Source organism: Glutamicibacter nicotianae (genome assembly GCF_006539525.1).
In the GTDB taxonomy this organism is placed as follows: Bacteria; Actinomycetota; Actinomycetes; order Actinomycetales; family Micrococcaceae; genus Glutamicibacter; species Glutamicibacter nicotianae.
In genome coordinates this window covers 1-57,207 of the sequence record NZ_BJNE01000008.1, presented here as the reverse complement: position 1 = coordinate 57,207, position 57,207 = coordinate 1, and the positions used below count along the sequence as shown (strand labels likewise).

General features: G+C 60.6%; 52 protein-coding genes and 1 riboswitch. Of the genes, 33 read left to right on the top strand and 19 right to left on the bottom strand.

Going from position 1 to position 57,207, the window contains the following annotated elements; translation table 11 throughout:
* Positions 1-69 precede the first annotated feature (69 nt).
* From rpmH to ANI01nite_RS10500, 9 genes are all read left to right on the top strand, one after another.
* Positions 70-207: a 50S ribosomal protein L34 gene (gene rpmH / locus ANI01nite_RS10540; protein ID WP_073707184.1), complete on the top strand. Its 138-nt coding sequence runs from the start codon at positions 70-72 to the stop codon at positions 205-207.
* Between the two features lie 64 nt (positions 208-271).
* A complete protein-coding gene (gene rnpA, locus ANI01nite_RS10535; protein WP_083515633.1) occupies positions 272-625 on the top strand; it encodes a ribonuclease P protein component in 354 nt (117 codons plus the stop codon).
* Positions 625-1,002, top strand: a complete 378-nt coding sequence (gene yidD / locus ANI01nite_RS10530; protein WP_038992741.1) for a membrane protein insertion efficiency factor YidD — start codon at positions 625-627, stop codon at positions 1,000-1,002. Before rnpA ends, yidD begins: the two co-directional genes overlap by 1 nt.
* Positions 1,002-1,976: a membrane protein insertase YidC gene (gene yidC, locus ANI01nite_RS10525; protein WP_038992743.1), complete on the top strand. Its 975-nt coding sequence runs from the start codon at positions 1,002-1,004 to the stop codon at positions 1,974-1,976. The genes yidD and yidC overlap by 1 nt, the downstream gene beginning before the upstream one ends.
* A gap of 2 nt (positions 1,977-1,978) precedes the next feature.
* Positions 1,979-2,506, top strand: a complete 528-nt coding sequence (locus ANI01nite_RS10520; RefSeq protein ID WP_038992744.1) for a Jag family protein — start codon at positions 1,979-1,981, stop codon at positions 2,504-2,506.
* 46 nt (positions 2,507-2,552) lie between these two features.
* Positions 2,553-3,194 (top strand): 16S rRNA (guanine(527)-N(7))-methyltransferase RsmG, encoded by a 642-nt coding sequence (gene rsmG / locus ANI01nite_RS10515; RefSeq protein ID WP_038992745.1) that lies wholly within the window; start codon positions 2,553-2,555, stop codon positions 3,192-3,194.
* A 176-nt stretch (positions 3,195-3,370) separates the two neighbouring features.
* Positions 3,371-4,294, top strand: coding sequence for a ParA family protein (locus ANI01nite_RS10510; RefSeq protein ID WP_073707181.1), 924 nt, complete (start codon positions 3,371-3,373; stop codon positions 4,292-4,294).
* Between the two features lie 194 nt (positions 4,295-4,488).
* Positions 4,489-5,682: a ParB/RepB/Spo0J family partition protein gene (locus tag ANI01nite_RS10505; RefSeq protein ID WP_141357888.1), complete on the top strand. Its 1,194-nt coding sequence runs from the start codon at positions 4,489-4,491 to the stop codon at positions 5,680-5,682.
* Positions 5,683-10,179: 4,497 nt separating this feature from the next.
* Entirely contained in the window at positions 10,180-10,371 is a 192-nt protein-coding gene (locus ANI01nite_RS10500; protein WP_141357887.1) for a hypothetical protein, read from the top strand.
* A 920-nt stretch (positions 10,372-11,291) separates the two neighbouring features.
* Here ANI01nite_RS10500 and trxA read toward each other — a convergent pair.
* From trxA to ANI01nite_RS10475, 5 genes are all read right to left on the bottom strand, one after another.
* A complete protein-coding gene (trxA, locus tag ANI01nite_RS10495; protein WP_038992752.1) occupies positions 11,292-11,615 on the bottom strand; it encodes a thioredoxin in 324 nt (107 codons plus the stop codon).
* A 28-nt stretch (positions 11,616-11,643) separates the two neighbouring features.
* The gene (gene trxB, locus ANI01nite_RS10490; RefSeq protein WP_066142780.1) at positions 11,644-12,609 is read right to left on the bottom strand and encodes a thioredoxin-disulfide reductase; all 966 of its coding nucleotides are present in this window, start codon (positions 12,607-12,609) and stop codon (positions 11,644-11,646) included.
* Between the two features lie 100 nt (positions 12,610-12,709).
* A complete protein-coding gene (locus ANI01nite_RS10485) occupies positions 12,710-14,299 on the bottom strand; it encodes a hypothetical protein (RefSeq protein WP_141357885.1) in 1,590 nt (529 codons plus the stop codon).
* 126 nt (positions 14,300-14,425) lie between these two features.
* Positions 14,426-16,183: a murein biosynthesis integral membrane protein MurJ gene (gene murJ / locus ANI01nite_RS10480; RefSeq protein WP_255314501.1), complete on the bottom strand. Its 1,758-nt coding sequence runs from the start codon at positions 16,181-16,183 to the stop codon at positions 14,426-14,428.
* Entirely contained in the window at positions 16,167-16,706 is a 540-nt protein-coding gene (locus ANI01nite_RS10475; protein WP_038992756.1) for an NUDIX domain-containing protein, read from the bottom strand. The genes murJ and ANI01nite_RS10475 overlap by 17 nt, the downstream gene beginning before the upstream one ends.
* Positions 16,707-16,830: 124 nt before the next feature.
* Here ANI01nite_RS10475 and ANI01nite_RS10470 point away from each other — a divergent pair, with 124 nt between their 5' ends.
* Positions 16,831-18,282 (top strand): CCA tRNA nucleotidyltransferase, encoded by a 1,452-nt coding sequence (locus tag ANI01nite_RS10470; protein WP_141357883.1) that lies wholly within the window; start codon positions 16,831-16,833, stop codon positions 18,280-18,282.
* Positions 18,283-18,865: 583 nt separating this feature from the next.
* Complete coding sequence (locus ANI01nite_RS17005) at positions 18,866-18,988, top strand: hypothetical protein (RefSeq protein ID WP_255209577.1); 123 nt, start codon at positions 18,866-18,868, stop codon at positions 18,986-18,988.
* Between the two features lie 186 nt (positions 18,989-19,174).
* Here the strand turns inward: ANI01nite_RS17005 and ANI01nite_RS10465 are convergent, their stop codons facing one another.
* The 7 genes from ANI01nite_RS10465 to ANI01nite_RS10435 form a co-directional block, all read right to left on the bottom strand.
* Entirely contained in the window at positions 19,175-20,260 is a 1,086-nt protein-coding gene (locus ANI01nite_RS10465) for an inositol-3-phosphate synthase (RefSeq protein WP_073707176.1), read from the bottom strand.
* Positions 20,261-20,556: 296 nt separating this feature from the next.
* Entirely contained in the window at positions 20,557-21,789 is a 1,233-nt protein-coding gene (locus tag ANI01nite_RS10460) for a DUF6716 putative glycosyltransferase (RefSeq protein ID WP_255314500.1), read from the bottom strand.
* An 8-nt stretch (positions 21,790-21,797) separates the two neighbouring features.
* The gene (locus tag ANI01nite_RS10455) at positions 21,798-22,823 is read right to left on the bottom strand and encodes a hypothetical protein (RefSeq protein WP_141357879.1); all 1,026 of its coding nucleotides are present in this window, start codon (positions 22,821-22,823) and stop codon (positions 21,798-21,800) included.
* Entirely contained in the window at positions 22,820-24,163 is a 1,344-nt protein-coding gene (locus tag ANI01nite_RS10450; protein WP_141357877.1) for a polysialyltransferase family glycosyltransferase, read from the bottom strand. The genes ANI01nite_RS10455 and ANI01nite_RS10450 overlap by 4 nt, the downstream gene beginning before the upstream one ends.
* A complete protein-coding gene (locus ANI01nite_RS10445) occupies positions 24,160-25,167 on the bottom strand; it encodes a glycosyltransferase family 2 protein (RefSeq protein ID WP_141357875.1) in 1,008 nt (335 codons plus the stop codon). Before ANI01nite_RS10445 ends, ANI01nite_RS10450 begins: the two co-directional genes overlap by 4 nt.
* A 76-nt stretch (positions 25,168-25,243) precedes the next feature.
* Positions 25,244-26,137, bottom strand: coding sequence for an N-acetylneuraminate synthase family protein (locus ANI01nite_RS10440; protein ID WP_128470879.1), 894 nt, complete (start codon positions 26,135-26,137; stop codon positions 25,244-25,246).
* Between the two features lie 12 nt (positions 26,138-26,149).
* The gene (locus ANI01nite_RS10435) at positions 26,150-27,334 is read right to left on the bottom strand and encodes an acylneuraminate cytidylyltransferase (RefSeq protein ID WP_073707173.1); all 1,185 of its coding nucleotides are present in this window, start codon (positions 27,332-27,334) and stop codon (positions 26,150-26,152) included.
* 240 nt (positions 27,335-27,574) lie between these two features.
* On the opposite strand from ANI01nite_RS10435, the gene ANI01nite_RS10430 reads away from it, so the two are divergent.
* From ANI01nite_RS10430 to ANI01nite_RS10400, 7 genes are all read left to right on the top strand, one after another.
* Positions 27,575-29,038 carry a glycosyltransferase family 87 protein gene (locus ANI01nite_RS10430; RefSeq protein WP_141357873.1) on the top strand — a complete coding sequence of 488 codons (1,464 nt, stop codon included), beginning with the start codon at positions 27,575-27,577 and terminating at the stop codon, positions 29,036-29,038.
* Entirely contained in the window at positions 29,035-30,468 is a 1,434-nt protein-coding gene (locus ANI01nite_RS10425) for a phytoene desaturase family protein (RefSeq protein WP_141357871.1), read from the top strand. The genes ANI01nite_RS10430 and ANI01nite_RS10425 overlap by 4 nt, the downstream gene beginning before the upstream one ends.
* Before the next feature lie 3 nt (positions 30,469-30,471).
* Positions 30,472-31,503: a YdcF family protein gene (locus ANI01nite_RS10420; RefSeq protein WP_141357869.1), complete on the top strand. Its 1,032-nt coding sequence runs from the start codon at positions 30,472-30,474 to the stop codon at positions 31,501-31,503.
* 149 nt (positions 31,504-31,652) lie between these two features.
* The gene (locus tag ANI01nite_RS10415; protein WP_141357867.1) at positions 31,653-32,579 is read left to right on the top strand and encodes an ABC transporter ATP-binding protein; all 927 of its coding nucleotides are present in this window, start codon (positions 31,653-31,655) and stop codon (positions 32,577-32,579) included.
* A gap of 4 nt (positions 32,580-32,583) precedes the next feature.
* Positions 32,584-33,426 (top strand): ABC transporter permease, encoded by an 843-nt coding sequence (locus tag ANI01nite_RS10410; RefSeq protein ID WP_052253942.1) that lies wholly within the window; start codon positions 32,584-32,586, stop codon positions 33,424-33,426.
* Positions 33,427-33,460: 34 nt separating this feature from the next.
* Positions 33,461-34,756, top strand: a complete 1,296-nt coding sequence (locus ANI01nite_RS10405; RefSeq protein WP_141357865.1) for a sensor histidine kinase — start codon at positions 33,461-33,463, stop codon at positions 34,754-34,756.
* The gene (locus tag ANI01nite_RS10400; protein WP_073707168.1) at positions 34,714-35,457 is read left to right on the top strand and encodes a response regulator; all 744 of its coding nucleotides are present in this window, start codon (positions 34,714-34,716) and stop codon (positions 35,455-35,457) included. The genes ANI01nite_RS10405 and ANI01nite_RS10400 overlap by 43 nt, the downstream gene beginning before the upstream one ends.
* Positions 35,458-35,527: 70 nt before the next feature.
* Here the strand turns inward: ANI01nite_RS10400 and ANI01nite_RS10395 are convergent, their stop codons facing one another.
* A complete protein-coding gene (locus tag ANI01nite_RS10395) occupies positions 35,528-35,914 on the bottom strand; it encodes a LapA family protein (protein WP_141357863.1) in 387 nt (128 codons plus the stop codon).
* 241 nt (positions 35,915-36,155) lie between these two features.
* Between ANI01nite_RS10395 and ANI01nite_RS10390 the strand changes: the two genes are divergently transcribed.
* The 8 genes from ANI01nite_RS10390 to rplI all read left to right on the top strand — a co-directional run bounded on the left by ANI01nite_RS10390 (position 36,156) and on the right by rplI (position 42,791).
* A complete protein-coding gene (locus ANI01nite_RS10390; protein WP_141357861.1) occupies positions 36,156-37,436 on the top strand; it encodes a M18 family aminopeptidase in 1,281 nt (426 codons plus the stop codon).
* Between the two features lie 95 nt (positions 37,437-37,531).
* On the top strand, positions 37,532-38,083 hold the full coding sequence (locus ANI01nite_RS10385; RefSeq protein ID WP_038992773.1) for an LURP-one-related/scramblase family protein: 552 nt from the start codon (positions 37,532-37,534) through the stop codon (positions 38,081-38,083).
* A gap of 140 nt (positions 38,084-38,223) precedes the next feature.
* Complete coding sequence (locus ANI01nite_RS10380) at positions 38,224-38,715, top strand: helix-turn-helix domain-containing protein (protein ID WP_038992774.1); 492 nt, start codon at positions 38,224-38,226, stop codon at positions 38,713-38,715.
* A gap of 115 nt (positions 38,716-38,830) precedes the next feature.
* On the top strand, positions 38,831-40,921 hold the full coding sequence (locus tag ANI01nite_RS10375) for an acyltransferase family protein (RefSeq protein ID WP_141357859.1): 2,091 nt from the start codon (positions 38,831-38,833) through the stop codon (positions 40,919-40,921).
* 170 nt (positions 40,922-41,091) lie between these two features.
* Positions 41,092-41,388: a 30S ribosomal protein S6 gene (gene rpsF, locus ANI01nite_RS10370; protein WP_038992775.1), complete on the top strand. Its 297-nt coding sequence runs from the start codon at positions 41,092-41,094 to the stop codon at positions 41,386-41,388.
* A 55-nt stretch (positions 41,389-41,443) separates the two neighbouring features.
* A complete protein-coding gene (locus ANI01nite_RS10365) occupies positions 41,444-42,013 on the top strand; it encodes a single-stranded DNA-binding protein (protein ID WP_013350684.1) in 570 nt (189 codons plus the stop codon).
* Positions 42,014-42,075: 62 nt separating this feature from the next.
* Positions 42,076-42,315 (top strand): 30S ribosomal protein S18, encoded by a 240-nt coding sequence (gene rpsR, locus ANI01nite_RS10360; protein ID WP_013350683.1) that lies wholly within the window; start codon positions 42,076-42,078, stop codon positions 42,313-42,315.
* A 17-nt stretch (positions 42,316-42,332) separates the two neighbouring features.
* Positions 42,333-42,791, top strand: coding sequence for a 50S ribosomal protein L9 (gene rplI / locus ANI01nite_RS10355; protein WP_141357857.1), 459 nt, complete (start codon positions 42,333-42,335; stop codon positions 42,789-42,791).
* A gap of 180 nt (positions 42,792-42,971) precedes the next feature.
* Here rplI and ANI01nite_RS10350 read toward each other — a convergent pair whose 3' ends face one another.
* Entirely contained in the window at positions 42,972-43,337 is a 366-nt protein-coding gene (locus ANI01nite_RS10350; protein ID WP_073707165.1) for an SPW repeat domain-containing protein, read from the bottom strand.
* Between the two features lie 307 nt (positions 43,338-43,644).
* Between ANI01nite_RS10350 and ANI01nite_RS10345 the strand changes: the two genes are divergently transcribed.
* Entirely contained in the window at positions 43,645-43,950 is a 306-nt protein-coding gene (locus ANI01nite_RS10345) for a helix-turn-helix domain-containing protein (protein ID WP_073707164.1), read from the top strand.
* Positions 43,951-44,155: 205 nt separating this feature from the next.
* Entirely contained in the window at positions 44,156-45,673 is a 1,518-nt protein-coding gene (scpC, locus tag ANI01nite_RS10340; protein WP_174787682.1) for a succinyl-CoA:acetate CoA-transferase ScpC, read from the top strand.
* 93 nt (positions 45,674-45,766) lie between these two features.
* Here the strand turns inward: scpC and ANI01nite_RS10335 are convergent, their stop codons facing one another.
* The 5 genes from ANI01nite_RS10335 to ANI01nite_RS10315 form a co-directional block, all read right to left on the bottom strand.
* The gene (locus ANI01nite_RS10335) at positions 45,767-46,825 is read right to left on the bottom strand and encodes a PQQ-dependent sugar dehydrogenase (protein WP_141357853.1); all 1,059 of its coding nucleotides are present in this window, start codon (positions 46,823-46,825) and stop codon (positions 45,767-45,769) included.
* A gap of 7 nt (positions 46,826-46,832) precedes the next feature.
* Positions 46,833-47,423, bottom strand: a complete 591-nt coding sequence (locus ANI01nite_RS10330) for a dihydrofolate reductase family protein (protein WP_141357850.1) — start codon at positions 47,421-47,423, stop codon at positions 46,833-46,835.
* Between the two features lie 94 nt (positions 47,424-47,517).
* Positions 47,518-47,742 (bottom strand): hypothetical protein, encoded by a 225-nt coding sequence (locus ANI01nite_RS10325; RefSeq protein WP_255314499.1) that lies wholly within the window; start codon positions 47,740-47,742, stop codon positions 47,518-47,520.
* Between the two features lie 172 nt (positions 47,743-47,914).
* The gene (locus ANI01nite_RS10320) at positions 47,915-48,331 is read right to left on the bottom strand and encodes a PaaI family thioesterase (RefSeq protein ID WP_121867704.1); all 417 of its coding nucleotides are present in this window, start codon (positions 48,329-48,331) and stop codon (positions 47,915-47,917) included.
* Positions 48,332-48,346: 15 nt separating this feature from the next.
* Positions 48,347-49,954 (bottom strand): long-chain-fatty-acid--CoA ligase, encoded by a 1,608-nt coding sequence (locus tag ANI01nite_RS10315; RefSeq protein WP_141357846.1) that lies wholly within the window; start codon positions 49,952-49,954, stop codon positions 48,347-48,349.
* Positions 49,955-50,191: 237 nt separating this feature from the next.
* Between ANI01nite_RS10315 and ANI01nite_RS10310 the strand changes: the two genes are divergently transcribed.
* The 5 genes from ANI01nite_RS10310 to ANI01nite_RS10290 all read left to right on the top strand — a co-directional run.
* Complete coding sequence (locus ANI01nite_RS10310) at positions 50,192-51,364, top strand: helix-turn-helix domain-containing protein (protein WP_255314498.1); 1,173 nt, start codon at positions 50,192-50,194, stop codon at positions 51,362-51,364.
* A gap of 112 nt (positions 51,365-51,476) precedes the next feature.
* Complete coding sequence (locus ANI01nite_RS10305; RefSeq protein ID WP_371858958.1) at positions 51,477-53,273, top strand: NAD(P)-binding domain-containing protein; 1,797 nt, start codon at positions 51,477-51,479, stop codon at positions 53,271-53,273.
* Positions 53,274-53,560: 287 nt separating this feature from the next.
* A riboswitch (SAM riboswitch) is annotated at positions 53,561-53,678 on the top strand.
* A 94-nt stretch (positions 53,679-53,772) separates the two neighbouring features.
* Entirely contained in the window at positions 53,773-54,273 is a 501-nt protein-coding gene (locus tag ANI01nite_RS10300) for a flavin reductase family protein (protein WP_073707159.1), read from the top strand.
* Positions 54,274-55,129: 856 nt separating this feature from the next.
* A complete protein-coding gene (gene dnaB, locus ANI01nite_RS10295) occupies positions 55,130-56,485 on the top strand; it encodes a replicative DNA helicase (protein WP_141357843.1) in 1,356 nt (451 codons plus the stop codon).
* Between the two features lie 61 nt (positions 56,486-56,546).
* Positions 56,547-57,207 (top strand): ZIP family metal transporter (locus tag ANI01nite_RS10290; protein ID WP_141357841.1); only part of this gene is annotated, 661 nt, incomplete at its 3' end.

Below are 57,207 nucleotides of genomic sequence, written 5' to 3'. Positions count from 1 at the left end.
ATCCTGTTGTTATCGAGCTAGCTGGTCAACGGGTAGTACGCATCATCTAAATCGTTTTGGAGTGTCACCGTGAGCAAGCGGACTTTTCAGCCTAACAACCGCCGTCGTTCGAAGAAGCACGGCTTCCGCCTTCGTATGCGTACCCGTGCAGGTCGTGCCATCCTTTCGGCACGTCGCGGCAAGGGTCGCGCCGAGCTGTCCGCATAAATTTGCGAAGCAGCTCTTGGCAGCATGATTTCAACGAGCTCAGCTAAAGAGCAACGCGAAACAGATGTTGCCTAAGAATCAGCGACTGCGCCTAGCGCAAGACCTTACAGCCACTGTACGTTCCGGTGTCCGAAGCGGACGCCGGAACGTCGTGCTATATGCACGCCCCCGAGTAACCGAAGAGTTCCTCGGCGACAGGTTTGGATTCATTGTTTCCAAGGCTGTAGGTATTGCCGTTAAAAGGAATCTCACCAAACGACGAATGCGAGAGATCGCCCATGAGCTTCGGCGCGTGGACGGGAATGTCGATTTCGTCTTCCGTGCACTTCCTGGCTCTGCCGAACTCTCCTGGGAAGAACTCAACGCCCAGATCAATTCAGCCTTCTCCGCTGTTTTGCGCAAGATCGAGGCGCGCTGATGCGCAAGGATTCAGCTCCGCGTACCGGTTTGCTGTGGTTCATCATCGATATCCCACGCAACATCGTAATCGGGTTGCTCAAGACTTACCGAAAAATCATCTCGCCGCTGTACGGCGATGTATGCCGATACTTTCCTAGCTGTTCTGCCTATGGGCTCGAAGCAGTGACTCAGCACGGTGTTGTCAAAGGCGCCGGCTTGATCACTTGGCGGATCCTCCGGTGTAATCCGTGGTCCCACGGAGGCGTCGACCACGTTCCTGAGGGACCGAGGATTTGGCCAGAAGGCAAACTGCCGAGGATCATAGTTCTGAATCATCCTGTGATTCCCGACGATGAAGACGCCGCGGAAAGCGGCCGCAAGGAGCTCGACCACTGATGAACAACTTCCTAGACACGATACTGACTCCGTTTACATACGTAGTCTCGTGGGTTCTGTGGGCCTTCCACGAACTGTTCACCGCGATTGGAATGAACGCGGATTCAGGTGTTACCTGGACCCTGTCGATCATCTTCCTCGTGCTGCTGATCCGTACATTGCTGATCCCAGTCTTCGTCAAGCAGATCAAGTCCCAGCGCGCGATGCAGGCACTGCAGCCTGACCTTCGCAAGCTGCAGGCAAAGTACAAGGGCAAGACCGACCAGCTTTCGCGCCAGGCCATGGTGCAGGAACAGCAGGCGCTGTTCAAGAAGCATAAGACCAACCCGCTGTCTTCCTGCCTGCCTCTGCTCGTGCAGATGCCATTCTTCTTCGCACTGTTCCGCGTACTGAATGAAGCATCGCGCGCTAGCGATGATGGCCGTTCAATCGGCGCACTGTCCGCTGAGCACATCCGCAGCTTCGATGGTTCCACCATCCTGGGTGCACCACTGTCCGAGACCTTCTTGGGCACCATCAACTCCGGCGCTATTAACTGGGCCGTCATCATCGTTGCCGTCGTCATGATCCTTGCCATGACCGCATCGCAGTTCTTCACCCAGCGCCAGCTGATGACCAAGAATATGAGCCAGGAAGCCCTGCAGGGCCCATTCATGCAGCAGCAGAAGATGATGCTGTACATCCTGCCTCTGGTCTTCGGCATCGGTGGCATCAACTTCCCAATCGGTGTGCTGATCTACTGGACCGCATCGAACCTGTGGACCCTGGGCCAGCAGTTCTGGGTTATCCGCAACAACCCAACCCCTGGCTCGGAAGCGGAGCGCGAGCTCAACGCCCGCCGTGCCGCCAAGGGCCTGCCTCCAGTAGGCATGAAGAAGGAAGACGCTGACGCCGCTGCAGCAGCCGCAGCGGAGCAGCGGGCCAAGGGCCAGCGTCATCAGCCGCAGCGCAAGAACCGTCGAAAGAAGAAGTAGCCATGACTGCAACTGAGAATATCGACGCGCCCGACCTGGAAAACCAGATCGATGACGATCAGGAAGTTCTGGACGAAGGCGACGTCGCAGCCGACTACCTTGAAGAGCTTCTGGATATCGCCGATCTGGACGGCGACATCGACATCGAAATCCGTGGCGGACGTACCTACATTTCGATCCTTACCGAGGACGATGACGCGTCGCTGGAAAGCCTGGTTGGCAAGGATGGCGAAGTCCTCGACGCGCTGCAGGAACTCACCCGGCTCGCGGTGCTGACTGCGACCGGTGAGCGTTCGCGCCTGATCCTGGACATTGCCGGCTACCGTGCAGAGCGTGCAGATCTGCTGCGCAAGATTGCTGAGGACGCCATTGCCTCGGTCCGCGAAACTGGCGAGAAGGTCCATCTGGATCCGATGAGCGCCTACGAGCGCAAGCTCGTGCACGACGTCATCGCAGATGCTGGACTGCACTCGGAATCCGAGGGCGAATCGACCCGACGCCATATCGTCATCTCGGTACTGGACAGCTAAGAACCATCACGCGTCCGCGCGCTGATCGACCTAAGGACCAACGACAATGACTGAGGACCTCAGCCTTACTGCAGAAGAGACCGTGGCTGCCGAGAAGATTTTCGGTGACCGCTTGGATCTTGCCAAGCGCTATGTAGAGCATCTGGCGACCTCTGGCATTGAACGCGGGCTGTTGGGTCCGCGCGAAGTACCCCGTCTGTGGTCCCGCCACGTGCTCAACTGCGCAGTGATCGAAGAGGTTATGGACAAGGGTGCCGAGGTAGCCGACGTAGGCTCCGGCGCAGGCCTTCCAGGGCTTTGCTTGGCAATTGCCCGCCCGGACCTCAAGCTGACTCTGATTGAGCCACTGGAGCGCCGCTGCATCTGGCTTTCCGAGGTAATTGAGGATCTGGGTCTGACCAACGTCACCGTAATGCGTGGCCGTGCAGAGCAGATGGTTGACGTGGTCAACGCACGCTATGTCACGGCCCGCGCCGTATCCGCATTGACCAACTTGGCCGGACTGACCATTCCACTGCTGCACGGTCAAGGTGAGCTGATTGCGATCAAGGGGCGCTCGGCTGCCGAGGAAATCGCCAAGGCAACTAAGGCCATCCGCAAACTCGGTGGCAAGGAAACCGAAGTGCTTACTGTGGGCGAAACCATCCTTGCAGAACCAACAACGGTGGTTCGCATCAAGGTTGGCTAAGGTTGACGCGATAGTCTGTTAAATAGTTATAGAAGTGAAATGGCTTTTATCCTCGTGCATCCGAGGATGAAGCCATTTCGCAATCTGCATGACTTGTTTTGAATGTTTCACGTGAAACATTATCGGTGCACGCTATGAGTATTAGGCGCACCACTTCACGAGGAGGAGTTTTACCTTTGTCTAAGACTAAGGATTCATCGGATAGCGCGTTTGATTTCAACGACTCGTCCTCGCCCCTGGCTACTCAAATAGCTAGTGAACATCGTCGTCGCGAAGCTTTGGAGGCCCGTAAGGTGCCAACGCCCGAGAAGACCCGCTATTTCACGATTTCCAACCAGAAGGGCGGCGTCGGCAAGACGACGACCACCGTAAACCTTGCAGCCGCTCTGGCCAAGGGGGGACTGAACGTCCTGGTGATCGACATCGATCCGCAGGGCAACGCTTCAACCGCGCTGGGTATCGAGCATCATGCTGAGGTGGACAGCATTTACGATGTGCTAATCAACGACCTTCCATTGTCTGATGTCGTAGCTACATGCCCAGACCTGCCAACCTTGCAGGTCGCTCCTGCGACGATTCACTTGGCTGGTGCAGAGATCGAATTGGTTTCTCTGGTAGCTCGCGAACAGCGCCTGCAGCGCGCCTTGGACGACTACGCTCGGACTCGCCAGCGCGAGGGACTGCCTCGCCTGGACTATGTCTTCATCGACTGTCCACCGAGCTTGGGCCTGTTGACCGTCAATGCCTTCGTTGCCGCTCGTGAGGTTCTCATCCCTATCCAGTGCGAGTACTACGCGCTGGAAGGTCTGAGTCAGCTGCTGAAGAACATCGAGATGATCCAGAAGCACCTGAACTCCAAGCTGACAGTCTCGACGATTTTGCTGACCATGTATGACGGTCGCACTAATCTTGCTGCACAGGTAGCTAACGAAGTTCGGGAGCACTTCCCGGAGCAGGTGCTCAAGGCTGTCATTCCGCGTTCGGTGCGAATTTCTGAAGCTCCGAGCTATCAGCAAACCGTTATTACCTATGACCCGAACTCGACCGGCGCCCTGTCGTACTCCGAAGCAGCCCTAGAGATGGCTGAGCGGGGCGCGTAGGCCCGTAGAAGGGCATTTCCCCCTAGAGTCGTTTACCTTAGGTTTTAGTTTGTTTCAGACGTGACACCGCGGCTGATAGCTAACACTCATTGCGAAAGCCGTGGGTGACGCACTGTGCGCATCCCCGGTTCGATGCCAATAAACAGTAGACTAGTCTCGGGCTGAAATTTCGGATGAAAGGGCGTGCGAAAAACATGGCAGACAAGAAGCGGGGCTTGGGCAGGGGACTAGGTGCCCTCATTTCCAGCTCGCCGGCGACCGCAGCTCCAGAGGAGAAGCAGGATGTTTCACGTGAAACATCGCCCGCGGAGCCAGTCGCAGAAGCATCGAGGCCACGGGCAGCACGTCCAGTCGATATGTTCTTCGAACCGGGACGCAAGTCCTCAACGCCGAAGACACCAACTACTGCTGCTAAGCCGGCAAAGCGTGCTCGAGCTACGATGCCTGGCTTGAACACAACTCTTGGGACGAAGAGTTCTCCTGTGCGCGAGGATGATGCATCGGCCGAGAAGTCAGCACCTAAGAAGAGTCAGCCGAAGCCTGACGCCCCAGACTCTTCGGATCTAGTTGAAGTTCCTGGAGCGCAGTTCGCTGAACTCGACGTCAAGCTCATCCACCCGAATCGCAAGCAACCGCGAACCAACTTCGACCAAGAGCACATGGATGAGCTCATCCATTCCATCCGTGAAATTGGACTGCTTCAGCCTATTGTTGTCCGTCCTTCGCGCGAGAAGGATGACGCCCCATACGAACTGGTCATGGGTGAACGTCGTTGGCGAGCAACGCAGGCCGCTGGCCTGGCGACCATCCCGGCGATCATTAGGGACACGCAAGACACCGATTTGTTACGCGATGCGCTGCTCGAGAACTTGCACCGCTCGCAGCTCAATCCGCTGGAAGAGGCTGCTGCTTACCAACAGCTTTTAGAAGAGTTCAACTGCACGCAGGAAGTGCTTTCCGAACGAATTGGCCGGTCACGTTCGCAGATTTCCAACACGATCCGTTTGATGAAGCTCCCTCCTCTCGTTCAACGTCGCGTTGCAGCGGGGGTTCTCTCGGCCGGCCATGCACGGGCCTTGCTTGGACTGTCCAACAACGAAGTCATTGAACAGTTGGCCCAGCGGATCATCAACGAGGGTCTGTCTGTGCGGGCGACTGAAGAGGCAGTTGCCCTGAGCGATGATAAGCCGCGCAAGCCAGCCAAGAAGGCGCGCGAGACCCAGCGTAATGAGCGTTTGGACTTCTTGGCGACATCGCTTGCGGACCGCTTGGACACTAACGTCAAGATTCAACTTGGCAGCCGCAAGGGCAAGGTCAGTATCGAGTTCGCTTCGGTCGATGATCTGAACCGCATCATGCAGGTTATCGATCCGACAATGAACTCGTAATTAGATAGAGAAGGCGCATGTTTCACGTGAAACATGCGCCTTCTCTATCTCCAAAACGCTGTTTCACGTGAAACAAGTATTGGGGAGCGGTGGCCAGTATTTAGGAAGGGTTGAAGGAGAGGTTGGCCAGCGGATGTTGTCACTGCAACCCTGGAGGCTGGATGCAAGGGCTTCTTTCGGCCCGAAGAATCAGTACCACGCGAAGACCCAGACTTTGCGCCAAGTGCATCTCAGTTTGTGTTCACGCCTCCCCAAGGGCCTTCATCGGAGTTGCAACGAAAAACCCCTCGCAACTGACGATGCACCGATCGACACCTGGTGCGTTTCCAAGGAGTTGCAGGAGGAGCAGAGAACCGTCATGAGCCTTTGGGGGAGGGCTCGGGAAGAGTAGTGCACCGAACTCGACTGGGGCACCATCCGCACCTCGTCACCCCGAAGCAAAACCGTCTAAATGTTCCTGTCTGCCGGACGTTCAAGAAGGTCAGGTCTTGCTGACATGGCGTACCTGGTTCATGGTTGATTCTGTAGCCCTATGCACCTTAACTGCTGGACTGCGACCCCGACTTGGAGGCTGATCACTAGGCAATGGTTCGCTCACGAACAGGATGGGCGCTCCAAGCAAAGACATACGTTAAAAGGGTAGTGACCATCAAGCCACAGAGTGAATGCATGTCCTTCAGTCGAGAGAACCTGATCGTCCCTTACGCGGGAAAGTCTCAGAATTCTTGACGGAGGTGCCATATCCCGAATGGCTCAATGGTGAATATTCGTGGCTTTGAGAGCCGCTAGAATTCTCGTCCAGAGCCACCGGCCAGCCATAACCGACTCACGGCTGCCTTATGCGAAGGCAGAGCTCCACGTAAAGTATCGGCTGAACGGCAGGCAGGCTTCAAATAGATCCTCAGAGCCTGTTGCCCGGCGACGATGCTCGTGCGAGGCCATGGAAGCTCCTAGCCAGCCTAATTCGATGCTGACGTTTTGTCATCGACGTCGGAGGTGACCATGAGTTGGAGTAAGCAGCGTTCGTAGGACGTAAAGAAGCTGTTCTAGCCCAGGTTGGGCATCGCGCCTTCTTGTTAGTTGCAGTCGGGAAGAGTAGTTGAAGGACCTGCTCGTCGCTCAGCTTCTCGAGGTGCTTCCAGCTACGAGGACGATATCTGCGGCATTGAAGTCTCCGCCTACGCTGTCGTGAAAGATGCCTTGCGTGGATGCGATGGCGCAGTCTGGCAGACTCTCAGCGCGAGCTGGATTAGTCGCATGACTTCGAACTTTCGTACATTGAAAAAGGTTCTGTCCACCATACAGTCGGTTGCGTGGTGGGAGCAGCTTATAGGGGGTGGCTCTGACGAAAAAAATTCGGTGGCAATGAGAGACAACGGCGGCGTTTCTCTCTGGTGACCCTAGATCGGAATTGTAGAGGCCCCCAAGATTCAGATGATCAGTTTTCTGCGAATCTATGATTCGAGTGAAACTGTCCTATGGAATAGAACGAAAATGTCGATCAGACTATGCTCGATGAGAAGTTGCTATGTCGGTCGGTAGGGAGACTACTCCTTCATTCACTGGATCATGCAAAGATGATAAGTTCGCTGCGACTGATTTCCAGTACTCGATCCAGACTCTAGGATTTGATGACTCCACCCGGGATAGGCGTGGTCTTCTAATGCAGCCTTGAAATGATTAGCGTCGATCACGAATCTGTCTAGGCCTAAACATTGGACTGATGCATTGTTTACTCTAACGACAAACACCAGTCCGGTGTTGCAACCGCCGTGAGGTCGCTGTTCCAATAGTCAGGCTGATAGCCATGCCATAAGAGCAGATGATGAACCGACTTATGAAACGAGGAAAAGAATTTCTCTCGGGCATCTTCGCTGTTAGTCCGCTTACGTCATGATTCATGAGAATAAGTTTCACGTGAAACATAGACCCTCCCTCAGGCGGTTCGATCGATATACCCTTGGCTGTGACTGTTGGCCAGGGCTCTGAAGAAACCTATCGAGCATTCAACATGCCACACCCACCCACGGAGCTGCAGGAACTGCAATGTGGACGAGTGATATTCGGTGGCCGTAGTCTGGCTTGCTTGGATTTCTACGTTCGCCTCGGAATAGAGCGAATTGGCAGAGTCCAGCAACGAGCGGTTTGCAGACCTGATCAGGAGACGATCTAGACTTTCAAGAGTTGCTGTGAGCCGGACGCAATCCATTCATGGCCATAGTCGGCATTAGTCGGAGATTCTTATCCACGCTACGTCCTTGAATGGCTTCGTTTCGAAGGCTGTCACTCATTTGCATTCGAATCAGCTTTCAGGACATCGACTTCAAGCCTTAGGGTTGCTGTACATGACTGAATCTGGTGAGTACATTCTGCTGGATAGGGGAGTGGCATGAACCGGACCCGCAATCTAATGGGCGAGCAGTGTTCTTGAAGTGGTGATGAATAATTGAACCTTTGGAGCCACAAAAGAGTTCCGGTTCAGAGCCGCCCGTTACTATGCTTCTGCGCCTCTGAGAATTAGCGCCTGGAGTCACCATTCCATTCTGACGGGATCACCGCTACCTCATATCGCGACTGGGCTCTTCGAAAGGGAACATCTTGAACGGCAGGCAGATGACAAATGGATACACTGTGGACCGTTGGGCATTGAAAGGGGGAGTGTAGGGTCATGATGGCTTCTGGCCGTCAGTCTCTATGGTTACGCCTGCTTTGTGCTCAACTCTGGACTTGTCCAAGTCTACGAGTAAATGATGATGGTATGAGGATCAGAAATTGTTGTAGCCCTTGAATGCGGTTCGATGGTCCTGTCCTGTCGTACGTAGTCATCGTGCAAAGCTTGAGGTAGGCGCCAGCCTAACCTAGATCCGTATGGTCGATGCTCCAGTACGGTTGGGTCAACACGTTTAGAGTTGGTTGCGGTCAAGGAATTGCAATTAGTAGCGCTTTTGCCGCTCTTGTCCTGAAGGCGCGCTCAGCTTTGTAAGGAGGCGCCGCCTACTTCTATGACTCTGCTGCGGGAGATGCGTCGGGTGTGGACGTAAAGAATCGTCCTGACTAAGCCTCGGCGTAAAGCTGGGGCATGAGCGTCATTCGCGCGTGCCGTTGAACATGGCTTGTTCTGCGAGAAAGTCTGTTGCACTGGCCGGGAGTTTATACAGGGTTATTTAGACGGATAGTGTTTGGCAGCTCCGAGTGACAATAATGGAGTACCCCTCGGGCGACTCTGAGTTGGAAGAGCGGTGGCTGCCATAATGGCTACATACTCACTTAGACTCAGGCTGAAAACAGCCGCTTTTTGGCACCGTTTCACGTGAAACATTAATCGATGAACCATACAGGACTTTCGAGACTAACCGCTGGAAACGTGTTTCACGTGAAACAAGGAGAACCACCTAAACGACACCTCGTTTCCAACGCCATGCCCAATGGAATGACCACGCAAGTCACTGGAAGTTCCGTTCAGGCTGGAATGGCGAATGATCACAGGTAAATGATCATAGGGGTGGATGTCCTGGCGATAGCCGAGTTGCCAATAACTAGAACTGCATAGGCAGATCGGAAGAGACAACGGGAGCAACTATCCGATGCTCGACGTACGCGGACAGTATTCCGTGTAGGGCGCGCAATCAATGAATCTGGACGTATAACCAGAACGTAATCCCGACCAGCACGCATGGTCTGCCGAGGGGTCCCGCGCACTTCATTCGTATGTTCTTGTCTCTAACAGGGGTACGTCCGATGAGCGTCAAGTGCAGTCATGGAGTGTGATGATCAAATCGCATCTATAAGCGCTACGAGCACCAGAAGCGCCACTGAGAGCCTTCCATCTACCACTCCGAGTGACCAAGAGGTTCCGTAGGCTCCTAGATCGCTACACGAGCCCACAGAGGCTTTGCTGAGAAGAGCAGCGCACTGCTGGCCCAGAACAGGATCAACTGAGCGACAATAGCGTTAGGTCTGTGGCTGTAGACGCTTTGATTTGCGCTGATTTTCCGAGACAGTGGACGCGTACCGCAGGCCTATTTGCATGCCCACGTCATCGAGAGAGAACTAAGTCAAGTGAGCCCGTCTCTGCCGTCACGCAGCTATGTCGTCACTTGTCCGTGGATCCAGATGAATATTAGAAGCTTTGAGAGCCACCAGTATTGCCGCTCAGGGCCACCCATTATTCTTGTTCAGAGGCACCAGCCGGCCGGGGTAGTCCGACTGCTTGTACTGCGTGCAGAAAATGGGGATGCTCTGTCTTACTGTTGCTCCATGAGCACGATAATAGAACGCGAAATTTCCACGCTGGGTGGTTCCAAAAGCCACTGATCGAGCATCAGGACACTGTAAATTGATGCCCAATGCCCTGGCGACGTCCTCGGTGGATCGGTTGCTGCGTCAGGCGCACATTTGCCAGACCAGCGATGAATCTGTTCGGTTGACGCAGGTGTTGGCTGGTGCTGGGGTGAGTTCCTTGATGTAGCCCCTCTCAGCACGGGCAGACTGCTGTGCATGACGGCTGATACCACATTGGCTGATTATGGGCAGCAGGCAGTTTTGCTGACCCTTAATGGGCATTATTCATGGCCGCCGGTGGGCAGAAACTCATGCCCCTTGACAGAGGGGTTTATACAGGGTGGCTCTGAAGGAGAAAATCAGGTGGTTCTGATCGAGAATAACGGCGTTTTCAGCTGGTGGCTCTGAACGGCAATATTGGTGGCCCTCAAAGAGTCAAATATTCAATTCAGAGTCTTTGGCGTGGTCGGCGCAGACACGGCGCATCAACGGCTGGGGCGTCGAGTCTAGAACCAGTTCCCTCATGCGTGAATGATCCGGTCTGATTGGTCAAACAGGATTCTGCGACCGTTGCGGACTGGGAACAGGTGTTGGCAGATCTGCTCGTGGCTCAGGTCGTTGAGCACCTACCAACGGAGCCAGATGGTGCCTCGGGTTTTGAAGAGTGTAGCTCCACAGCGCCGGAGTTTCCTTGCAAAGACTCTGCCGCCGGTCCTGATGGAACCCCTGCTCTGGATACAGGAAAGGTCGACGCACTCCGGGGCTGCTAATACATTCAAGAGCCCGGCTCGATAGCTCAGGCTGTCGCATGATGGAAGGATCCTATACAAAGGCGACACTGAACGGCACTGTCCTGCTCTCTCAAAGAAAAGACTGCTGCATGCGTTTTTAAATCCGCATGCAGCTGCCACTCCTTGAAAGTCGGAGGCGAAGCATTCGGGATCGAGAGCTGGCCGACGGGTAGTCCCTGCAACGCAGAGCAGGTTGCAAAATGCACCGGAACAAACAGCACTGAATCACCGACGCAGGCCTCGAACTTGGCGAGCCATTATCCGAGCAGAAAGTGCGAGCTCGACTCATCGAAACCAAGTATTGATGCATTAAGTCTTAAAATGGTACCAAGAATCCAAAAACAAAGTATACATACTGATATTTCAACGTTAATCGTCAAAACGTCTTCAAATCAAAGAACAGCCCCCATCTGAGCTGGGGTCAGGGCTGGAACATACCCCGGAATGGGAGAACTAGCAAGATTTTCACAAGACATCGGTTAAAACAGGAGTGGAGACCTACCTTGCGGTTGGTCTCCACTCCAATGACGTATCGACTTACAGGTATTCTGCGAAGTCCTTCTCGATGACAGCCTTTGGCTTGGCACCAATGGAAGTGGCAACATGCTCGCCACCCTTGAACACGTACACGGCAGGGATGCTGGTGATGCCGTACTTGGCGGCAATTGCCTGGTTCTCATCGACGTTGACCTTCACGACGTCGACCTTCGCAGCGTGCTCTTCTGCGATCTGATCCAGGATCGGACCGAGCTGGCGGCAAGGGCCGCACCATTCAGCCCAGAAATCAACGATGACTGGCTTTTCGGCATCCAGGACATCAGCCTGGAAGGTTGCTTCAGTTACTGCTTTTGCGTTGCTCATGAGAGACAACCCCTTTCTGAGAAATCTGTTAGGCGGTAGCGAGGGTTTCGGAAACGTTGGCCAGGTAGTGCTCCACGTCCTGGGCCGCGGCGCAGCCCGAACCGGCTGCGGTGATGGCCTGGCGGTAGGTGGAGTCGATCACGTCGCCGGCAGCGAAGACACCTGGCAGCGAGGTCTTGGAAGAGCGGCCTTCAACGGCGATGGTGCCTTCGGAAGTCAGCTCAAGCTGGTCCTTGACCAGATCCACGCGAGGGTCGTTGCCGATGGCTACGAAGATGCCGGTGACATCCACGGTGGTTTCCTCGCCGCTGGTGCGGTTCTTCACGACCAGGCCCTCGACCTTCTCTGCGCCGTTGATGCCGACGACTTCCGAGTCCCAGATGAACTCGATCTTCTCGTGGGCCAAGGCACGGTCGGCCATGATCTTCGAGGCGCGCAGCTCGTTGCGGCGGTGCACCACGATGACCTTAGAAGCGAACTTTGTCAGGAACAGTGCTTCTTCCATGGCCGAGTCGCCACCGCCGATCACGGCGATGGTCTGCTCGCGGAAGAAGAACCCGTCGCAGGTGGCGCACCAGGAGACGCCATGGCCGGAGAGGCGCTTTTCATCTTCCAGACCCAACTCGCGGTAGGCAGAGCCCGTGGAGACGATGACAGCACGTGCACGGTAGACGGTGCCGTCGGCCAGGGACAGCGTCTTGATTTCGCCCTCGAGGTTCATTTCCGTGACGTCATCGAAGAGGATCTCGGCGCCGAAGCGTTCGGCCTGCTTCTGCATGTTGTCCATCAGATCAGGGCCCATGATGCCCTCGGGGAAGCCCGGGAAGTTTTCCACGTCGGTGGTGTTCATCAGTTCGCCGCCGGCGGTTACTGAGCCTGCGATGACTAGTGGGTTCAGATTCGCACGGGCGGTGTAAACCGCGGCGGTGTAACCGGCCGGACCGGAGCCGACAATGATGACGTCGCGGATTTCGTCGTTCTGTGCTGAAGTCACGGGGGGAGAACCCTTTCGTTCTAATAATGCGAGGTGGGTAGCAAGGTCTAACCTCACTATCCACCTCAACGCATTGCTTTCGTAAAAAATTCCGCTTCTATTACTTGGCGGAGAATTCACCGATCTGCAGACCGAATGGCCGCGAATCGTTGCCACCGGATGCCTTGCGAGGCAGCTCGGTGATGTCCAGGAATACGTGGGATCCTTCCATGTAGTCCTTGTCGTCGCCCTTGACAGTTACCGATACCGAAGGGCCGGAGAATGAGCCCTTGGCTACCGACTTGGCATCGCCCAGATCGTCGGAGTCGCCGACGAGGATCTCGTAATTGCCGCCGGTGCCGTTCAGGCCCTCGAGGTTGACCTCGGAGATCTTGGACTTCTCGTCCAATTCCAGGATGAAGACCATGTTGGAAGCGAAGCCGCCAAAATCAGCTGTGGTGTACGAGTAGGTGGCATAGGTGCTCGACGCGTTGCCATCGATCATCTGGCCCAGCTTGCCATCGGTTTCGGAATTCAGCTGCTGGTTGCCGGGAACGAGGCGGGACACGTCATCGACCTTCGGGGCAGGCAAGGACTCTTCGGTAGGTTCCTGTTCCTTCTCGGACTCGGAAGGCTTCTCCGAGGATTCCACGGCAGTTGGCGTCTCGCCCTCTGCGGTGGTGTTCTTGTCGCCACCTAGGAAGTTGAAGGCGAAGACCACGGCAACGACCAGCACGATCAGCAATACGGCGCCAACGAGCAGGCGAGTTCCCTTGGATCCGCTTTCTTCCTCTTCCTGCTCGTCGACCTGCGGGTCTTGGGCGGGAGCGTTCTTGGCTGCTGCCGGGAAGGTCGAGGCCTTAGGCGCGGCTGCGGCGGCACCTGCAGCAGCCGCTGCGCCTGTGCCGGCTGCGGCCGCTGCTGCTGCGCCCTTCTTCTTTGCAGGCTTTTCTTCTTCCTTGGCCGGCTCTTCCTTGGCAGGCTTGGCCGGGGTGTTGCCCTTGGACTGCGCTGCGGCGGCTAGCGCCGCGGTTGCGGTGACGTTAGGTTCGTCGTCGTCCAGACGGGTGACCTTCGGCTTGTCTTCGGCCGTTGGATTTTCAGCAGGGGCAACCGGGGTGGCGACGGTGTCGGGAACCTGTTCGTTCGGCGCGGTCTGGTCGAACTGCTCCTCTTCAGGCTGTTCCTGGTTCTTCTTGCCGAAGCGGTTCTTCAGCCCCGCGAAGCCCCCAGCCAGGGCGGAACCGATCTTGCCTTGATGTTCTGGTTCGTCCTCGTACTGCAGCTGCTCGTAGTACTCGTTGTCGTCTTCGTAGGTTTCGGGGACAGCCTGGCGGGACTCGCCAAAGATCTCGGTGCCGAGGGTATCGGTGAAGAACGGCTCGACGTATGGAGCGTCGTCGGTTTCCAGAACCAGGTCCAGCAGGTCCGAGGACCGCGCGGTATTGGCGACTAGGTAGGTCTGGTTGGAGTCGGTGATGCCCAGATCCAGCACCTGGACGTTCGATGCGCGCTCGCCCATGGCGATCTCGCGTGCGCTCGTTGCCAGCTGCGAGGAATTCTCCACGGAAGCCACCATGATGCTGACCGAGCGGTTCAGTACCTGGTCTACGCCACCGAGTACCAAGTCTCCTTCAGCTGATGAAAGGACACTCTCAGTTACCTGGTAGCGGCCGCTGAGGACAGAGCCGACATCGATTGGCTGCGACACGTGCATCTCCAAGGGGTTGAATTTGGTTCGGTGGCGGTCCACAGACCACCACCTGTCATGTTACCGGTCAGCTCCGGCTATTTGGTGCCTATTTGCCCAGAATCACTAGCAAGTTTCAGCGGATTTTCAGAGATTCAATCCCGGGATTCTGCGCAGGATCGGACCGAGGAACGACTGGAGCTCCGGAACCTTGGTCTTGTGCAGCAGGCCGATGAACACGATGCCCATCAGCAGGGCGACAACAGCCACCGAAATCAGCGCGCTCACTACTGAATCGTAGGCGAATCCGAAGCTGAATCCTCCCAGCAGCCAGAGCGCTACGCAGCCGACGATAGCCGACAGCGTAGCCATCCACCCGACTCGGATGTAGGTGTCGATGACCGAGGAAACATCGTAGCTGCCGTAGCGGCGCTTGATCAGATAATGGGTGCCGATGCAGGTCAGCACGTTGGTCAAGCCGTAGATGAAGGCAATGGCGGCGGCGATATGCAGCGGGTCAACCACGGCGGCCGCGGTGAACGCCAGGACCAAACCGACCGCTGCCGTGGCCGATTGGATCAGCATCGGGGTGCGGGTATCTTCTTCCGCGTAGAAGACACGCAGCATGAAGAACTGCAGGGACTTGAACGGCAGGCCAAGCGCGGTGAGCACCAGCAGCTGCCCCAAAGCGCCCGCGGCCTGCGCCGCATGCTCGGAGCTGCCGGCAAACAGCCTGCCCAGCGGCCCGGCCAGCACGATGAAGACCAGCGTGCAGAACACGATGGGGATGGCGGTGGATCGCATGCCCTGGTTCAGCAGCTGGCCGACATCCTTGCGGCGGTTCTCGGTGAACGCCCGGGCGAAGTCGTTGAACAGCACGGTGGCGACAGTCAGCGCGAATAGCGAATGCGGCAGCACGGTGATCAGCTGCGAGGTGTTCAGCGCGTACTCGCCGGCGACCGAGGCGGCCTGTTCGGACGGCAGCTGCGCTCGAGCTGCGGTAGCGCCGGAGACGATCTTGGAGTAGGCGAGCGAGGAAAGATTGCCGATCACCATGGCCGCCAGCGTCCAGATTGCCAGCTTGCCCACATGGCGCAGGCCCATGCCGCGCCATTGGAAGTCCAGGGTCAGTTTCAACCCGGTCTTCTTCAACGGCCAGAACAGCACGACTGACTGCAGCACGATGCCCAAGGTGGCTCCGCCCGCCAGCCACATGGTCTTGATGCTGTTCCACTCCTGCATCGGGTCGCCCGACGAGTAGGCGCCGAAGGTCAGGATGAATGCGCCAATGACGATCAGCTGGATGACGTTGTTCACCGCCGGGGCCCACATGAACGCGGCGAATCGGCCGTTGGCGTTCAGCACCTGGCCCAGGACCGCGTAAAGCCCGTAGAAGAAGATCTGCGGCAGCGACCAGTAGGCAAATGCAGTTCCCAGCGCGATCATCGGCTCGGTCCAGTTACTGGTGAGCACCGTGATCAAGGGCCTGGCGCACAGCGTGAGGATCAAAGTCAGGATCCCCATGCCCACCACGGTCAGCGTGACCAGCTTGGACGTGTACGCGGCACCGCGATCCTTGGCCTTGGAAGCCTTGATCAGCTGCGGGATGAGCACGACATTGAAAATGCCGCCGGCCAAGAGCATGTAGATGATGGTGGGGATGACATTGGCTTTTTCAAAGATGTCGGCCACCGAGGTGACCGAACCAATGGCCATCGCCAGCAAGGCCGTGCGCACGAAGCCCAGCAGGCGGGAAACCATCGTGCCGGAAGCCATCAGGGCATAGATCTTGGAACGCGATCCTGCCGGTTGGGCTATCGGCTGCCGGGGAGGTTCGGCGACGATGTCCGTGGCTCCGGTGTTTGGCTGGTCGAAGCCGGCAGTTGGATTAGGAACCTGGGACATGCTTTGTAAGGACCTCGCGTGCCAGATCGGCGATCCGGCGCTCATTAGGGAAGGACAGGCGCTTGCCCAGGGAACCCAGCGGCACCCAGGCAACATCGACGGCTTCATGATCGGGATCATTCTCGATCGTCAGATGCCCGCCGGTAGCTTCCAGCAGAAAATGGTGCACGGTCTTGTGCACACGGTAATTCGTCACGGTGAACCAGTAATCGACCGAACCCAGCGGGGCGAGGATGCGTCCAGCAATGCCGGTCTCTTCCTCGATTTCGCGGATAGCCGCTTCCTCGTTGGTTTCCACGCCCTCCGGGTGGCCCTTGGGCAGGCACCATTCCAGCCGTCCGCCACGGTTGTAGCGGGCAATAATTGCCACTGGCAACTTGGGGTCGTCGAAGTCGATGACGATGCCTCCGGAAGAGACTTCTTCTACGGTCGGCAAGCTCGTATGACCGCCAGTTGCCTGTGCGCGAGCCATTGACGCAGTCAATGGAGTGCGCTTCGGGGCAGACGGGATCGGTCGGTTCATAGAACCACTCTATCGAGAAAGTGCCGCTAGCCGCCTGATCGACGTGGACAAGTAAGTTATCTCGCAGGCAAATTCGCCGAAATCTCAAGCATTCTTGCCGGATTTCTGGCACGCTTAAGTAACTATGCATGCACTTCCCTCGCCTGACGCGCTGCGTCAGATCCTGCCCTCGGTCATTTTCGACTTGGCCGACCGTTTCGTTCGGGCCGGCCATGAATTGTCGTTGGTAGGTGGGCCGGTTCGCGATCTGTACCTGGGACGCGTCTCCCCGGACCTGGACTTCACCACGAGCGCACGTCCGGAAGAAACCATCAAGGCAATTTCCGGTTGGGCCGATAACATCTGGGATGTAGGACGCGAGTTCGGAACGATTGCCTTCAAGAAGGGCGAGCACACGCTAGAGGTCACGACCTACCGTGCTGATGCCTATGACAAGGAATCGCGCAAGCCCATCGTCGCCTTTGGCGATAACTTGCACGATGACCTCTTCCGCCGCGACTTCACCATGAACTCGATGGCGCTGCGATTGCCCCAGCTCGAGCTGGTGGATCCCTTCGACGGCGTGAGTTCCCTGGAAGACGGTTCCATCCGCACCCCCGGTGCCCCCGATGTCTCGTTCTCCGATGATCCGCTGCGCATGATGCGTGCCGCCCGATTCGCTTCGCAGCTGGAGATTGAAGTCAGCCCCGAGGTTCGCCGCGCCATGAGCGAAATGACCGATCGAATCGACATCATTTCCGCCGAACGGATCCGCGACGAGCTGGTCAAGCTGATCAACGGGGCCGACCCGAGCACGGGCATCGACCTGCTGGTGGAAACCGGCCTGGCGGACAAGGTGCTGCCCGAAGTGTCGGCCCTGCGTCTGGAGATCGACGAGCACCACCGGCACAAGGACGTCTACCAGCACTCGCTGACCGTGCTGAAGCAGGCGATGGCGTTGGAAACCGATGAAGCGGGACCGGTGCCCGGACCGAACTTCGTGCTGCGTTTCGCGGCGCTGATGCACGATATCGGCAAGCCTGCGACCCGCAAGTTCGAACCCAGCGGCGCCGTCTCCTTCCGCCACCACGACATGGTGGGTTCAAAGCTCGTGAAGGCGCGGATGCGCGCCTTGCGTTTCGACAAGGACACCACCAAGGCCGTGGCCCGCCTGGTCGAGCTGCATATGCGCTTCTATGGGTACGGCGAAGCGGGCTGGACCGACTCGGCGGTACGCCGCTATGTCACCGATGCCGGCGACTTGCTGGAGCATCTGCACCGCCTGACGCGTTCGGATGTCACCACGCGCAATCGCAAGAAGGCTGACCGCCTGGCCTTTGCCTACGATGACCTCGAGGCGCGTATCGCCAAGATTGCCGAGCAGGAAGAGCTTCAGGCGATCCGTCCTGATCTCGATGGCGAACAGATCATGCGGTTGCTGGAGATCAAGCCGGGCAAGGTGGTTGGCCGGGCCTACAAGTTCCTCCTGGAATTGCGTATGGACGAAGGTCCACTGGGCGAAGAGGTCGCCACGGAGCGCTTGCGTGCGTGGTGGAAAGAGCAGCCCGAAGCCCAAGAAACGCCTACCGAGGGGTAACTTTTGGCCTGAATGCTATTGGAAGAGCACCTGGAATCCGCGTGGATCCAGGTGCTTTTGCCATTCCCGGAAAAGTACTTAAAGTTTTTGCTCTCGCTTGTAGCGCATTGGGCTTATTCCATGTATGCTGAATACTGTGATTGGGAAGTCTCAATGAGACTTGCGGATCGAGACAAATTTTCAGACAGGCCCCATGGCTTCCATGGCTGGTCGAGAGCAGATTTTAGGAGGTGGCGAAATGATTAATACCACTTGGTACACAGAGACTCATCGCGGAGCGCGATTTAATGGCGGCTCTCCAATGACTCGTCTGTGCAAGCGCATTTCCCCAACCTCCGGACAAGCGGATTCCTAGCTCACGGTAAATCCCGCCTAAGTTCCTGAGGTTGCAGGTCAGTAATCGACTCTCACCCTTAGGAACTTTTTTCATGTCCAGTCCACTGTTCTCCTCATCCGCTCAACGGGCAGTTCGCACCTCGGAATTAATCTTCGCAGGACCAGAAAGCCTGAAAGCTCGCGCAATTTCAACCACGCGACAAGATCTTCCCTCCCCTTCGACTTTGACCGAAAGGAGGGACAGCAAATGAAAAAGCGTCAAGACAAGCGCAAGTTCACCAACCTTGACAGCACCGAGTTCAATCGCCGCATGCGTCAGCGCGAGCTGAAGAACCATGTGCCACCAGAAATGTACCTGCGAATTCGCTAGGCCCGGCAACGCCATTACCGTTGCCAGCTAACTAGAATCCGAGGTACCAGTGATGAACTCGCAATGCATCGCCCAGAGGCCCGCCGGCCTGCAAGCCGGCGGGCTTCTCCGCATCCAAAGAACTTTTGAATACAGCAATGGCCAGGACATCAGTCCTGGCCATTGCTTTCCCGCCGCAGCGGAAGATTAGCGTTCGATGTCGCCGCTGATGAAGGCTTCCACCTTGTTGCGTGCGGTCTCATCGTCGTACTGCTCTGGTGGCGACTTCATGAAGTAGCTCGAGGCGGACAGGATCGGGCCGCCGATGCCGCGGTCCAAGGCGATTTTCGCTGCGCGAACGGCGTCGATGATCACGCCGGCCGAGTTTGGCGAGTCCCAAACTTCCAGCTTGTATTCCAGATTTACCGGAGCGTCGCCGAAGTTGCGGCCCTCGAGGCGGACAAACGCCCACTTGCGGTCGTCAAGCCATGAAACATAATCGCTCGGGCCGATGTGGACATCGTCGTCACCCAGGGCGGCGGAGGTGTTCGAGGTGACTGCCTGGGTCTTGGAGATCTTCTTGGATTCCAGGCGATCGCGCTCGAGCATGTTCTTGAAGTCCATGTTGCCGCCAACGTTCAGCTGGTAGGTGCGGTCCAGGACCACGCCGCGGTCTTCGAACAGCTTGGCCATCACGCGGTGGGTGATGGTTGCGCCGATCTGGCTCTTGATGTCGTCGCCAACGATTGGCACGCCGGCGTCGGTGAACTTCTGCGCCCACTCAGGGGTGCCGGCGATGAATACTGGCAGGGCGTTGACGAACGCAACGCCTGCATCGATGGCGCACTGCGCGTAGAACTTGGCGGCCTGCTCGGAACCCACTGGCAGGTAGCAAACCAGGACGTCGACCTGGTTGTCCTTCAGGGACTGCACCACGTCGACTGGCTCTGCTGCGGACTCTTCAATGGTCTCGCGGTAGTACTTGCCGAGGCCGTCAAGGGTGTGGCCGCGCTGGACGGTTACGCCGGTGGCTGGAACGTCGGCAATCTTGATGGTGTTGTTCTCGCTGGCCAGGATGGCTTCCGAGAGGTCGAGGCCGACCTTCTTGGCATCGACATCGTAGGCTGCAACGAACTGGACGTCGCCAACGTGGTACTGGCCGAACTGCACGTGCATGAGTCCAGGAATGGTGGAATCTGCATCGGCGTTTCGGTAGTACTCAACACCTTGGATAAGGGAAGTGGCGCAGTTGCCTACGCCTACGATGGCAACGCGAATCGGGTTCGCCGACACATGAACTCCTTATAGAAATGTATAAAACCTTTGGGCAATTGGGCGCGCAGAAGCGCATCGCGCAAATTAGCCCATAATGATCTTAAGTCTTAATGGCTCGCAAACATTCCCAATCGTGCCCCGTATCACCGATTAACTCTTGTGCAGTGGCTCCCGGGCCAGTGCCGCCGAGAGGCAGAGATGCGATCGCCGTGCAGGATTGCCAAGAATCGGTACATGAGCAAAATGCAGAATGATACTGAGGTAACCTATGTTTGCAGGCATGAAATGGTATTCATGAGCAAACTGCTATTAGCTCATGACAAAGAGTTGGCCCCATTCTTGCGGGAATGCCGGTAATGATGGCGTAACTTGACCAAAACCCTGACCAGCGGGGCAGGCAACGTGGTGCGGAGCCGATGGCGCAAAGGCTGGCGTCGAATGTGTGCCAGTACTTCCGGATCGGTGAGCAGCTTGCCGGCTCGAGCCCGATGCGCGAGGATCTCGAGGGATTGGGCGAAGCTGTGGTCGACCCGGTGGAAGTAGTTTTCCCGCAACCAGGCTTTGGTCGGCTCCCCGAAGCTCAAGCCGATGACATCATCCAAGGTGCCAATCACACCGGAGGCCACGAAGACCGTATTGATCATCTGGGCGCTGACACCGAAGTCGGAGAGGATCAGCGTGGGCAATCCGCGATCAAGGGATTCCAGGGCGGCTGTCGACGAGACCGTCACCAGGGCGCTGCCATCGGTCAACGCCTCGCTCATAGATCCGGTATCGAAGCGCAACCGAGAATCCGCGCCGATCCGCTGTTCAGCCTGCAGCTTCTCGAACAGCGAGTCATAGGGGAACGCCTCGAGATGCGTCTGCGGCTCCCCGGCCTTGGCACGGAGCTTGATGAGCACCTCAAGTTCGGGATTCATCCTGCTGGCCTGCTCGAGCGCCAGCAGGATCGACTCGCGTTCGTGCTCCTGGGCCGGAACCTTCGCCTGAGGTGCGAACACCAGCCGTTCGACGACCTGCTTTTGCTCCGGCGGGAAACCCGCCGAGCGCAAGAAGGGCAGCTTGCTGACCATGATGGTCGGCTGATGCCCCTCCTTTCCTTCGATCATGAAGGAGAAATCACGGGCCTCGGCATGCGAATGGCAGATGAACGCATCGCCGGCCCGGCGATAGTTCCATCCCTTCTGCGTGGCGGGGAAGGCGACGCCGGGCAAGGCTGAAATCAGTGCGGTGCAGCGGCCGTCAACCGGCTCGGTGCGCAGGATCCGGGAGTAGATTTCGGCAACGACCGGACCGGTCGCCGACGCGAAGACAATGTCCTCGTCCACGGTGTCGGCTTCCAGCTGGGATACCGAAATCACCTGCAGGGCATCGGCGTCCAGATCCGTGCCTTCGAAGGCGGCGGCGATCTGCTCGGCCGTCGGCATCACCGGGGTCCGCGCCAAATACACATTGCGATCCCATGCGGGACCCAGGCGGGTCAGGAAACTTGTCGCGAGCTTCAGGTAGGAATCGGAATCTGCAATGGCAAGAATTGATGGCTTCATCAGCTGCTTCACACCTTCAACGAACTGGATAGGTGCTCACGCAACTCGAGGGGAGTACCAGGGGTCCACCAGTTGTCAAGCACGGCTTGCGGAAACAGGAAGCGGGCATCGGAACCCAGCAGCAAGCGCAGGGATGGAATCACCGTGGACGGCAGGGCCCGGATTTCCTGGCCCGGCCGCAGGGCACGCAAGCGCATTTCGATGGGAACAGTGTGCTCCTTGAGCACTACCTGGTCAATCTTGGAGATCTTCGCCAGCAATTCCGGCGTCTCACGGCGATGCGGGAAGTAGGCGACCGGACCTTCGGATGCGATCTCTTCGATCCAGCGCAAGTACGGCTGCTCATGGATCAGCTCATCGGCGACCATGGCCGAACCGATCAGCAGGGTAGGCTCGATGAACCGCTCGGCCACCGGCTGGGTAGCAAGCCACTCGAACTTGTGCTGCGCGAACTTGATCCCCAGATCAGCCATCTTCTGGCGGGATTCCGGGTCGACAAACAGCGCCGAGACAATCAGCAGGCGACCCTCGCGGGCCAGCTGGCGCAAGCGATGCCAGGTCGCCAGCCCCATGGCGACACGGGCCGCCGAATTCTTCGTCCGGGCGCGCACCAAGGGGGTGGGCTCGTCGGAGATCAGCTGCTTGATCAGGGCCAGCGTTGCCATGCCGTCGTCGATGATGACGATTTCCTTGGCCCGCACGCCGGCAAGGAGCGTGCGCTGGATCTTGCCCGAATAGGCATCCCCGGTGACGTATCGGTCGGCAGCGCCTTTGGGCTGCGGAGGCTTGCGCGCCGCCGGTTCGAAATGAACCCCATCGGGGGCATGATCCAGCATGGCCTGGGTCGTGGCCTCCAGTGGCATTCCCTGGCGCGGAATGATCCGTATGTCGGTGCCCAGCAGTCCTGCGGCATGCGTTTCCACTGCGGAGAGCAGCTGCAGGGGCGACTCGACCCACACGTGCGCCGTGCCGAAACGGGGGCGTGGCACCTCGTGGGTGTCATGCTGGGTCAGTTTCATCATCGTGAGTGTCATTTTGCCAGTCGGCTCAGGGACTTGGAAAGCGTTTCGAACTGCTTGGAACCATGGCGCAGCACTCGGCGCGAAGCCCCGCGGACCTTCGAGGGCAACGAGCGGCGCGAGCTGATGTGAGCCCAGTGCGGAGGCAGGTCCAGCTTGGTGATGCGGCGGCGCTTGAAGTGGGCCGAGAACTCAGGGTAGTGCGCGGTCAGGAAGGACTCGGCCTGCTCGCGCAGGTGCGGCAGCTGGGCGGCCTGCATGCAGTAGGCCACGGCGATCAGCAGTTCGGTGAGCCGGCCGTCATCGCCAGCGTGCGCCGGAACCGGCAGGTCCTGGACGAACAGTGCGTGGATGATGGACAGCGGGATGCGGTTGGAGTTCTCGTACGGAGCCAGCGCCTGCAGCATCCTGCCGGTGCCCACGGCATGGACTTCCGTGCCCAGGATGTACTTTGCGGTGGCCAAGCCGGTGGAGAAGCAGGAGATCACCACGGCTGGGTTCACCGCCGAGATTACGGTCTCCGCCAGATGATCCGTGTTGAGCAGCCGGAAATCCAGGCCCATGTCCTTGGCTGCCGCAGCCAAGCGGGCCGCCGAGGTGGCGCTGGCCGACGGGTGCGCCTTGAACAGGACGGTGGAAAGCTCCCGGCGGGCCACCTCGTTGAGCATCTCGAGGTGCAGCTCGAATTCTTCCTCGGCGTCCATCAGTCCCAGGGAACCCAGGTACTGCCCGAGGACGAGCGCGCCACCGGAGGGCAGGTCGAATTCGGCGTCCTGGGCCAATTCGCCGAAGATGCCAGCCAACCCGCCGGCCTCCAGGATCTCGCGCCGCGGCTCGAGCTCTGCGAGCAGATGCGGCTGAAGTCCGGGTACCAGGTCCACGTGGATGGTGCCGATGACCCGCTGGCGCAACGGCATGGGCAACCGGTTGCGGGTGGGTCCATAGGACATCAGGCCGTCGGAATGGATCCACAGCTGGGAATCGAAGAAGATGCGCGCCAGGGCGCGGGCGGGATTGACCTGGATGGATTCCAGCACCAAGGTCAGCGGTTCATTGCCCAGATCCCAGGCGCTGCGCAGCAGGCGCTCGAAAATCAGCAGTTCGTCCTCACGCGGGTTGAACTGCGCCGGGCGGCGCGGTGCGGTCAGCGCGGCGAAATCCACCACCCGGTCAAAGCGGGCGGCCAGTTGCTCAAAGCCCGGAACCTCATCCAGCGGTGTGGTCAGTTCCGGAACCTGCGAGCCGTTGGCCAGGACGAGAATGCGTTCATCTGCTTCGGGGAGCAGTCCTGCATCGGCCATCGCGGCCAGAGAAGCAAGCTGGAAGTAGCTGCTGGCTTCAATCAGTGCGATCACTTGGCGGCCCCGATCTGACCTGGCTGGAGGAAGGAGAGGATATGGCGGCGGCGCGCAACATCCATCTCGAGGGCGACCTGGCGGGCCATTGGCGCGTCAACGCTGGTGAATACCTGGCGCAGCTTCTGCTTCATCTCCAAGCGGACTTCTGGCGGGTAGTTCTTCGCGCGCTTCTCGTGATGGCACACGATGGCGAAGAACTGGCGCATCGCCTTGGGCAGGTGGCGATCCGCATCCGGGTGCAGGCGCACCTCGGTGAGGATCTGCGAGTAGGCGGGGATGAAGCCGAGCTGGCGATGGTCGAAGACCTGGGTCAGCGAGCCAGGCAGGCCGCGGCGGTAGAACACCCCGGGGGAGGAGACGACGGAGTAGCGCTCGGTATTCAGGTGCAGCTTCCACAGCCACAGCCGGTCTTCGGCGCTGTGCAGCTGCGCGTCGAAGTACATCAGCTCGCGGGTGCGCATCAGCTCGGTGCGGTACATGCCTGCCCACACGAAGGCGTAGTCCACCATGGACGGGGAATCGATCGGCTCGATGTCGTCGGCCGGGTTCAGCGGCATGCCGCGCAGGGCCTGCGGGGCGCGGTGGATGACCCGGTTGGTGCCGGTGACGCGCACATGGTCGCAGCGCACGAAGTCCACATGCAATTCGGTCAAGGATTCCGCCAGGGCTTCCAAATGCTCGGGGGAGTACCAGTCGTCGGGGTCGAGGAAGGTGAAGTATTCGCCGGTGACCTGTTCCAGCCCGGCATTGCGGGCGGCAGAAACCCCTGAATTCTCCGGCAGCGAGATCAGCTTCAGGCCAGGCAGCTGGTCTTCGTAGCCGCGCACCAGATCGGCAGTCTGGTCATCGGAAGCGTCATCAACCACGAGCACTTCAAGCTCCCAGCGTCCCAGCTTCTGCCGGACCAGGGATGAGAGGGCATCGCAAATATACGCTTCTTGGTTATAGGCGGGGATCACCACTGAAATGCGCCCGGGGATCAAAGTCATTGTGCTCTTCACGGCCTTCCTCATGCAGACAAAAATAAACGGCGGTTGGACCCGTCGGTGAGTCCAACCGCCGGATACGCTGGCGTGCTTAGGCGTCGACGCGGCGCAGGCGCGAGAGCGGAGCCAGCTCGCCTGGGAAGACCTTCTTCACGCCGTCGCCCATGGCCTGCTCCAGGATGCGGATGTCGCGGATCAGCGACTCGAAGCCCTTCGGCTCCAGCGACGAAGCCTGGTCAGAGCCCCACATGGTGCGGTCCAGGGTGATGTGGCGCTCGACGGTCACGGCGCCCAGGGCGACTGCTGCCAGCGAGATCTGCAGGCCGCGCTCGTGGCCCGAGTAGCCCACTGGGACCTGGTAGCGGTCGCGCAGGGTCTCGATCATGCGCAGGTTGGCCTCTTCGGCAGGCAGCGGGTAGGTGGAGGTCGCGTGCATCATGACCAGCTTGCTGGTGCCCAGGGTTTCCACTGCCTTGTCGATCTGCTCGATGGTGGACATGCCGGTGGACAGGATGATCGGCTTGCCGGTTTCCGCCAGGGCCTTGAGCAGCTCGATGTCCGTGACCGATGCGGACGCTACCTTGTGGGTGACTGCACCCTGCTCTTCCATGAACTCGACCGAAGGAACGTCCCATGGCGATGCGAAGGCGTGCAGGCCCTTGGATGCGGCGTAGGAGATGAGCTCCTTGTACTGGGCCTGGTCGAACTCGACGCGGTAGCGGTAGTCCAGGTAGGTCATGTCGCCCCATGGGGTGGAGCGGATCTTGTCGCGCATGTCCATCGGGGTGGAGATGTCCGGGGTGCGCTTCTGGAACTTCACCGCGTTGGCGCCGGCCTCGGCCGAGATGTCGATCAGCTGCTTGGCGATCTCGATGTCGCCGTTGTGGTTGATGCCGATCTCGCCGATGACGTAGACCTGCTGGCCTGCGCCAACCTGGACGTCGCCGATGGCAACTGGCTTGATGTCGGTAGTCATGGAGGTCATGGGTATTGCCTTTCAGTGGGTGAAACTTGGAGAACTCTTGGTGGCGGTGCGTGCGGCGAGAACCAGTTCGGCCAGTTCCCGTACCGCTCCGTGCCCGCCCTTGCGGGTCAGCGTGTGCCGTGCTGCCAGGTGCACGTCGTGGTGGGCATCGGCCACGGTGATCGGCCAGCCGACCAGCGCCATCGCGCCCAGGTCGTTGATGTCGTTGCCGAGGTAGGCGACGCGGGCCGGGTTGATGGATTCGTCAGCCAGCCAGCGGGCCACGTATTCGGCCTTGTTTTCGATGCCGTGGGCCACTTCGACCTTCAGCTTGGCGGCGCGGGCGGCGACCACCGGGTTGGTTTCCTTGGAGAGAATCAGGAACTTCACTCCGGCGGCCCGCAGCCGGGCCACTCCCATTCCATCGGAGCGGGAGACGCGCACGGTTTCGGTCCCGTGCTCATCGACATATGCGGTGTCCGGGGTGTGCACCCCGTCGAAATCCGTGATGACCGCATCGACTTCGATCGGTTCCCGGTTGGCCGGAACGGCCAGCCCGGCGAGCAGCAGGTCTGCCTCGGTATCGATGTCGATGCCGTGCTCTGCTGGAACCTCATGGACCCGGACCTTTCCGAAGAAGCGGTGGCCGGCTTCGAGGAATCCGCGGGTATCCATCACGTAGAAGGCCCCGGTCTCGCGGAAGCGCGGTTCGCGATCCTGGCGGCGCGGACGGTGCAGCTTGTCGTGCCCCACGGCGACCGCTTCGCCCTGCGGATCCAGTCCCCAATGGAAACCGTGGTCCGCAACAGCCGCGAAGCTGACGTCGGCGCGTTGCGAGGCCACTGCCGCAATGGCTGCGTCCAGGTCCGCCGGATCGATGAACGGGCTGGTGCACTGGATGAACACGGTGATCTCTGGCTGGGATTCCGCATTCGCCAGTGCGTGGAGCAGAACTGACTCGCTGCTGGCCGTGTCGCCGGCGATATCTGCCGGTCGATCGATGACCCTCGCCCCGTAGCGGAGCGCTTCGGCCTTGATCTGCTCATGGTCGGTGCTCACCACGACGTCGCTGACTGCCGCCGCGGATCTGGCTGATTCGATTGCGCGGCCGAGCAGCGATTTGCCGCCGATCTCACGCAGGTTCTTAAGCCGGATGCCCTTGGATCCTCCCCGGGCGGGGATGATCGCCATGACGTTTCGCTGGTTGGTTTTGCTCACGAATAAGACGCTATGGGCACAAGTTAACCGGGAGGGGGTATCTGGGTTAACGCACGGTGAAGTGCCGGTGTAATCACCTGTCTGTTTGCTGAATGCTAGGTCAGCAAGCGTTTTACGTTTCCGGGAGCGGGTTGCGGCAGGGGCGGGAAGAGCACTGCGTTTCGGTAAAAGATCAAGGCGTCTGATGAAATCCGAGTGTGCACGCCGGTGCTGGGGCGCAGAACATCTAGGCTGGATGGTATGCACGAGCCTAACCAGTCACAGCCCACGCGTGGCCCGCTGCGCATTACCGTGCCTTCACGCGCTGACGGGTTCCTCCGGCAATTCACCGCAATGATCGGCGGCCCGCTAGGACGGCACAGCGACCCGGGCCGAGTCGATCCCGGGTTCTTCAGCGTGGAACGGGTCATCATCCTGATGACCACCGTGGGCGCGCTGCTGATGCTCCTTGCCAAGAACCCGTGCCGGGTCAACGGGTGGACCGGCAACAACCCCTATGTCTATGCGTGCTACAGCGACTGGGTCCCGCTGTTCTCCGCCCGCGGCTTCGCCGAGAACCCCTGGGCGCCGTTCAGCGCCGCCGCCGAGTTCGAGTACCCGGTGCTGATGAGCTCGGTGGCCTCGGCAGTCGCCTCGATCATCCCCACGGGGATCGAGAACCGTTCGCTGCTGTACTTCGACATCAACCTGCTGCTCGTCGCGATCCTGTGGATGGCAACCGTGGTCGCCACCCTGCGGATGACCGGGCGCCGTCCGTGGGATGCCGCCATGGTGGCGATCGCCCCGGGCATCATCCTGGCCGGCAGCATCAACTGGGACATGTGGGCTGTGGCCTTGCTGGCTCTGGGCATGCTGGCCTTCGCCCGGAAGCATACGGTGCTGGCGGGGGTGCTGATCGGCCTCGGTGCGGCGATGAAGATCTATCCGTTCTTCGTCCTCGGCGCGGTGCTGGTGCTGGCCATCCGCACCGGCAAGCTCAAGACCTTCTGGGTGACCGGCGGAACCGCCGCGGCGACCTGGGTGCTGGTGAATCTTCCCTATGCGCTGGCGTTCCCCGACTCGTTCATGCACTTCTTCAATTTCTCCTCCGAACGCGGGGCCGGCTTCTCCAGCTTCTGGCACGCGTGGAATGTCATCGCCGATAACCGTGAAGGGGTTCCGCTCTTCGAAGCGAAGCAGATTTCCCGCTACGGGCTGATCCTCTTCTTCCTGTGCTGCGCGGGTGTGGCCGTGCTGGGGCTGGCGGCCAAGCGCACCCCGCGCCTGGCTTCCATGGCCTTCTTGATCATCGCCTCCTTTGTCATGGTCAACAAGGTGTATTCGCCGCAGTTCGTCGTCTGGCTGATTCCGCTGTTCGCACTGGCCCTGCCGCGCTGGCGCGAGTTCGTGATCTGGATGCTGGTGGAAATCGCCCACTTCTACGGGGTCTGGTACTACCTCGATTCCCTCTCTGCCGAAGAAGTGCAGAAGGCCTTCCCGGAGACCGGCTATGCGGTACTGGTGCTGGCCCATATGGTGATGCTCGGATACCTGATGTTCCTGGTGGCGCGTTCGATGCTCGATCCGCGCCACGACCCGGTGCGCGCCGTGGGACAGGACGATCCGCTGGCCGGTCCGTTTGCCGGGCTGGAAGACCGCTGGACCCTGCGCGGGCTGCTGCCCCAGGCCAAGCCGGAGAAAGAAGCGGCGGGCAAGAAGCCATGAGCGATGTTGCAGTAGTCGGTGCCGGCCCCAACGGGCTGGCCGCCGCGGCGGTTGCCGCCCGGGCCGGATTGAGCGTCACGGTCTATGAAGCCAACGGCACCATCGGCGGGGCCGCCAGAACGCAGCCGCTCAATGGCTCGGCGGCGAAATTCGATCTGGGCAGCGCGGTGCATCCGATGGCCATGCAATCCCAGGCGATGCATGAACTCGGTGTCCATGACCGGGTGGACTTCATCGTCCCGGAGCTGTCCTTCGCCCATGTGCTGGATCGGCGGACCGCCTACGCGTACAGGGATCTGGAACGCACCGGGCAGGAACTTGGCGGCGCGGATGGCCAGATGTACACCCGGCTGCTGGGGCCGCTGGTAAAGCAGATCGACGCAGTCAGCAACACCCTGCTCAACCCGCTGTTCAAGGTGCCCTCGCATCCGGCGGCACTGGCAACCTTCGCCGTCAGCACGGTGGCCGGCATGGCCGTGAAGGACCTCTTCTCCGGGAAATTCGAGCGAGCCGCAGCGCTCTATGCAGGCTGCGCGGCCCACGTCGCCGGCGGTTCGCGCGGGCCGGCCAATGCCGGGGCAGGGCTGTTCCTAGCGGCGGCGGCGCACGCCAAGGGGTGGGCCATCCCGCGCGGCGGCTCCCAAGCCATCAGCGATGCGCTGGCCGCAGAGGCGATGGAGCACGGAGCAAAAATCCTCACCGGAACCCGCATCGAGCATGTCGATGAGCTTTCTGCACGCAACGTCCTGTTCGATACCTCCGCCGAAAGCGCTGCCAAGCTGTCGGCCGCGCACCTGCCCGAACGGCTTTCGCACGCGTTGAGCGGCACTCGGCGCTCGCCGGGAAGCTGCCTGGTGCACTACGTGCTTTCGGAGCCGATTCCGTGGCGCGATCCGACGCTGGCCCAGGCTGGCACCGTGCACCTGGGCGGCACCGCCGTGCAGGTAGGAAAGGCCGAGCGCGCCGCGGTGCGCAGGGGAGCGGCGAAGCCGTTCATGATCGTGGCCCAGCCCTCGCAATTCGATGGCTCGCGGGCGCCGCAGGGCCAGCACGTGATCTGGGCCTACTGCCATGTGCCGCTGGATTCCCCGGTGGACATGAGCCGTGAACTGGAGGACATGATCGAACAGGCAGCCCCGGGATTCGCCGAGACCATCATCGAATCGCATGTGGTGACCGCGAAGGACCTGGAAGCGCAGAACTCTGCGCTGGTCGGTGGCGATCTTTCCGGGGGAACCATGGATCTGCTGGGCAGCATCAAGCGGCCGCGGATCTCCCCGGACCCGTGGTACCTGCAATCCAAGGGCCTGTACCTGGTGTCCTCGGCCGCGCCCCCGGGTCCGTCGGTGCACGGCATGGGTGGATTCCTCGGAGCCCAATCGATGCTCAAGCGGGAATACGGAATCGAGAACTGGAAAGCGGAGAACTGACACATGATGGACGCGGCATTCGAGCAACTCCCCGGATTGGTTTTCCTGGCAGTGCTCTGGTGGCTGTTCATCTGGCAGTACCGCAAGGACCCGCGCCGCCTGGGACTCGCCGTCCTGCTCTTGCCGCTGGTGCTCTTCAGCATTTCGGCGGCGGCTGGCCTGCTCTCCAGCGTGCTTCCCGGATTCGGGCTCCTGTTCTCCATCGTCCTGGTGCTGACCCCGCTGATGGTCGTGGTCTTCGGCGCGGCCCTGATCTACAACGGGATCTTGATGTGCCGGCGCGAAGGTGCCAAGCCCGCGAACCTGCTGTCCTTGGTGGCCGGGCTCGCGGTCTTCATCCTGCCGGTCATTGCGGTGCTGCTGATCCGGATCCAGTCATGGTGGACCTATTCGCTCGCTTTCGTCCTGTTCATGGCCTCTGTCTTCACCGCGAGCCTGTTCACCATGCTGCTGCTGTATGCCTGGGTTCACGCGAAATTCCCTGCCAAGGGCAAGGGCGCCGCCGTGGTGGTGCTCGGCGCCCGCGCCATCGATGGCAAGGTCACCCCGCTGCTGCGCGGCCGACTGGACAAAGGCATCGAACTGCATGAGCGGCAGGCGGATCCCCGCCCGTTGATGGTTCCTACCGGTGGCCAGGGCCGTGATGAGGTCGAGCCAGAAGGCGTGAGCATGGCCCGCTACCTGCGCGAGCAGGGCATCGCCGATGAGCAGATTCTGGTGGAAGACCGGGCCAGGGACACCATCGAGAACCTGCGGTATTCCGATGCCCTGGTTCGCGCCCAGCGTCCGGAAGGCCAGCTGTGGCTGGTCACCAGCGACTATCACGCACTGCGGGCCGCGATGGCCTCACGCCAGCTCGGCCTGGATGCCCGTGCGTTCGGCGGGAAGACGGCGGCCTACTACCGTCCAAGCGCCTTCCTCAGGGAATGCTTAGCGATCGTGCGGGATCAGAAGAAGCTGATGGTCTTGCTGGCCCTGCCCTTCGCGTTGGCCATCGCAGGAATGATGTACGTCCTCACGACGAGCTACCTATGACCGTCCTCCAACTGCCGTGGAAATGTGGGTCCATGCACCATATGGTGCATGGACCCACGATTGGCCCAGCTGCCCTCACCCTTTCGGGTGAGCCCTAAATCAGCATTGCGGGCGGTGATAGCTGGGCGCCAAGTCCCTAGGCTGGAAGCATGATCCAGGCTCAGCAGTTGACGAAGAAATACGGTGGAAAAACCGTGGTCGATAATGCATCGTTCACGGTGCAGCAGGGAATGGTGACCGGGTTCCTCGGCCCCAACGGCGCCGGCAAATCCACCACCATGCGCATGATCGTGGGATTGGCAGCGCCTACCAGCGGAGAAGTGCTGGTCAACGGGCGCGATTTCAAGAAGTCCAGGCATCCGCTGACCGAAGTCGGCACCTTGCTGGAAGCCAAATCGGTCCACAAGTCCCTGACGCCGCTGGCGCATTTGCGTGCCATGGCGGCTACTGCAGGATTGCCGGTTTCCCGAGTGCACGAAGTGCTGGAAGTGACCGGGTTGTCCAGCGTCCAGCGCAAGAAAGTCGGCGGCTTCTCATTGGGCATGGGCCAGCGGCTTGGCATTGCCACCGCCCTGCTGGGAGACCCGCAGGTCCTGATCCTCGATGAGCCGGTCAACGGGCTGGATCCCGAAGGCGTGGCGTGGGTCCGCAATCTGGCCCGCCAACAGGCTGCCGAAGGCAAAACCGTGTTCATTTCCTCCCACCTGATGAGCGAAATGGCCCAGACCGCCGATCACCTGATTGTGATTGGCCGTGGCCGGATCATGGCCGATGCGCCGATCAGTGAATTCATCGATAACGGCCTTGACCAGACAATTGTGCGTTCAGCAGACATTGAGGTGCTGATGAACGCGCTGAACGGAGACGGCGTCCAGCTGCGCCGGATCGACGAGCATGGCGTGGAAGTCACCGGTCCCGATTCAGTGACCATTGGCCGTCGCGCACTGGAATACGGTGTGGTGCTCAGCGAACTGCGTCCGCTGCAGCGCACCCTGGAAGACGCCTACATGGAATTGACCCGTGATGCCGTCGAATACCACTCGAGTAATGTAGCCGAGACTGGCGGCGGGAAGTAAAGACATGTCTGAGAAATTAGCAACCGCACCGCGCGGCAAGGTCTCCCTCTTCGGCGTGCTGCGCAGCGAATCCATCCGTTTCTTCTCCCTGAATTCCACCCGCATCCTGATTCTGCTGGCCATCGTGCTCTATGCGGCCATCGCGGCCATCGGCACCTGGGGCATCGGATCGCTGCGGGCCAGCATGGGCGGCATGGAGCAGATGCCGGGCATGGAGGACCTGGCGGCTCCGGGATTCGCCTCCGAGCTCATGGGTTCGGGCCTGGTCTTCAGCCAACTGATCCTCGGCGTGCTCGGTGTCCTGCTTTTCAGCGGGGAATTCACCACCGGTTCAGCGGTGAGCACCTTCCTCGCCAGCCCGCAGCGCCTGCGCGTGCTGGCTGCCAAGACCATCCTGATCACCGTCGTGACCGCCGGCGTCCAGATCGTCAGCTCGCTTCTGGCCTTCGCCATCAGCAAGCCGATTGCCGACAACTACCAGATGGACCTGGATTTCGGCAGCGACGCCTTCCAGCGGGTTCTCTGGTACGGGGCGCTTGCGGTGGCCATGGCGGCGCTGATCGGTTTGGCGCTCGGGATGATGCTGCGCAATTCGGCTGGAGGCATCACCAGCCTCGCTGCCCTGTTCTTCGTCTTGCCGATCATCCTTTCCATCCTGACCAGCATCACCGACTGGGCACAGCACATCGCGAAGTTCACCCCCGACCAGCTGGGCATGGCGTTGGCGACGCCTTCGAGCGTCGTCACCGACTTGGAAAGCTGGCAGCAGCTGCTGGGCGTCGCAGGCTGGATTGTGCTTCCGCTGGCGCTGGGTGCGGTCCTGCTGGCCAAGCGGGACATCAAATAGTCCAGAGCGTGACCGAGAAAACTAGACTGGAAGCATGAGCCAACCGACGCTGCAGGAAACTGTGGTCACCTTCGATGAACTGGCCGCCAAGCGGATGGGCCGGATACGCCGCTATTTGCGTACCCACCCGCGCTTGGTGGTCATCGGTGCGGTAGTCATCTACCTGCTGCTCACGCTGCCAGGCGTCTTGGTGGTGGCGGCAATGCCCGAATCCAATGCGACCGGCCTGCTGGTCGTCACCCTCGACGTCAGCGCCGCCCTGCTCTACCGGCGCAGGGCGCCGATGACGGTGATCATCCTGGTGTTCCTCTTCGAGTGCCTGGCCCTGGTGATTGCTGGACCGCAGGGCGGTCTCGGCGGGGTAGGCATGATCATCGCCCTGTATACCGTCGCCACCAGCTATTCGGCGAAGCGGACCATCCCGCTGTCCATCCTGGCCGGAAGCTTCCAAACCGTCCTGATGGTGCTGATGGGCTTCCCGGACATGACCGGCATGGAATTCGACCCGCAGGATGGAATCGATGAAACGATCTTCACCCGCGTCATCATCGCGGTCTCGGGCAGCTTCATCATCGGCTTCTACATCGCCGCCGCAGCGGTAGGCATGAACGTGCGCAACGCGCGCATCCACGAAGCTGAGCTGAATCACTGGGCTTCGCAGGTCTCCGTACTGGCCCAGGTGCAAGAGCGCAACCGCATTGCCCGCGAAATGCATGACGTGGTTGCCCACTCGCTGTCGGTGATGATCGCCCTGTCCGAGGGGGCGCGGGTGGTGGCCAAACGCGATCAAGCCCGCGCCGATGAAGTGCTCAACGAGCTTTCCGGAACCGGCCGCGCCGCCCTGGCAGATATGCGCCGCATGCTCGGCGTGCTGCGCCAAGAAGAATCCGGGGAGCTCGCGCCGCAGCCTACCGGCGGCAATGTGGAGCAATTGCTCGAAGGATTCCGTACCGCAGGCCTGCCGGTCACCTATACGCATGCGGGCGATCCGCTGCCGGAAGACACCACCTTCCAGCTGACGGTCTTCCGCATCATCCAGGAGTCCTTGACCAATTCCTTGCGCTATGCCCGTAACGTAAGTGATGTGCAGGTGCGCCTGGAGCAACGCCGCGGGGAACTGCGCATGGAAATCATGGACAACGGCGATGCAACGCGAGTTCCGAGCATCGGCAGCGGGCGCGGGCTGCGCGGCATGCGCGAACGCGCGGCGCTCTTTGGCGGAACGGTAGATGCCGGACCGGTAGCCAGCGGCGGATGGATCGTCAAAGCGGTCCTGCAGCTGCCCGAATGCAGCTTGCAGAACGAGAGCCGGAAGGCAGTGAAGGAATAAGCGTGGAAGAGAAAATCAAGGTCCTGCTGGTCGATGACCAGCCCCTGCTGCGCATGGGATTCCGCCTCATCCTCGAAGGCGAGGAGGATATCGCCATCGCCGGGGAAGCTGTCGACGGTCTCGATGCCCTGGCCCAGACCGCGGCGCTGAAACCCGATGTGGTCCTGATGGACGTGCGCATGCCCAACATGGATGGCCTGGAAGCCACCGAACGCATCGCCAAGGACTACCCCGAAACGAAGATCATCATCCTGACGACCTTCGACCTGGACGAATACGCCTTCTCGGGCCTGCAGGCAGGAGCCAGCGCATTCCTGCTCAAGGATGTCGCCCCGGAAGAACTGGTCCAAGCGGTGCGCCTGGTGGCGTCCGGCGACGCAGTCGTGGCACCGCGGGTGACCGCACGCCTGCTGGAAACCTATGTGCGCAACGGTGGCGCCGGGAACCGCAGCCAGCCGGCCGAGACTCCGCACGACCCGCTGCTTGATGACCTCACCCCGCGTGAGCAGGAAGTGCTGCGTGCGCTCGCCGAGGGGCTGTCCAACGCCGAGATTGCCCACCGGTTCTTCCTGTCCGAAGCGACGGTGAAAACCCACGTGCGGCGCATCCTGACCAAACTGCACCTGCGCGACCGCGTCCAAGCGGTCGTGTACGCCTATGAGACCGGGCTGGTCATTCCATCCCAGGGCCTGGATTACTAGGCGGCGCCGAGGCAGCAAAACGGCCGCCGGGCGAAACCCATTCGGGTTCCGCCGGCGGCCGTGAAGTTTACTAGCGCTTTTTGGCCTTGCTCCGCTTCTTCGCGGTGGCGCGCAGCTGGATCACGCGGGCCACCCCGGCGATTGCCACCACGAGGGCGCCGCCAATTGCGGCGAAGAATAATGCCAGACCGAGGTTGACCTGTCCCTGGTACGCGAAGTAGTTGAGGGTCACCTGCTCCTGGTTCTGGGCAATGAAGATGATCAGCAGGATCAGCACGATCAACCCGAAGATCGTGGCAGTCCAGATGCGGCCCAACTTGGTCACCGGGAGCTTTTCTGCACCGGCAGGTTTTGCCGGCTGGACCGTGGAAGTCGCTGGTGCGGTGGGCTCCACGTCGTCCTCGCGTGCTGCTGCTGGAATATTCTTCTGCTCTGGTGTTCGATCAGCCGTAGCCATGATGAGCTCGCTTTCCTTGTCTGGCGGGACTGCTTTCAGCTTCGTCGACAGCTAGCCGCCAAGTCAAGCACTGGATCGGGGTGTCCGGCAGGTTGCCAGCGAGGCCGGAGGTCCAGCCGGACACCAGCAAATGTGGTTCAGGCTACTAAGCTGGGAGGCAACTCGACTTTTCAGGCGGGAACCAAAACCTGAAGAACCGTCTGACAAACATCTCTTGACAGAAAGAAGTGAGCAACCAGCCATGGCACAAGCCGCAGCAATGGCCCACATTGCAGATCTGGCCGAATACGTCGCAACCTCGCCATCGAGCTACCACGCCGCCGCCTCGGCAGCGAAGCGCCTGGACGCTGCTGGATTCACGGCGCTGGACGAGAAGCAGGCGTGGAACCTTGGCCCGGGCTCCTACTACGTGGTCCGCGACGGTGCGATCATCGCGTGGGTGCAGCCAGAAGCTGCCACCGCAACGAGCGGTTTCCATATCCTCGGTGCCCACACCGACTCACCGGGCTTCAAGCTCAAGCCGAAGCCGACCACCGGCTCCAACGGCTGGTGGCAGGCAGGCATTGAAGTCTACGGCGGACCGCTGCTGAACTCCTGGCTGGACCGCGAATTGGTGCTTGCCGGCCGGCTGGTGCTCAAGGATGGTTCCGAGCACCTGGCCCAGACCGAACCGATCCTGCGCATCCCGCAGCTGGCCATCCACCTGGACCGCCAGGTCAATGAGGGCCTCACCCTGGACAAGCAGACCCACACCAATCCGATCTTCGGCGCCGGTGACCTTGCGGATGCCGACATCCTGGCGATCCTGGCGAAGTCTGCAGGTGTCGACCCGGCACAGGTCGCCGGCTACGACATCCTGACCGCACCAGCGCAGCGCGGCGAGGTCTTCGGAGAAGGCAAGAACTTCTTCGCCGGCTCCCGCCTGGATAACCTCTCCTCGGTGCATGCAGGCCTGATCGCATTGATTGGACATTCGCGCAAACCAGCAGGCAACCGCATTGCCATGCTTGCCGCCTTCGACCACGAGGAACTGGGTTCCTCCTCGCGCTCGGGCGCCTGCGGCCCCTTCCTGGAAGAACTGATCAACCGCATCCAGGCATCCATGGGCGCAGGGGTTGAAGACACCGCCCGTGCGCTGTCGAATTCGGTATGCCTGTCTGCGGATGCCGGCCACGCGGTTCACCCGAACTACCCGGAGCGGCACGATCCGGCCAACCGCCCGCAGCTGAATGCCGGTCCGCTGCTGAAGATCAACGCCAACCAGCGCTATGCCACCGATGCGGTGGGTGCTGCCGCATTCGCCAACTGGTGCGAGGCCGCTGGAGTTCCCTACCAGGAGTTCGTATCCAACAACCGCGTACCATGCGGTTCGACCATCGGCCCGTTGACCGCAACCCGGCTGGGCATCCGCACCCTTGACGTGGGTGTGGCGCTGCTGTCCATGCACTCGGCCCGCGAGATGTGCGGCGTCGACGACCCATGGTACCTGTCCAAGGTCTCTGGCGAGTTCTTCGGAGCCTAGGGCATGGCATTGCGGAATGCCGGCCTTCGGGCCGGCTTTCCGTGTCCCGGCTCGAACCTCGTCCGCCGCGCCTGATCGGTGGCATAATCGGCACCATGACGATCTTCAGCCAGAACACGTTGATCTTCCAGCAGACGAAGAACTTCTCGAAGAACGACTTCGCGATTCTGGATTCCTCCGGGACGCAAATTGCCCACGTGGATACCGGCGGAAGCACGCTGGGGCGCATGTTCGTCGGGGCTCGCGAACTTACTGTCTTCGATGGTCCGGATAATCCGGTGATCGTCGTCAAGGACACGATGACCATGGGCCGCGATCGGTTCGAAATCCTTGACGGCAATGGTTCCCCGCTGGCCAGCTTGGTCAAGAGGATTACCTTCTTCAAGACGAAGGTTTCCATCTCGATGCTGGGAGAAGAGCTCGAGCTGCTGGGCAGCATCTGGGACTTCGACTTCCAGATCACCGGTCCCGGGGGAGTCCTGGGAACCGTGACCCGGGAATGGTCCGGAATGGGCAACGCCTTGATGGGGAAGTCAACCTACGCCGTGCGCCTGGCCGAAAACCTCACAAGGCAGCAACGCCAAGCAGTGATCGGTTCGGTGCTGGCGCTGGATTTGATCCGTGAAAAGCAACAGCGCAATTCCTGACTGAATCGAAATAGTCGTCGGCAGGAATACTTCCTTTTAGTAGGCCAATAACGGTTCTGAGGCGCTGTCGTGTTGCAGTCGGGTAACTTTCGCGTTGATGTCGTGGTGCTTTCGCAAAGCCATTGGCTAGCGTGAGTCCCATGAATGAATCACGCATCGCACAGCTTCGCCGCATCAAGGGCTGGACGCAAGAACGCCTAGCCGCAGAAAGCGGGATTACTGTCAGGACGGTCCAACGGCTCGAAGCCGGAAACGACGCGAGCCTGGAAACCATCTCCCAGGTTGCCAAGGCACTGGATGTACCGGTTGGAGACCTCTTCACGAGCGTCCAAACCCCAAAGTTCTCTGAGGCCGTGGACGGGCTCGAAGCGCGAACCCAAGCGGATCAAGAACGCCGGGATTCGGTCACCAAGGGGATCCTGCTCGTGTTCCGCGGCGTGGGCATCCTGGTCACTTTCGGCACGGTCATCTTGGCAACCACCGGCAACTTCGGCTGGTACATCTGGTTGCTGATCCCGGTGTACTGGGGCGTCGGGAAGCTCCTGCTTGAAGCCGTCTTCCGGTTGAGCCTCGATCCCAAGCTTGATGCCAAGTACCCGCTATCCAGGGCGAATCGGAAACTACTGAGCTAGGGGCGGGCTCTGAAGCGGGAACCTCGGGCCGCTCATGAGGTTCCCACGGGTCGTTAGAGTGCCTGTTGCCCGTTGATAACCTGCCGTTTACCCCCTGCTGGTCTGATCAATGACTATGAGTTCGATTTCCCCGCAGGTCAAGAATTTCCGTCCGGAGATCCAAGCGCTACGCGCCTTGGCAGTTCTGCTGGTCGTGGCCTATCACCTTGAGCCATCCGTGGTTCCGGGCGGCTATATCGGCGTCGACATTTTCTTCGTCATCTCGGGCTTCTTGATTACCTCGCACCTGCTGCGCGAGGCCGAACGCACCGGCCGGGTCAGCCTCCCGAACTTCTTTGCCGGTCGAGCGCGGAGAATCCTCCCGGCGGCCATGCTGGTGATCCTGGCAGTGGTCGCGGCAAGTTTCGTGATCCTGCCCAAGACCCTGTGGGGCGAGTTGGGCACCCAAGCCATCGCCTCAGCCTTCTCGGTGCAGAACTGGGTGCTCGCCGCCGACTCCGTCGATTACCTGGCCGCGGACCAGGCTCCCGGGCCGTTGCAGCATTTCTGGTCCTTGGGTGTCGAGGAGCAGTTCTACCTGTTCTGGCCGCTGCTGGTTTTGTCCGCCTGCCTGATGGCCAAGCCGGGGCCGGACGCTAGCGGCGCGGATGCTTTCGCTCCGCGGCGCCGCATGCTCTGGATCTTGTTCGGGGCCGCCACACTTTTGTCTTTGGGGTACTCGGCCTTTGCCGGCTACTCAGGCAATAGCGCCGGATACTTCATCACCACCACGCGCATTTGGGAACTTGCCGTCGGTGGACTGCTGGCCTTGGCAGTGCAGGCGCACGCCAACGGCGCCTTGAAGCTCCCAGCCTGGGTCACCAGCTGGCAGGCCAGGAACCTTGCCGTGCTCGCGGCCTTGGCAGCGATCTGCTTCGCTGCTTTCAGCTACGACGCACTGACGGTCTTCCCGGGCATCGCGGCCTCCATCCCGGTTCTTGGCTGCGCCGTGGTGATCGCCGCGGGCAGCACGCGAGGCCCTGGATCCTTGCATCCCTTGGTGAACTGGGCTCCCGTCCAGTGGGTAGGCCTCGCTTCGTATTCGCTGTACCTGTGGCACTGGCCGCTAATCGTGTTCTACATCGAACTGGCGGGCAGCGAGCCCGGGCCGGTGCAGTCGCTGGCGTTGCTGGCAGGTTCCCTGCTGCTGGCCTGGGCCAGCTTGAAGTGGGTCGAGACGCCTGCGCGCCACTTCCGCCCGATTGCAAGTTCGCCGGCCCGCTCCCTGCTTGCCGGGGCTGTGATGGTCGGGTTGGCGGCGTCCATCGCGCTCTTGCCAGGTGTCATGCAGCAGCAACTTGTGGCAAAGGAGCAGCGTGAGCTGGGTGCGATGATGCAAGACCCGCCAACCGGTTTCGGCGCGGCCTCCGTCGACCAGGGGGCACCGGCGTTCCTTGCCGGCCACCGGCAGGTAGTCCCGCTGCCCGCGACGGCCGCCGAAGACCAGCCCGAGCTGGGGGATTGCGTCCAGGAGCCGAAGTCCACGCAAATCAAGGAGTGCGAATTCGGCAGCGAGGATGCCAGCTACACCGTGGCGCTGGTCGGGGATTCCCACGCCGCCCACTGGTTCGAGGCAGTCAGTGGCTACGCCCAGAGCAAGGGCTGGAAGGTCGTGACCTACCTGAAGAATTCCTGCCCGTTCTCCGACGCCCAGCGCAAGGCGGACCGGGATGGCAGCATCAACTGCGAAGAAGCCATCGACCAGACCATGGATGCGTTGACCTCGCGCGATGACATCAACGCGGTGATCACCGCGAACTGGGGAGGTGCCACATTTACTACCGACGCGGCACAGGGCTTGGCCTCGACGTGGTCCGCGTTGGAAGATGCGGGCCTGCCGGTCTATGCCATTGTCGATACCCCGCGTCCACCGCAGGATTCCTATGCGCGGGACTGCGTAGAGGAAAACGTGCAGGATCCAGGCGAGTGCTCCTTCCCTGAAGCGGGAGCCTACGAAAAGGGCGATGCCACCAAGCAGGCCGCCGAACTGGAACCGCGCGTCGAGGTGCTCGACTTCAGCGACTACTTCTGTGTGGACGGAACGTGCCCGGCAGTGGTGGGGAATGTCTTGGTCTACCGGGACAAGCACCACATCAGCGATACCTACATGCGCACCTTGGCCCCGATCTTCGGTGAAAGGATCGAGGCTGCCCTGGATTCCAAGTAGCCGGGCATGATCTAGGACACCAAGCCTTATGCAAGTTCGGGTCTCTCGGGTAGGATTGGAAGGTCTGTGCCACTGCATGCCCGAAAGTTGGGTGTCTGGTGCGCAGATAACGCAAGAACCTCCTGTTGCGGAAATACCGCGACCGTTTAGCCCAAAGGAGGTGGGTTCACATGCGTGCTTATGAACTTATGGTCCTCATTGATCCAGAGGTCGATGACCGCACCGTAGAGCCAACCATCGAGAAGTACCTCGAGGTTGTTCGCTCCAACGGTGGCACCATCGAAAAGGTTGATGTCTGGGGTCGTCGCAAGATGGCTTACGAGATCAAGAAGAAGGCAGAAGCCACTTACGTAGTGGTGAACTACACCGCAGAACCAGCCGCTTCCGCTGAGCTTGAGCGCCAGCTGAAGATCAACGAGCTGATCCTGCGCCACAAGGTCACCCGTCCGGAAGAGGCACGCGTTTAATTACGCGCAACCTTCCGTCGTAGGAATTAACGTTCAATCTTTCTAAGGAGAGTCAATGGCAGGCGAGACTGTTATTACCGTTATCGGAAACCTGACTGCCGATCCGGAGCTGCGTTTCACGCCGTCCGGCTCAGCCGTAGCGAACTTCACGATCGCTTCGACTCCTCGCACGTTTGACCGCCAGTCCAATGAGTGGAAGGACGGGGAAGCCCTGTTCTTGCGCGCATCGGTGTGGCGCGAAGCTGCAGAGAACGTTGCCGAGACGCTGACCAAGGGCATGCGCGTCATCGCCCAGGGTCGCCTGCGTTCACGTTCTTACGACACCAAGGAAGGCGAACGTCGCACCGTCATGGAGCTTGAAGTCGATGAAATCGGCCCATCGCTCCGTTTCGCGTCGGCCAAGGTCACCCGTACCCAGCGCTCCGGCGGTGGCAACGGCGGCTTCGGCAACGGTGGTGGAGGCTTCTCCAACGCACCGCAGCAAAGTGCACCAGCGCAGGCTCCGCGTCAGCAGCAGCCGCAGCAGGGTGGCGGATGGAATGCTCCAGCCGCTGACCCATGGAGCACCGGCGGAAACAACGGTGGCGGCTGGGGCAACCCGGGCGCAGACGAACCACCTTTCTAAACAATATTTATTCACCATCCCGCAGATCACTCTGCGGGCTCCAAAGCTAAAGGAGCTCCACGATGGCTAAGGCTGAAATCCGTAAGCCCAAACCAAAGTCCAACCCATTGAAGGCCGCTGACATCACCGTCATCGACTACAAGGACACCGCACTGCTGCGCAAGTTCATCTCCGACCGCGGTAAGATCCGCGCTCGTCGTGTAACTGGCGTTTCCGTCCAGGAACAGCGCAAGATCGCACAGGCAATCAAGAACGCACGTGAAGTTGCCCTGTTGCCTTACTCCGGCGCTGGCCGCGGCTAAGGAAGAGGGATAGCAAAATGGCAAAGATCATTCTGACTCACGAAGTATCCGGTCTCGGTTCTGCTGGCGATATTGTCGAGGTAAGGAACGGCTACGCCCGTAACTACCTGCTGCCACGCGGCTTCGCAATCGTCTGGACCCAGGGCGGTGAGAAGCAGGTGGAGTCGATCAAGGCTGCACGTGCTGCTCGCGCTGTTGCAAACCTTGAGGAAGCTCAGGAACTTGCAGCCAAGCTGAAGTCCCAGCCGGTGAAGATCACCATCAAGGCTGGCTCGAACGGCCGCCTGTTCGGCACCGTCAAGACCACCGACATTGCTGCTGCCGTCGAGGCTGCCGGTCTGGGCAAGATCGACAAGCGCAACATCGAGGTCAACGACCACATCAAGTCGACTGGCAACTACACCGCAACCGTTCGCGTACACGAGGACGTTGTTGCAAACCTGCGCCTGCAGGTTGTAGCTGCCGCCAAGAAGTAAGTCTTCCAGACTCCGCTTCTGATCAAGAGGTGGCGTGCGCTCCGCAAGGAGTGCACGCCACCTCTTGGCGTTAACCCTCCGGGTCCAGCCAAGGTCGAGTCGCATCCGCCGAGTGCCGGGATTAACGCCAGATGGCCGCGATGCCAGGGCAACGCGGCCATCGATCGGGATTCCAGTTACTCAGTGCGCCATCCGGGATCCACCAGCTGCATGGTGCAGCTCCATGGCAGGGGAAAGCGCGAGCAGGCCGGCGACGATGCCGACACCACCGCAGATCCACGACATCCATGCGGCGCCGGCGAAATCGGTGAACGATCCCATCCACGGCGAAGCGAACAGCAGTGCGCTGGCGATGGCCAGTGCCCATTCCATGGAAACCAGGCGCGGCATCATGACGCTCCAAACACCGGTGACCACCATGAGCAAGCCGAAGACCAGCATCAGCGTCATCGAGGTGCTGGTTCCATCAAGCCAGGTGGTTGAAACCGCGGCAACAATACCTGCCGCAACGCCGACCCAGTCTTGCCACCGAGTCCATTTCTTCATTGCTAATACCTCCAACATCCATCGCAGAGGGCTCCTTGGCGGGAGTCGATTTAAATGTAGGTTCGCGGTTGCCGACGCACAATCCGATTTCGGGAGCATTTTGGTAAAGGCTTGGCCGTCATTGCCGTATTTCCCTCTGGCCACTTGGCGATGCCAGCCTGTTTCCGGTCCACCGCGGGTTTGCGCATAATTCACCAAATCGCCTTGTGAAAGGCGCGTCTTAAACGTTGGCATTGGATGCCCGGGCTCGTAGCCTCGAAGGTGAATGCGTTCTAAGCCAGCGTGATCGAGAGAAACGGTGGAACAAATGGGTTTTGCGTATGCCGATCCTGAAGTCTTGACCGAGGCCCAGCGCGAAGCTGTGGCTGAGCATCAGCGCCGTGTCCAGGTCGAGTCCCGGCGCCTGTCGTTGCGTGCACTGCGCGAAGAAGCAGAGCTGAGCCAGGTTGAGCTGGCCGGCGCGATGAAGCTGAGTGTCGACCGCATTGCCCGCATGGAGACCGGCGATCTGGATCGGGTCCAGTTGGCGACCTTGCGCCGCTACGCAGAGGCCATGGGCGCCCGCCTGCAAGTGCGGGCGATCCTCAAGGACATGCACGCCGAAATCGGCTAGCGATCCCAGTCGCCCGCAACAATTCCCACGCGGCTTTTCCCGACCGACCGGTCAACGCAAATTGGCCCCAGCTCGTCGATAAATATGCCACCCATCGCGCAGAAGCGCCCGGTGAGGTCTGAGTCACTGCGCCGAACCCGCTAAAGTATTCCGGTGAGATGCAGGTTATAGACCCGCATCACAAGGAAGTTCTAAAGGGGTTATTTTGCACAAACGTATTCACCACCGGGCCTTTGCTGATCGCTTGATGAGTGCCGAGCAGGCTGCCGAGTTCATCAAGCCGGGCATGACCGTAGCCATGAGCGGTTTTACCGGTGCTGGATACCCTAAAGCAGTGCCCGGGGCATTGGCTGCCCAGATGGAGCGCAAGCACGCTGCCGGCAAGGACTTCAAGATCAACGTGCTGACTGGCGCTTCCACCGCCCCTGAACTGGACGGCGTGCTGGCCAAGGCCGAGGGCATGAACCTGCGCCTGCCGTACATGTCCGATCCCGAGCTGCGCCGCCGGATCAACGACGGCAACATGGAGTACATGGACATCCACCTGTCCCATGTGGCACAGCACGCCTGGTTCGGCTTCTACGGCAAGATCGATCTGGCCATTGTCGAGGTTGTCGGCGTCACCGCGGAGGGCGCCTTGATCCCTTCCAGTTCGGTAGGCAACAACAAGACTTGGCTGGAGATGGCCGACAAGGTCATCATCGAGGTCAACAGCCAGCAGTCCGCGGCCATGGAAGGCATGCACGACGTCTACTACGGCACCGCGCTTCCTCCGCACCGCAAGCCCATCGACTTGACCACCGTGCGCGACCGCATCGGACAGCAGTACATGGACGTCGACGTGAACAAGATCGTCGCCGTCGTGGAAACCGACGCACCTGACCGCCTGAGCCCCTTCGCGCCAGTGGACGAGACCAGCGAGAAGATCGCGGATCACCTGCTGACCTTCCTTGATTCCGAGATCCGCGCCGGACGCCTGTCCGAGAAGCTGCTGCCTCTGCAGTCGGGCGTGGGCAATATCGCCAACGCCGTGCTGGCCGGCCTGTCCCGCGGCGGCTACAAGGGCCTGACCGCCTACACCGAGGTCATCCAGGACGGCATGCTGGAGCTGATCAAGGACGGCACCATCGAGTTCGCCTCCGCCACCAGCTTCTCGCTGTCCTCGGAGGGCATCGAGGAATTCAACCGCAACGTCGACCACTACCGCAAGCGCATCCTGCTGCGCGCCCAGGAGATCTCGAACCACCCGGAGATTATCCGCCGCCTGGGCTGCATTGCGCTGAACGGCATGATCGAAGCCGACATCTACGGCAACGTGAACTCCACCAACGTGCTCGGCTCGCACGTGATGAACGGCATCGGCGGTTCGGGCGACTTCGCCCGCAACGGCTACCTGTCGGTGTTCATGTCCCCATCCACCGCCAAGGGCGGCAAGATCTCCGGCATCGTTCCGATGGCCTCCCACGTGGATCACACTGAGCACGACACCATGATCCTGATTACCGAGCAGGGCCTGGCCGACCTGCGCGGGCATTCGCCCAAGCAGCGTGCGCAGACTGTCATCGATAACTGCGCGCACCCGGAGTACCGCCCGATGCTGCAGGACTACTTCGACCGCGCCTGCAAGGAGAGCTACGGCAAGCACACCCCGCACCTGCTGGGCGAGGCGCTGTCCTGGCATGAGCGCTTCCGGCAGACCGGAGACATGCGCCCGGCCAACTAGGCTGGACTGGATCAGATGGCGGAGGGCCGGCACCATGGTTCCGGCCCTCCGTCATTTCCATGGGATCCGGCCGCAGGGACGGCTTGGCGGAGATTATCCAGTGGGTGACTGCGGAACGAGCTTGATGCCCAGGATCTGGTCATCCTGCGGGGTCGGGTTGCCGCGGCCGTCGGTATTGCTGGTCAAGACCAGCAGGTCCCCATTCTCGGACAGCAAGGCATCGCGCAGCCTCCCATGCTCTCCCTCCAGCAATTCTGATTGGCTATCGGGTGAATCCAGGCTGACGCTGCGCAGGAGCGCTCCGCGCAGATTCGCCACGTACAAGGTATCGTCGACAATCGCGATGCCGCTGGGGCTCGCCTCGGACGGCGCCCACTGCGCGATCGGATCAGTGTACTGATCCGTTGTGCCGCCGGATCCCTCGACCAGCGGCCAGCCGTAATTGCCTCCGGCCTCGATGATGTTCAACTCGTCCCAGGTGTTCTGCCCGAACTCGCTGGCATACATGGTCCCGTCCGAGCTCCACGCCATGCCCTGCACATTGCGGTGCCCGTAGCTGTAGACATAGGTTCCTGAGAATGGATTATCGTCCGGGATGCTGCCATCCGGTGCCATGCGCAGTATCTTGCCGCCCAATTGCTGGAGGTCCTGGGCCTGCTGGGGGTCCGCCGCGTCCCCGACGGAGGCATAGAGCATGCCATCGGGCCCGACTGCCAGCCGCCCGCCATTGTGGATGCTCGCCGACGGCAAGGCGGAGAGCAGCGTGCGCGGTGCCGAGAGCGAAAGGCTTCCCGCGGTGCCCTGCACGGTGAACTGCTGGATGCGGTTGCCTGATTCCGTGGTGGAGTAGGCGTACAGCTGATCGGGGGCGAGGAAGGCCAAGCCGAGCAACCCGCCTTCGCCCTGGGCTGCCACGCCATCGACCCGAGCGACTTCCTGATGCTGCCCGGAATCCAGGATTTCCACGATGCGTCCCGAATCCCGTTCGCTGACCAGCAAGCTGCCTTGGGCGTAGACCATTGACCAGGGGGCTTCCAGACCGGTGGCCAGGGGAGCGGGCGTGCTGGCAGGCTGGTCGCTGGCGGTCGGTGCAGCGCACCCATTGAGCAGGAGCATGCCAACCAGCGTCCAAGGAAAGAGGATGCGAGGCATGGTGCTGCTAGCTGTGTGCTGGTTGATGGCGCGTCGGACGATAGGTCAACTCCAGGATCCGGCCGTCCAGCAGCTTGGAATCGACAAGTTCCAGGTCGTAGTCGTCCACCCCGCCAAGTACAGGAGCTGAGCCGCTGTGCCCGGTCAGCACGGGGAAGATGGTCACCTGGATGAAATCGACCAGGCCTGCCGCGAGCAGGGAATGGTTCATGGCGAGAGAACCGTGGGAGCGCAGCGGCACATCCGAGGTTTCCTTCAGCCGCGCGACGACTTCCAGTGCATCAGCGCGCTCCAGTGTGGGGTTGGGCCAGTTCAAAGGCTCTTCCAAGGTGGTGGAGATGACGGTGGCGGGCTTGTCGTGCAAGGCTACGCCCCACGCGTCTTCCACCTCGGGATTCATTTCGATTTCTTCCCAGAAGCGGCTGAAGAGGCGGAACGTGTTGGCTCCGAAGACTACTCGGCATGCTGGCGTATACAGTTCGAGCCGATGGGCCAGCAGCTCCGGCCCTTGCTTTCCCCAATAGCCGCCCCAATCGCTTCCGGCACTGCCGAAGCCATCAAGGCTGCTGAACACATCGAAGGTATAGGTCGCGCTCATGGCGAACCTCCTGGAGCTCGGGCGTTAGATGCCACCTACCGTACGCAGGTGCTCGCAGAGGGAAAAGCAGTGACGCGGGATTCTCAGGGAACCGTTATGGACCCTGGACCACGGTGACCACGACGGATAACAGCTGCACAACCAGCAGGCCGAAAGCCAGCGAGATGAGCGCCCATCCAAAGCTCTTCTTCAACGCAGCCACGATGCCTCCCAATAAGCCAAAGGCAGTGGGCAGGAGGAACATCCAGACTGGTTTTGGCGTCCCCGTGTCTGCCCAGTCAATGAGGGCCAGGGCAGAAGCAAGCGCCAATCCCATCATTACCCAAGTCCATAGCGGACATTTGCCGACGAGTATATTTGCGGAGACCTTCAATTGCGCACCTTCTTCCCGCCTTTGGCAGCACTGCATCTGTGCATTGCGGGCGCACTACATGAAATGCACGCTCACTGTGCTGGACATGATGCGCATCTTATGAATCTTCTGCTTGACGTCATTCCTTGGGCAAGTCCACATTCTGGGTACGAAGCTGGCCACGGGAGAGCTGCTTGCCGGTGGCTTCATCGGTGATGATGACCTCCCAGAGCTGCTGGGTGCGCCCTTGGAACAGCGCAGTGGCGACCACCTGGACCCGCGCCCCGGTGGATGGGCGCAGGAAGTCAGTGGCATTGTGCACTCCAACGGCGAATTGCCCGCGTTCGGCCACCGCATAGCTGGCGCCAACCGACCCTGCACTCTCGATCATCGAGGCGTACACGCCGCCATGGACCACGCCCCACGGAGTGTGGTGGTTCTCGTCCAATTGCGCGTGGGCACGTACTTCAGTGGCAGTGATTTCATCGAATTCCAATCCGATGCTTGCGCTGAATCGGCTGGTCTTGTCGGGAATCCGTGGTGCTGGCTTATCCAATTAGTGATCCTCGGGCTAGTTCGTCGTGCTGTCTTCAAGCGCCTGGGCGCGCAGAACATTCTTCTGCACCTTACCAGTGGAGGTGCGCGGCAGATCCTGCGGGAAGACGATGGTGCGCGGCACCTTGAATCCGGCCAGCTTTTCGCGGGCGAAGCGAATCAGGGTTTCGGCATCCAGGGTGGATCCGCTGGTGCGGATGACATAAGCCACCGGGCGCTCGCCCCATTTCTCGTCGGCGACGCCGATGACTGCAAGGTCCAGCACTTCTGGGTGCGATGCGAGGGCCTGTTCCACCTCGATGGTGGAGATGTTCTCGCCGCCGGAAATGATGATGTCCTTGGCCCGGTCGCGCACCTGGATGTAGCCGTCCGGGTGCATGACGCCGAGGTCGCCGGTGTGGAACCAGCCGCCATGGAAAGCTTGGGCGGTGGCGGCGTCGTCGCGGTAGTAGCCGATCATGACGTTATTGCCGCGCAGCACGATCTCGCCCATGGTCTGCCCGTCTGCCGGGACATCGTTCATGTTCTCGTCGACAATGCGCGCGGACTCGGCGGTGATCATGCCAACGCCCTGGCGGGCGAGCTTCGCTGCCCGGGCCGGCCCATCGATCTCATCCCACTCATCCTGGTATTCGCACACCGTGTACGGCCCATAGACTTCGGTCAGGCCGTACACGTGGACTACTTCGATGCCCAGATTCTGCAGCTTGGAGATGATGGCCGGGGATGGCGGAGCGCCAGCGGTGGTGATCCGCAATGGCGCATCAAGCTGGTGGGCGCGGGTGGAGTCGGCGATGATGGAGCAAACGGTCGGGGCGCCGCACAGGTGCGTGGTCCCCAGATTCTCGATGGCGTCCCAGACCGCATCCTCGCGCACGCCGCGCAGGCACAGGTGGGTTCCTCCTGCTGCGGTAACGGCCCATGGGGTGCACCATCCATTGCAGTGGAACATCGGCAGGGTCCACAGGTAGCGGGTCTTGGCGGTGAAGCCCTGGTGGTGCGCTTCGCCCAAGGAATTCAGGTAGCTGCCGCGGTGCGAGTAGAGCACGCCCTTCGGCTTGCCGGTGGTGCCTGACGTGTAGTTGAGGGTGATCGGCGCCCGCTCGTCGGCTATGGCATAGGGAAGCTTCTCATCCGAGGCTTCTGCGAGCAGCTCGTCCAAGGTGGCGTCCACTTGCACTTCGGGACGCGGTCCAGAGTACTGGTCATCGGTGATTTCAATGAGCGCCTCCAGCGTCGGGTTCTCCCGGCGCAGAGTCTTCGTATTCTCCAGCAGCTCGGTGTCGGCAAGCATCAGCTTGGTAGCCGAATGATCAATGATGTACTGCAGCTCGTGGGCCGAAAGGCGGGTATTCAGGGCAATGAGGACGCCACCAGCCAGCGGTACGGCGTAATGCGCCATGAGCATTTCGGGAGTATTCGGTGCCAGCACGGCCACGCGGTCGCCCGGTTCAATGCGTGCCTTCAGCGCCTGGGCAAAGCGGTGCACGCGTACTTCGAGTTCCGCGTAGGTGTAGCTGCGAGTTCCATGGATGACGGCGGTCTTCTTCGGATAGGCCTCGGCTGTGCGCTCAAGGAAACGCAGCGGGGTCAGTTCTGAATGGTTTGCACGGGTCATGACCATGGGGTGACGTCCTTTGTTCTCTGTTACTGTTCCGCTGCAGCCGGGTTCGCCGGCTCGGAATGTGGAATGGATCACACTGATTCATATCGTGGCATGAAACTGCAGTTCTATCTACGAAACGAAGTTTCATTTCGTTGAATGGATGCATTGCAGCGCCGAGTGCACAGCAGTGGCGCTGGCATGCAGGAAAGGACTGCAAGTCTTCCCCTAGACCAGGATGCATGCCATTCTCTAAGCATGACACCTGTCCGCACTCCTGCTGCCCAGAGCCTGCAAGCTGCGCTCGGCGCCAGTGTGGATCCACTGGGTTACGCCCGGCAATTGCTGCCCTTGCATCGCGCCTGGTCCGAGGGCGCGCGCATCCGGAGCGAGGTGCGTCCGGTCATTGCGCGCTCCTGGAAGCGGGCTCCGGGCCGCGGTGGAGAATCCAGGTTGCTGCCGGAGGACCAGCTGGCTGCTCGCCGGCGGGGCAACCAGGAAATGTCGATTCTCGGCGAACTGCTGGGCGACCGGCTCCTGCCCCTGGCAGGGCAGGCAGAAAACCAGCTGGTCATCACCGACGGGGAAGGCTACATCCTCTCGGTGCGCGGCCCGCGCGCCGTGCGCCGGCAAAGTGACGGTATCGGCTTCATTCCTGGAGCGCGCTGGCGGGAGGCGGATGTGGGAACCAATGGCATCGGCACGGTTATGGTCGAACGGATTCCCATGCAGGTCTTCGGCCCGGAGCATGCCCGCGAGGAGCAGCATGCCTGGGTGTGCACCTCGGCGCCGATCGTCAACCCGGCCACCGGCGCCTTGGTGGCCACGGTGACTCTGGCTGGGTCCTTCCGTACCGCGCATCCGCACACCCTCGCGCTGGTTTCCGCGACCGCGCGGGAGGCCGAGGGTGAGCTACTGCGGCTGCACCAGCTGGAGCTGGACGAGCTGCGCAGTGCCGTGGATGGCCCGGGCGGACGCTACGTGCTGGTGGATGGGCATCTTGCCGTGGCCGCCAGCCGAGGATTCGACTGCCCGGCACGCCTCCCTGTGCCTGGGGGGCTGCAGGAGGGCAACGTCTGGGTACGCGGTCTGGGCGCCATGCACGCCGCACCGGTCCCCGGGGGATGGTTACTGCGTCCCGTTGCGGAGCGGGTAGTGCTGGAACTGTGCTCCGGCCCGGTGCCGAAGGTGGTGATCAGCGTGGGCTCGGAACGCACCGAAGTGCCCCTGGGGTGGCGGCATTGGCAGATCCTGGAGCTTCTAGCCCGTCGGCACCAGGGTGTCGATGCGGACGGGCTCGCTGAGCTGTGGCCTGGGCCCGTGAGTGCGGTGACGGTGCGCGCCGAGGTGTCACGGCTGCGTGCCAAGCTCGGCGGAATCATCGCCGCGCGCCCATACCGGCTGACCGTGCCGGTGGTCTTCTCCTGCTGACATCGCGCAACCTTTTGCAACCCTTTCTTCTTGTGATCCACGTCATAATCTGGATTCCACGCGGCAGGGCACCTGACGCACCAATTAGACGGTTCCAGAAAGAAATGAAGTGATGACGATGGCCGAGAACTCCCCGGAAACCCAGGCACGATCATGGCTGGCGAAGCTGCAGCAGGCGTTGTCGGCCAGTGATTCCGCCGCCGCAGTGCAAATGTTCGGCGAGGAATCCTACTGGCGCGACCTGACCTCGCTGACTTGGAACCTGCATACCGCGGAGGGGCGCGACGGCATCCAGTCCATGCTGCTGGGCATCGATGCCGGGGCCTGGCCGCGCAACCTGCAGGTGACCAGCGCCACGGAAGCCGAGGGCGTCATCGAGGCCTGGTTCACCTTCGAGAACGACGCGGTGCAGGGCAAGGGCCTGTTCCGGTTGCGGGACGGGTTGGGCTGGACAATGCTGTCCACCGCGCAAGGACTGCGCGACTTCCCCGAGCCTTCCGGGGCGCGCCGCGAATTGGGGGCGGACCACGGGGCGGACATGGTCTCGGAGAACTGGCTGGACCGGCGGAAGAAGGCCCAGGAATCCTTGGGAATCACTGAGCAGCCCTATGTCCTGGTCATCGGCGGCGGCCAGGGCGGCATCGGCCTGGGTGCGCGGCTGAAGCGCATGGGCGTGCCCGCGCTGATCATCGACAAGCATCCCAAGCCCGGCGACCAGTGGCGTTCGCGCTACCACTCCCTGGCCCTGCACGACCCGGTCTGGTACGACCACATGCCGTATATCGAGTTCCCCGACCACTGGCCGGTGTTCACCCCGAAGGACAAGATGGGGGACTGGCTGGAGTGCTACACAAAGCTCATGGAGCTGGACTACTGGTCCCTGACTGAGGCGGTGGGCGCACGCAAGGACTCCGAAGGCGAGGGCTGGATCGTCGACGTCATCCGCGACGGCCAGCCGCTGACCCTGCGCCCCACCCATCTGGTCCTGGCCACCGGCATGTCAGGCATCCCGAACCTGCCGCAGTACCCGGGGCAGGACATCTTCGCCGGCGAGCAGAACCACTCTTCGACCCATCCTGGCGGCGAGGCCTACCGGGGCAAGAACGTGGTGGTGATCGGGTCGAACAATTCAGCCCACGACATCTGCGCCGACCTGGTGAACAACAGAGCGAAGCCGGTCATGGTGCAGCGCTCCAGCACCCATATCGTGCGTTCCGAATCGCTGATGAAGACCGTGCTCGGCCCGCTGTACTCGGAGGAGGCGCTGGCCAACGGGATCGACCACAATACCGCGGACTTGATCTTCGCCTCGATCCCGTACAAGGTTCTGCCCGAGTTCCACAAGCCGGCCTTCGCCCAGATCCGCGAGGATGACGCTCAGTTCTACCAGTCGCTGACCGATGCCGGGTTCGATCTGGACTTCGGGGACGACGACTCGGGCCTGTTCCTGAAGTACCTGCGCCGCGGTTCGGGCTACTACATCAACATCGGCGCCTCGGAGCTGGTGGCCGATGGTTCCATCGCCCTGGCCAAGGGAGAAGTCTCGCACCTGACCGAGCATTCCGTGGTACTGGCCGACGGCACCGAGCTGCCCGCCGATGCGGTGGTCTACGCGACCGGTTACGGCTCCATGAATGGCTGGGCCGCGCAGCTGATATCCCAGGAGGTCGCCGACGAGGTGGGCAAGTGCTGGGGACTGGGGTCGGGCACCACCAAGGATCCCGGACCGTGGGAGGGGGAGCTGCGCAACATGTGGAAGCCGACCAGAGTCAAGAACCTGTGGTTCCACGGCGGCAACCTGCACCAGTCGCGCCACTACTCCAAGTACCTCGGGCTGCAGCTCAAGGCCCGCTACGAGGGGCTGGACACCCCGGTGTACGCACTCGCCGAAAGCTTCCACCGGCTCTGAAGCGCGGAAGTACCTGAGGTTTCCCGGCCCGCCTGGACCGTGATTGGTCCGGGCGGGCCGAGGCTCGTTGCCAACCGGCAGAACAGGTACTGGGGGCCGAACCGGTCAGGGATCCCGTTGCAAGCCGGTTCCTCAGCATTAAGGCGAGCAGGACATGATTTGTGGCGAACAAATGAGCGATTGCGACCAGAAATGACCGCAGTTCACCGAATGAATGCCGGAGTATTTCGATTTAAGAAGTGAATTGTTTGACGCTGCTTCGTAATCACCCATATTGTTTTAAGCAGAATCAAGAGCATCAGCTATAAGCCCTGGCTTGCTGATCGGCAACCCTCTCAACGGTAGTGGGGTGCTCCAGGTGAGGATTCGGTTCCACGCAAAAACGTGCTGGAACAAGTACCGCACACGGCGCGGAACTCCAACTCTGGCGGCTTCGAGAAGCAAGAAGCTCCGGCGTGCGGACTACTGCGCGGTGGGCAAGACCCGAAGGAATCGAGCCATGTCATTGAATCTTGAACTTGACCCGTTGACCCTGCGCAAGGTTTTCGCTCAGCATCCGTCAGGCGTAGCCGCCCTCTGTGCAGAACTCGATGGCGAGAAAACCGGCATTGTGGCTTCGTCATTTACCGTGGGTGTTTCCCTCGAGCCAGCACTGGTGATGTTCGCCGTGCAGAAATCCTCGAATACGTGGCCAAAGCTGCGCAACGCTGGCCGCATCGGCGTTTCGGTGCTCAGCGAACGCAATGAAGGAGTCTGCGCTCAGATCGCTTCCAAGAACGGCGACCGATTCCGAGGAATCGACACCTATTCCTCGGAGCAGGGCGCACTGTTCATTAACGAGTCCACGCTGTGGCTGGAAACCTCGATTTACAACGAGGTCGAAGCGGGGGATCACTGGGTGATCTTGATGGAAGTCCACGGGCACCGCATCTCGAAGCACTCACCGCAGATCTTCCACGATTCGCGCTTCCATTCACTGCCGGTTCCCGAGCTCGTCTAAGCCCTTCTGAACTTCCAAAGCTTCGGCCAGATCAACGTATTGATCTGGCCGAAGCTTTTTTGATTTCGAGGCCTGCGGAATCACTTTATCCTTGCGCCAATCTGAAAACTAGGCGCGATGCCTCTTGATCTCCGGGCGCACCGGCAGCAACCCTGGACTACATGCAGCCCATGCACTGCGGGCAAGTTCGACGTGTAATTGCACTTCCACTGCAGCTGATTGCGGAGGTAAATCGGCGGCAGTGCGCCAAGAGCGCAGTTACGGCTTCAAATTCACGCAACGCCACGTCGGCGACATCAAGTTATCCACGGCCCTGAGCGGTGAAATTCTTGTCGGTTGTGAACTACTTCGGGCTCGGAGCCTTGATAGCGAACAATAATCCGTGGTGACTAAGGGTTTTGCAAAATTAACAGTATCCACAGTGTTATCCACAAAACTGTGGATGAAGTGTGGGGAAATGTGAACAAAGGAGCAAAAACCCCGGAAACTGGGCGATTTCGGGTGTTGATAACCTCGATGTGGTTGGCGTGACCTTCAATGAATTAACTTTCTTTCCACAAGTGTGAAAATGCAAATAGCCTAGTCAATCGGTGTTACCGGTGTGTAGAGTGGGGTAATCCACAGGGTTCTCCCCAGACTGTGAACAGGGGAGTCCACAGGTAGCGGTGTGTTATCCACATATTCTGTGGATAATGAGGTTTACGCCTGTTAATAACAGCCCTAGTGTTGGCTTCGGGAGAGAAATATCCACAGGCGCTTTACAGCTAAATGTCCGTATCGACTGACATGATGAAGCGTTGCCATGAGGGCAAGGAGAATTTTCCCAGCGGGTCAATAGGGGATGGAAGTGTCTGCAATGAGTGCTGAGCCGGTTTACGAAGGACGGGAATCCGACGCAGGGCGCAAACCGCCACAGGATATCGAGGCCGAAATGTCGGTGCTCGGCGGCATGATGCTTTCCAAGGATGCGATTGCCGACGTCGTTGAATCCATCCGCGGCACCGACTTCTACCGTCCCTCCCACGAATCCATCTACGAGGCAATCGTTGACCTCTACGGCCGCGGCGAGCCAGCCGATGCGGTCACCGTAGCCGACTTGCTGACCAAGCGCGGCGAAATCTCGCGCGTGGGTGGCGCTGCCTACCTGCACAACCTCATCCAGCAGGTTCCCACTGCGGCGAATGCCGGGTACTACGCAGAAATCGTGCACGAACGCGCAGTGCTGCGCCGGCTGGTTGACGCCGGTACGCGCATCGTCCAGATGGGCTACTCGCCGGATGGCGAGGTCGACGCAATCGTCAACGAAGCCCAGGCCGAGGTGTACAAGGTTGCCGAGAACCGCAGCAGCGAGGACTACGTGCGCCTCTCGGACATCATCGAAGACACGGTCGACGAGATCGAGAACGCGGCCAACGCGGGCGACGGCATCACCGGCGTGCCCACCGGCTTCTACGAATTCGACGAGCTGACCCAGGGCCTGAAGGGCGGCCAGATGATCATCATCGCTGCCCGTCCCGCCGTCGGCAAGTCGACCTTCGCGCTGGACTTCGCCCGTTCGGCTGCCATCAAGCACAACATGGCCACCGTGTTCTTCTCCCTGGAAATGGGCCGCAACGAAATTGCGATGCGCCTGCTCTCGGCCGAAGCGTCTATCCAGCTGCAGGACCTGCGCAAGGGCTCGGTGGAAGATGCGCAGTGGACCAAGATCGCCACGACCATGGGCCGGCTCAACGAAGCCCCGCTGTTCATCGACGATTCGCCGAACATGTCCATGATGGAAATCCGCGCCAAGTGCCGCCGGCTCAAGCAGCGCAACGAGCTGCGCATGATCATCCTCGACTACCTGCAGCTGATGAGCTCGGGCAAGCGCGTGGAATCGCGCCAGCAGGAAGTCTCGGAGTTCTCGCGTAACCTCAAGCTACTGGCCAAGGAGCTCGACGTGCCGCTGATCGCGCTGTCGCAGCTGAACCGCGGATCCGAGCAGCGCACCGACAAGCGGCCCATGGTCTCGGACCTGCGTGAATCGGGTTCGATCGAGCAGGACGCCGACATGGTCATCTTGCTGCACCGCGACGACGTGTACGACAAGGAAAACCGTCCGGGCGAGGCCGACGTGATCATCGCGAAGCACCGTGCAGGTCCGACCAAGACCATCACCGTGGCCTTCCAGGGCCACTACTCGCGTTTCAATAACATGTCCAACGAGGGTTAGTCCCAGTCAGAACTCATATGGCACCTACTAACCCGGCTCATTGCTGGCTATAGTGGGTGCCATGTTCGCTTCGTTGCAGGCTTTGCTTTGGGGCACCGTGGCCGGGTCCGCCCTGCTGCTGGGGTCCGGTGCTGCCTGGTGGCTGAAGATCCCCAAGGTCTGGGTCAGCGCCATCATGGCCTTCGGCGCCGGGGTCCTGATCAGCGCCCTGGCCTTCGAGCTGGTGCTCGAAGCCTATGGCACCGGTGGCCTTGGTGCGACGCTGGGCGGTGTGATCGTGGGCGCTGCCTTGTATTTCGGTGCGAACCGGCTGCTGGACTGGCGGACTGGAAAGCGGCAGGCGCAGCGCGCAGACGAGCAGGATTCGTCCGGATCCGCGCTCGCGGTCGGCGCGCTCATCGACGGCATTCCAGAATCCGTGGCCCTGGGACTGACCGTTGTTGCCAGCGCAAGCATTAATCCGGCAATGCTGATCGCCATTTTCATCTCCAATGTCCCCGAGGGCCTGGCGAGCACCGCCCAGATGAAAGCGTCCGGGAAGAAGGGGTCCTCGATCGCGTTGCTCTGGGGCGCCATCGCCATTTCCTGCGGCATCGCGGCCTTCCTCGGAGCCCTGCTGCTGGAATCCATGCCCGGCGAGGTGCTGGCTTTCGCCACCGCCGTCGCTGCCGGAGGCATCTTGACGATGATCGCCGACACCATGGTTCCCGAAGCCTACAAGG

What these genes read in the sequence shown, in the direction of transcription:
- ANI01nite_RS10390 (WP_141357861.1), top strand. Translation starts at nt 36,156, where the DNA reads ATGGCACAAGCCGCAGCAATGGCCCACATTGCAGATCTGGCCGAATAC.
- ANI01nite_RS10455 (WP_141357879.1), bottom strand. Translation starts at nt 22,823, where the DNA reads ATGACACTCACGATGATGAAACTGACCCAGCATGACACCCACGAGGTG.
- ANI01nite_RS10385 (WP_038992773.1), top strand. Translation starts at nt 37,532, where the DNA reads ATGACGATCTTCAGCCAGAACACGTTGATCTTCCAGCAGACGAAGAAC.
- ANI01nite_RS17005 (WP_255209577.1), top strand. Translation starts at nt 18,866, where the DNA reads ATGAAAAAGCGTCAAGACAAGCGCAAGTTCACCAACCTTGACAGCACC.
- ANI01nite_RS10400 (WP_073707168.1), top strand. Translation starts at nt 34,714, where the DNA reads ATGCAGCTTGCAGAACGAGAGCCGGAAGGCAGTGAAGGAATAAGCGTG.
- ANI01nite_RS10415 (WP_141357867.1), top strand. Translation starts at nt 31,653, where the DNA reads ATGATCCAGGCTCAGCAGTTGACGAAGAAATACGGTGGAAAAACCGTG.
- ANI01nite_RS10380 (WP_038992774.1), top strand. Translation starts at nt 38,224, where the DNA reads ATGAATGAATCACGCATCGCACAGCTTCGCCGCATCAAGGGCTGGACG.
- ANI01nite_RS10350 (WP_073707165.1), bottom strand. Translation starts at nt 43,337, where the DNA reads ATGAAGAAATGGACTCGGTGGCAAGACTGGGTCGGCGTTGCGGCAGGT.
- ANI01nite_RS10475 (WP_038992756.1), bottom strand. Translation starts at nt 16,706, where the DNA reads ATGAACCGACCGATCCCGTCTGCCCCGAAGCGCACTCCATTGACTGCG.
- ANI01nite_RS10520 (WP_038992744.1), top strand. Translation starts at nt 1,979, where the DNA reads ATGACTGCAACTGAGAATATCGACGCGCCCGACCTGGAAAACCAGATC.
- yidC (WP_038992743.1), top strand. Translation starts at nt 1,002, where the DNA reads ATGAACAACTTCCTAGACACGATACTGACTCCGTTTACATACGTAGTC.
- murJ (WP_255314501.1), bottom strand. Translation starts at nt 16,183, where the DNA reads ATGTCCCAGGTTCCTAATCCAACTGCCGGCTTCGACCAGCCAAACACC.
- ANI01nite_RS10345 (WP_073707164.1), top strand. Translation starts at nt 43,645, where the DNA reads ATGGGTTTTGCGTATGCCGATCCTGAAGTCTTGACCGAGGCCCAGCGC.
- rnpA (WP_083515633.1), top strand. Translation starts at nt 272, where the DNA reads ATGTTGCCTAAGAATCAGCGACTGCGCCTAGCGCAAGACCTTACAGCC.
- ANI01nite_RS10365 (WP_013350684.1), top strand. Translation starts at nt 41,444, where the DNA reads ATGGCAGGCGAGACTGTTATTACCGTTATCGGAAACCTGACTGCCGAT.
- trxA (WP_038992752.1), bottom strand. Translation starts at nt 11,615, where the DNA reads ATGAGCAACGCAAAAGCAGTAACTGAAGCAACCTTCCAGGCTGATGTC.
- ANI01nite_RS10300 (WP_073707159.1), top strand. Translation starts at nt 53,773, where the DNA reads ATGTCATTGAATCTTGAACTTGACCCGTTGACCCTGCGCAAGGTTTTC.
- ANI01nite_RS10325 (WP_255314499.1), bottom strand. Translation starts at nt 47,742, where the DNA reads ATGATGGGATTGGCGCTTGCTTCTGCCCTGGCCCTCATTGACTGGGCA.
- ANI01nite_RS10335 (WP_141357853.1), bottom strand. Translation starts at nt 46,825, where the DNA reads ATGCCTCGCATCCTCTTTCCTTGGACGCTGGTTGGCATGCTCCTGCTC.
- ANI01nite_RS10375 (WP_141357859.1), top strand. Translation starts at nt 38,831, where the DNA reads ATGAGTTCGATTTCCCCGCAGGTCAAGAATTTCCGTCCGGAGATCCAA.
- ANI01nite_RS10425 (WP_141357871.1), top strand. Translation starts at nt 29,035, where the DNA reads ATGAGCGATGTTGCAGTAGTCGGTGCCGGCCCCAACGGGCTGGCCGCC.
- yidD (WP_038992741.1), top strand. Translation starts at nt 625, where the DNA reads ATGCGCAAGGATTCAGCTCCGCGTACCGGTTTGCTGTGGTTCATCATC.
- ANI01nite_RS10305 (WP_371858958.1), top strand. Translation starts at nt 51,477, where the DNA reads ATGACGATGGCCGAGAACTCCCCGGAAACCCAGGCACGATCATGGCTG.
- rplI (WP_141357857.1), top strand. Translation starts at nt 42,333, where the DNA reads ATGGCAAAGATCATTCTGACTCACGAAGTATCCGGTCTCGGTTCTGCT.
- ANI01nite_RS10500 (WP_141357887.1), top strand. Translation starts at nt 10,180, where the DNA reads ATGACGGCTGATACCACATTGGCTGATTATGGGCAGCAGGCAGTTTTG.
- ANI01nite_RS10460 (WP_255314500.1), bottom strand. Translation starts at nt 21,789, where the DNA reads ATGAAGCCATCAATTCTTGCCATTGCAGATTCCGATTCCTACCTGAAG.
- ANI01nite_RS10505 (WP_141357888.1), top strand. Translation starts at nt 4,489, where the DNA reads ATGGCAGACAAGAAGCGGGGCTTGGGCAGGGGACTAGGTGCCCTCATT.
- ANI01nite_RS10330 (WP_141357850.1), bottom strand. Translation starts at nt 47,423, where the DNA reads ATGAGCGCGACCTATACCTTCGATGTGTTCAGCAGCCTTGATGGCTTC.
- rsmG (WP_038992745.1), top strand. Translation starts at nt 2,553, where the DNA reads ATGACTGAGGACCTCAGCCTTACTGCAGAAGAGACCGTGGCTGCCGAG.
- dnaB (WP_141357843.1), top strand. Translation starts at nt 55,130, where the DNA reads ATGAGTGCTGAGCCGGTTTACGAAGGACGGGAATCCGACGCAGGGCGC.
- ANI01nite_RS10470 (WP_141357883.1), top strand. Translation starts at nt 16,831, where the DNA reads ATGCATGCACTTCCCTCGCCTGACGCGCTGCGTCAGATCCTGCCCTCG.
- rpsR (WP_013350683.1), top strand. Translation starts at nt 42,076, where the DNA reads ATGGCTAAGGCTGAAATCCGTAAGCCCAAACCAAAGTCCAACCCATTG.
- ANI01nite_RS10395 (WP_141357863.1), bottom strand. Translation starts at nt 35,914, where the DNA reads ATGGCTACGGCTGATCGAACACCAGAGCAGAAGAATATTCCAGCAGCA.
- ANI01nite_RS10405 (WP_141357865.1), top strand. Translation starts at nt 33,461, where the DNA reads ATGAGCCAACCGACGCTGCAGGAAACTGTGGTCACCTTCGATGAACTG.
- ANI01nite_RS10430 (WP_141357873.1), top strand. Translation starts at nt 27,575, where the DNA reads ATGCACGAGCCTAACCAGTCACAGCCCACGCGTGGCCCGCTGCGCATT.
- ANI01nite_RS10420 (WP_141357869.1), top strand. Translation starts at nt 30,472, where the DNA reads ATGATGGACGCGGCATTCGAGCAACTCCCCGGATTGGTTTTCCTGGCA.
- ANI01nite_RS10410 (WP_052253942.1), top strand. Translation starts at nt 32,584, where the DNA reads ATGTCTGAGAAATTAGCAACCGCACCGCGCGGCAAGGTCTCCCTCTTC.
- ANI01nite_RS10440 (WP_128470879.1), bottom strand. Translation starts at nt 26,137, where the DNA reads ATGACCTCCATGACTACCGACATCAAGCCAGTTGCCATCGGCGACGTC.
- rpsF (WP_038992775.1), top strand. Translation starts at nt 41,092, where the DNA reads ATGCGTGCTTATGAACTTATGGTCCTCATTGATCCAGAGGTCGATGAC.
- ANI01nite_RS10310 (WP_255314498.1), top strand. Translation starts at nt 50,192, where the DNA reads ATGACACCTGTCCGCACTCCTGCTGCCCAGAGCCTGCAAGCTGCGCTC.
- ANI01nite_RS10315 (WP_141357846.1), bottom strand. Translation starts at nt 49,954, where the DNA reads ATGGTCATGACCCGTGCAAACCATTCAGAACTGACCCCGCTGCGTTTC.